Raw genomic sequence first — 55373 nt, 5'->3', positions numbered from 1 at the left:
TGTCGGCGGTCTGGATGCGGGCACAGGAGTTCGGGCAGCCGTTGATGTGCAGGGTGAGCCGCTCGGGAAGCTGATCGGCCACGTCCGCGAGCCGGATCTCCAGTGCGGAGATCGTCTTCTGGGCGGTGGTCTTGGTCTCCACGATCGCCAGCTTGCAGAACTCGATGCCAGTGCAGGCCATCGTGGATCGGCGGAAGACCGTGGGATCGGGGTCGAGACCCAGGTCGCTCAGCCCGGCCTTGACCGTGGCAAGGTTCTGCTCGGGCACGTCGAGCACCACGAGCTTCTGGTGCGGGGTGGTGCGCAGCCGGTGAGACCCGTTGGCCTCCAGCAGCTCGGCCAGCTTCACCAGCAGCTCCCCGTTGACCCGGCCAACGACGGGAGCGGCGCCGATGTAGTAGCGCCCGTCCTTCTGCCGGTGGACGCCTACGTGGTCCCCTGGGCGGCTCGGCGCGGGAGCAGGCAGCCCGTCCCGGAGCCGGTGGCCCAGGTATTCGTCCTCGACGACCTGCCGGAACTTCTCCGGGCCCCAGTCATTGAGCAGGAACTTCAATCTGGCCTTCTGCCGCAGCCGTCGGTAGCCGTAGTCGCGGAAGACCTGGGTCACCGCGTGCCACACATCCGGCGCCTCGTCCTCGGTGGTGAAGACCCCGAGGCGTTCGGCGAGCCGGGGGTTGGTGGAGAGTCCCCCGCCGACCCAGACGTCGTAGCCCGGGCCGTGTTCGGGGTGGACGACGCCGACCAGGCCGAAGTCGTTGATCTCGTGGACCACGTCCTGGCTGGGGTGTCCGGTGATCGCGGTCTTGTACTTGCGTGGGAGGTTCGAGAGCGTGGAGTCCCCGATGTAGCGGCGGGCGATCTCGGCGATCACCGGAGAGGGGTCGATGATCTCTTCTGCGCAGATCCCAGCCACGGGAGAGCCCAGGATCACCCGCGGAACGTCTCCGCAGGCCTCCGTGGTGCCCAGGTCCACGGACTCAAGGCGGCGCCAGATCTCCGGGACGTCCTCGACCTGCACCCAGTGCAGCTGGATGTTCTGCCGGTCGGTCAGGTCCGCGGTGTTGCGGGCGAAGTCCACGGCGATCTGACCGACCACGCGCAGCTGCTCGGTGGTCAGTGCGCCGCCGTCGATCCGGACCCGGAGCATGAAGTACTTGTCGTCGACCTCCTCCGGGGGCAGCGAGTTGTGCGCACCGGCGGGGACTCCGGGGCGTCGCTGGGTGTAGAGGCCCCACCAGCGGAAGCGGCCGCGCAGGTCATCGGAGTGGATCGAGTCGGAGCCCTCCTTGGAGTAGACCTGTTCGATCCGCTCGCGGACGTTCAGGCCGTCGTCGGCCTGCTTGAGCTCCTCGTTGTGGTTCAGCGGGTCCTTGCCGTCGATCTTCCACTGGCCGTTAGGCCGTGGGGATGAACGGTCGGGCCGCCTGCTGGCGGCGGTCGTGGTAGCTGTATCGGTCGACAAAATGCCTCCATCGTTCCCGGCGTGAGCACCCGGCATGTGCATGCGGTTCCGGGTTGCTGCGGCGTCGTCGAGCCAGGTCTCTCAGCCGCTCTGGATGGTTGGTCGCCCTCGTGCGGTGCGATACTCCACACTAAAATACAAACCTGAACTTATCAAATATATGTGTCATTAAAGTTCAGGTACGAAGAGTGGGGTGAACTGTGTGGTCTCCCCCGTGGACCCACTGGCCGAATCCTCCGGGGAAGAGCACCGGGTCAAAGCCCGCCGCGCTGAGCGCGAGCACCGCGTACGCGGAGTGGACTCCGGAGGCGCAGTAGCAGTAGACGGGGACCCCGGGCTTCACCCCGAGCTCCAGGTAGCACTGCTGCAGCTGGGCAGCCGGGAGCAGCCGTCCATGGTCGTCGACGTTCCCGGCGACCGGCGCGTTCAGCGCCCCCGGGATGCGCCCGTCACCGGCGTAGCGCTGGGCGGATCGGGCGTCGATCAGCTGCGCCTCGGATCCGAGGGCCGCGATCTCATCCAGGTCCGCGGTCTTCATCGCCCCGAACCTGATCTCCGCCTCCGTGGCCACAGGCAGCTCGAAGCCCTCAGCGAGGGCATGCCCGGCCTGGACCCAGGCGCGCAGCGAGCCGTCGAGCACCCGCACATCGGCAAGGCCCGCATGGCGCAGCAGCCACCAGGCGCGCGCCGAGGAGAAGTTCTTCAGGTCGTCATAGACCACCACGGTGTCCTCCGGACCAATGCCCCAGCGGCGCACCGACTCCTGGAACGCGGCAGGGTCGGGCAGCGGATGCGCGCCATCCCCTGCGGGCCGGTCCGGGGCGCTGAGCTCGTATTCCAGGTCGACGAACACCGCACCCGGGATGTGCCCAGCCAGGTATTCGGGAAGCCCTTCTGGGCGGTCTTGCCGCCATCGGACATCGAGCAGCGTCAGCGGCGCACCGGTGCGCTGGAGGGCGCGGAGCTCCTCCACGGTGATGCTGACCTCGGGCAAGGTGGGCACGCCGGTCATGACGCCTCCTGCGGCTGGGGTGCGGAGGCCGGCACGGGGACGGCTTTGGAATACCGCTCCAGCACGAGGTCGACGAGCTGCGCCGGAGCCGTGGGGCGACCGGAAGCCAGCAGCGGCTCGGCGGTCAGGTCGGCGCCGGCCGATTCGAGCAGGGTCTGAAAGTAGCCCGGGGCCAGCAGATAGCTCGCCACCACCACGCGCCGCCCAGGGCGCTCGGCGCGGGCACGCGCCACCGCCGCGGTGACGCTGGGCTGCGCGAAGGAGAGATAGGACTCGTGGACCTCGACTCCGAGATGGCTCCCGAGCATCGCGGCGGCGGTCTCGCAGTCGCGGACCGCCGAGCCGTCGGAGGAGCCTGCCGCGCCGAGGATGATGATGTCCCGGTCGGGATCGGCGCCGATCTCCCCCAGCCGATGAGCCAGCAGCTCGGTCAGTCGACCATCGGGGCCGAGCGCGCGGCACAGCGTGGCCGGTCGGGTGAGGTTCTGCATCGCCTCGCGCAGATCCACGTTGACGTGGAACCCGGTGGAGAGCAGCAGCGGCACGATGGTCGCACCCATGCCCGCAGGAAGGCTGCCCAGGGTGGCGTCAACGTCGGGCTGCTGCACGTCGACGTGGCCGAGTCGCACGGTGGGCGGGCTCGCCGGTGGAATCCCTGGCGAAGTCTTGGGCGGGGTCTCGGAAGAAACGTCCGGTGGAGTCTCGGATGGACTCGCAGGTGACGCTGGGGCGTGGAGCCGGTGGGCGACGTCGTCGATGAGCTGACGCACCACGGCCTGGCCGCGCTTTGATGAGGTGCCGTGGGAAATGCCTACGAGCGCTGTTGTCTGTGTTCGCATAGGTGCACAGTAGTGGCCGACACCAGAGGGTGCACCATTATGAACATTGATATGAACTTTTATTTCCTGGTGCGCCGGTCAGCGCGGTGTGAGCAGCGCCGCGGCTAGCCCCGGCCCTCGGCGAATCCGGTGAAGCGGTGCGCCACCGCGGCTCCCCCGTCGGGCTCGGTGGTGACCACCATGATCGTGTCGTCTCCGGCGATGCAGCCCAGGATCTCTGGGATCCCGGCGTGGTCCACCGCGCTGGCCAGGAACTGGGCGGCTCCGGGCGGAGTGCGCAGGATGACCAGGTTCGCGCTGGGCTCGGCAGAGACCAGCAGGTCCTTGCACAGCGCGATCAGCCGCGCCGTCGTCGTCGCGTCGGTCTGGTCGGCCTGCAGCTCACGGTCATGTCCGTCGGAGGGCACCGCATAGATCAGCGCACCCTGGGCGCCGCGCACCCGGGCGGCACCGATCTCCACCAGGTCCCGCGAGAGCGTCCCCTGGGTCACCGTGACCCCGGCGTCGGCGAGGCGTTCGGCCAGCTCAGCCTGGGACCGGACCTGGGAGCGGGAGATCAGCTCACGGATCTTCGCGTGCCGCGCGGTCTTGGTGGTCGGTGCCATCTCAGCGTTCCCCTGCCCGGACCAGTTCCGCAGTCTGCGCGTCGGCGAGCCCGGAGCGCACCAACAGCCAGGCCATCAGCGCCTTCTGCGCGTGCAGCCGGTTCTCCGCCTCATCCCAGACCACCGACTGCGCCCCGTCGAGGACCTCGGCGCTGATCTCGACCCCGCGGTAGGCCGGAAGGCAGTGCAGGACGACGGCGCCCGGGTCGGCATGCGCCATGGCCGCCGCGTCGACCCGGTAGTCCCCGAAGAGCTCGAGTCGCTGCTGCTTCTCCTCCTCCTGTCCCATCGAGACCCAGGTATCGGTGGCCACCGCCTCGGCGCCGGCCAGCGCCTGGACCGGATCGGTGGTGACCAGCACCTTGGCCCCGGTCTGCTCGGCGCGGGCCTGGGCGGCGTCGATGATGCGCTGCTCCGGCAGGTAGCCGGCGGGGCCGGCGATGCGGACATCCATGCCGGCGTTGACCCCGGCGAGCAGATAGGAGTTGGCCATGTTGTTCGCCGCGTCGCCCAGGTAGGCCAGGGAGCGACCCTGTGTGCCGCCGAGATGTTCGCGCAGGGTCAGCAGATCCGCGAGCAGCTGGCAGGGGTGGTAGTCGTCGGAGAGTGCGTTGATCACCGGGACCGCGCTGTGCGCCGCCATCTCCTGAAGCCCGGACTGGGCATAGGTGCGCCAGATGATCAGGCTGACCATCCGGTCCAGCACTCGGGCGGTGTCGGCGATGGTCTCCTTGTGGCCGAGCTGGGACTCCCCGGGGTTCACCACCAGCGGGGCGCCGCCGAGCGCGGAGATCCCGGCCACGAAGGAGAACCGGGTCCGGGTGGAGGTCTTGTCGAAGAACACCGCGGCGGTCTGGGGCCCGGCCAGGGCCTTGATCGCGTAGGGGTGGGCCTTCATATGCGCCGCCAGGGTCAGCACCTGGTCCAGTTCGGCGGGGCTGAGGTCCAGGTCGGTGAGGAAGTGGCGAACGGTCATGAGGTGCTCCTGCGGTGGATCTCGGGAAGGGCATCGATGAACTGCTGGATCTGCTCCGTGGTGATGATCAGCGGCGGGGCCAGGCGCAGCGTGGACGGGCCGGTGGCGTTGATGATGAAACCCGCCTCCAGGGCCGCGGCGACCATGGCAGGCGCCAGCGCCTGACCGGCGGCGGCCTCCAGATCGAAGCCGATCAGCAGCCCGTGGGCTCGGACCTCGGTGACGAAGTCGAGTTCGGCGAGCCGGGCGGCCGCGTAGGCGCTGACCTCCCGGACCTGATCCAGCAGGTCGGTGGATTCGATCACGTGCAGCGTGGCCAGTGCGGCGGCGGTGGCCGCAGGGTTGCCGCCGAAGGTGGTCCCGTGCTGGCCGGGGTTCAGCAGCGTGCTGGCGTGTTCCCCGAAGGTGAGCATCGCCCCGATCGGGAACCCACCGCCGAGGCCTTTGGCCAGGGTCATCGCATCCGGGATCACCGGGGAAGAGTCTGGCGGGGCGGAGTCTGACGGGGAGGAGGCGAACCAGGATCCGGTGCGGCCGATGCCGGTCTGCACCTCATCGAAGATCAACAGCGCCCCGGCGGCACGGGTGATCTCCCGGGCGGCCTGGAGGTACCCGGCCGGGTGGCCGTGGACACCGGCTTCACCCTGGACGGGTTCGATGATCACCGCAGCCACGGTCTCATCCACCGCAGCGCGCAGCGCCTCGGCATCCCCGGCGGGCACCCATTCCACGCCGCCGGGCAGCGGTTCGAAGGGTTCCCGGTAGCTGGGCTTGTGCGTCATCGCCAGTGCGCCCATGGTGCGTCCGTGGAAGCCGTGCTCCAGGGCGATGATCCGCGGCCGGTCCTGGCCGCCGTGGCGGCGTGCCAGCTTGAACGCGGCCTCATTGGCCTCGGTGCCGGAGTTGGTGAAGAACGCCTTGGAGCCGGTGGGGGCCTGGGCCAGGTGCAGCAGCTTCTCGGCCAGCGCGATCTGGGTCGGGCTGGTGAAGAAGTTCGAGATGTGTCCCAGGGTGCTCAGCTGGGAGGAGACCACGCTGGTGATCAGCGGGTGGGCGTGGCCCAGCGCGTTGACCGCGATCCCGCCGAGCAGGTCCAGGTACTCCCGGCCGTCGGCGTCCCATACCTTGGCGCCGGAGCCGCGGACCAGGACGCGCTGCGGAGTGCCGAAGACCCCGAGCAGGGACGCGGTGTAGCGCGCCAGCAGCGCCTCACCGGGTTCCGCCGCGAGCGCCGCACTGTTGAGATCGGCGCTGGTGAGATCCGCGCTGTTCAGGTCAGCGCTGGTGAGATCGGCGCTGTTGAGATCCGCGCTCTTCAGGTCAGCGGCCTGAGCCTCGGGGGTGTTCTGGGCATTCATGCGGCCTCCCCATCGGGAACGATCTGGGTGCCGACGCCCTCGGTGGTGACGATCTCCAACAGCATCGAGTGCGGTGCCCGGCCGTCGACCACATGGGCGCGTGGGACCCCGGCCTCCACGGCCTTCAGCGCCGCGGTCATCTTCGGGATCATGCCGGATTCCAGGCTGGGCAGCATCGCGCGCAGGTCGCTGGCGCTCAGCGAGGAGATCAGCGAGGACTTGTCCGGCCAGTTGGCGTAGAGGCCCTCCACATCGGTGAGCATCACCAGTTTGGCCGCGCCCAGAGCCGAGGCGACGGCGGCGGCGGCGAGATCGGCGTTGACGTTGAGCACCTCGCCGGTGGGGGTGGCGTCGGCGGCGGTGGAGTCGAACTCCGGGGCGATGGTGGAGATCACCGGGATCCGCCCGGCGTCGAGCAGGTCGGTGATCGCGTCGGGGTTGACCCCGCTGACCTCCCCGACCAGTCCGAGGTCCACGGTCTCGCCGTCGATCTCCACGGTGGTGCGGGTGGCACGCAGCAGCGCGGCGTCCTCCCCGGAAAGGCCCACCGCGTAGGGGCCGTGGCTGTTGATCAGGCCGATCAGCTCGCGGCCGACCTGCCCGGTGAGCACCATCCGGACCACATCCATGGCCTCGGGGGTGGTCACCCGCTGTCCGGCGCGAAACTCGGATTCGATGCCCAGGGTCTGGAGCATCGCGTTGATCTGAGGCCCTCCCCCGTGCACCACCACCGGGTTGACCCCGACGTGGCGCAAGAAGACCACGTCCTCGGCGAAGGCGCGGCGCAGCTCGTCGTTGATCATGGCGTTGCCGCCGTATTTGATCACGATGGTCTCTCCGGCGAACTTCTGGATCCAGGGCAGCGCCTCGACCAGGACGGAGGCCTTCTCACCGGCGGAGCTCAGGCTCCCGGCGTCGCGGGGTTTCATGCTGGAGGTCATCGGGTCCTTCTTCAGCTGGAGTAGGCAGAGTTCTCATGCACATAGTCATGGGTCAGGTCATTGGTGAGGATCGTGGCCTCGGCGGCGCCGGCCTTCAGATCGATGACCACCTTCACGTGGCGCCCGCGCAGGTCCACCAGTTCGCGGTCCTCCCCGATCCCTCCGGCGCGACAGATCCACACCCCGTTGACGCTGACGTCGATGGTGGAGGGGTCGAAGTCCACGTCGGTGGTCCCGACGGCGGAGAGGATCCGGCCCCAGTTGGGATCCTGGCCGAAGATCGCGGTCTTGAACAGGTTGGAGCGGGCCACGGAGCGGCCTGCGGTCTCGGCCTGTTCTTCGGTCGCGGCGTTGATCGTGGAGATCGCGATCTCGTGGTGGGCGCCCTCGGCGTCGGCGATGAGCTGGGTCGCGAGGTCCTGGCACACCTGGTTCAGCGCCGCCTGGAACTCCGCCAGGTCCACTCCGGAGGGGTCGGCCCGCGGATGCGCCCCGGAGGCCATCGCGATCACGGTGTCGTTGGTGGACATGCAGCCATCGGAGTCGGCGCGGTTGAAGCTGAGCCGGACGGCCTCGCGCAGCGCGGCGTCGAGGTCGGGCGCCGCGATGACCGCGTCGGTGGTGACCACCGAGAGCATCGTGGCCATCCCGGGGGCGAGCATGCCGGCACCCTTGGCCATGCCGCCGATGGTGAACTCCGCACCGGTCGCGGTGGAGACCTTCATGACCGAGTCTGTGGTCATGATCGCCTGCGCTGCCCGCGCTCCGGCGGCCTCGGCCGGTTCCAGCTGCGCCACGGCGGCGCTGATCCCCTCAAGCAGCGCGGGCATGTCCAGGCGCACGCCGATGAGTCCGGTGGAGCAGACCAGCACGTCCCCGGCGGAGATGTCCGCGCCAGCGGCCTGGAGCTTCGCGGCCACGACCTCGGCGCTCTGGTGGGTGTCGGCGAAGCCCTGGGGCCCGGTGCAGGCATTGGCTCCGCCGGAGTTCAGCACCACCGCATCGGCTCGCCCGTCGGCGATGGCCTGCTGGGACCAGAGCACCGGTGCCGCGGCGACCCGGTTGGTGGTGAAGACCGCGGCGGCGTGCTTGTCCGGGCCATGGTTGAGCACCAAGGCGACGTCGCGCGGCGCGTTGCCCTGCGCATCGGGGGATTTCAATCCGGCGGCGACGCCAGCGGCGCTGAATCCTTTCGCGGCGGTGACACTCATGGGGAGACTCCCAGCAGATTGAGCCCGGTGGTCTCTTCCAGACCCAGGGCGATGTTCATGGACTGTACGGCTCCGCCGGCGGTGCCCTTGGTCAGATTGTCCGCGGCCGAGACGACGACGGCGCGCCCGGCGTGCTCATCGACCGCAAGCTGGATGGTGACGTGGTTGGAGCCCACGACCTGCTTGGTGGCCGGCCACTGGCCCTCCGGGAGCAGGTGGACGAAGGCCTCGCCGTCGTAGTGCTCGCGGTAGGCCGCTCGCAGCGCCGCCTCGGTGGTGCCGGGGGCGAGCTTCGCGGTGGAGGTGGCCAGGATGCCGCGCGGCATCGGAGCCAGCGTGGGGGTGAAGCTGACCTGGACCGGGACTCCTGCTGCGTGTCCGAGGCCCTGTTCGATCTCCGGGGTGTGCCGGTGCACCCCGCCGACCCCGTAGGGGCTCATGCCACCGATGACCTCGGCGCTGAGCAGGTGGGGTTTGAGCGCCTTGCCCGCCCCGGAGGTGCCGGTGGCCGCGACGATCACGATGTCGGTGGGCTGGACAAGCCCGGCGGCCAGCGCCGGTGCCAGGCCGAGCATGATGGTGGTGGGATAGCAGCCGGGCACCGCGATGCGCCGGGCACCGGCAAGCTTGGCCCGCGCTCCGGGCAGCTCGGGCAGCCCATAGGGCCAGGTGCCCTGATGGGCAGAGCCGTAGAACTTCTCCCAATCGGCGGCGGATTCCAGCCGATGATCCGCGGCGGCGTCGATCACGATGGTGTCCTCGCCGAGCTGGGCGGCGATCTCCGCCGAAGCCCCGTGCGGCAGGGCCAGAAAGACGACGTCGTGTCCGGCGAGGTTCTCCGCGGTGGTGTCCAGAAGCACCCGGTGCGCCAGGGAGAGCAGATGCGGCTGCACGCTTCCCAGCCGCTCCCCCGCGCTCGAGTGGGCGGTGACGGCGCCGATCTGGACCTCGGGGTGGCCGGCCAGCAGGCGCAGGACTTCTCCCCCGGCATAGCCTGAGGCTCCGGAGACAGCGATCGAATAGGTCATCCCAGCAGTCTAGGCGGATATATGCGCTATATCCAATATTTATGCATGCTCTGGGGCCGCAGACTTCGCCGCTCCGGGCCTGTGTTGGGTACGCTTGCCGCCATGAATGAACAGACAGTTTTCCCAGAGGATCTGCCCGACAGAGCACGAGTGGTGCATGCCGAGCAGGCAGGGGGCGCCGAGGTGCTCGTCGAGGCTCAGGTGTCGCTGCCCGAGCCTGGACCGAACCAGGTGCTGGTGGAGACTGCCGCTACCGGGGTCAACTTCATCGAGACCTACCAGCGCAGCGGCGTTTACCCGGTGCAGTATCCCTTCACCCCGGGCACCGAGGGCACCGGGCGTGTCCTTGCCGCCGGCGAAGGCGTGGAGTCGCTCTCCGTCGGCCAGCGGGTCACCACCCTGGAGGCCTCCACCGGCACCTACGCCTCCCACTTCCTGGTCGACGCCGGCAAGGCCGTGCGCGTGCCGGATGAGGTCACCGATGAGCAGGCCGCGGCGCTTCCGCTGCAGGGCATCACCGCGCACTACCTGGTCAACTCCACCTACCGGGTCTCCCCGGGTGAGACCGTGCTGACCCATGCCGGAGCAGGAGGGGTGGGCCAGATCCTGACCCAGCTGCTCAAGGCCAAGGGGGCGCGCGTGATCACCACCTGCTCCACCGAGGAGAAGGCCCAGATCGCGCAGGCCGCCGGTGCCGACTATGTGCTGGGCTATGAGAACTTCGCCGAGCGGGTCCTGGAGATCACCAAGGGCGAGGGTGTCGCCGCGGTCTTCGACGGCGTCGGGAAAGACACCTATGCGGGGTCCCTGGAGTCTCTGGCGATCCGGGGAATGTTCGTGCTCTACGGCGGGGCCTCGGGCCAGGTGCCCCCGCTGGATCCGCAGGAGCTCAACCGCCGCGGCGGGCTCTACGTGACCCGCCCGGCCACGCACTGGTATCTGCGCAATGCCGAGGAGCGCTCCTGGCGCTACGCCGAGCTCTTCCGCGCGCTGACCACCGGAGATCTGAAGCTCAGCATCGGCGCCAGCTACCCGCTGGCCGAAGCGGGCCGGGCCCACGAGGATCTGGAGAACCGCCGGACCACGGGCAAGCTGCTGTTGCAGCCCTGAGAAGCACACACCATGCCGAGTCGGGTCCGTCTCCTATGACCCAGCTGATCCTCGCCGAGGCGGCGCTGACCCCGGAGGGGGACCTCGGGCGGTATTGGCTGCGCCTGGCACAGGGACGCATCCTCGACGCCGGGCACGGTCACCCGCCGGAGACCCCGGATCTGCACCTCACCGAGGGCGTGCTGGCACCCGGGTTCGTCGATGTCCACGCCCATGGCGGCGGCGGCGCGGCCTTCACGGAGGGTGCGGATGCTGCCGGGACCGTCTTGACGGCCCACCGTCACCGCGGCACGACGACCATGCTCGCCTCCCTGGTCAGCGCGCCGATCCCGGCGCTGCTGGACCAGGCAGAGCGACTCCGGCCTCTGGTAGAGACCGGCGAGCTCGCCGGGATCCACCTTGAGGGGCCCTGGCTGAGCTGCGCCCATCGCGGCGCCCATGAGGCGTCTCTGCTCAGCGACCCCACTCCGGAGGCCGTCTCTGCCGTGCTGGAGCACCAGGCGGCCGAGCTGCTGCGCTATGTCACCCTCGCCCCGGAGCTGCCCGGCGCTCTCGAGGCCGTTGCTCGGCTGCAAGCCGCGGGACTGGTCGTGGGAGTCGGGCACACCGGCGCCGATGTCGCCCAGACCCGGGCCGCTCTGAGCGCCGGGGCCAGCGCCGCCACGCATCTGTTCAACGCAATGTTGGGCCTGCATCACCGGGAACCGGGCCCACCTCTGGCACTGTTGGAAGACAGCACCGCCTTCCTGGAGCTGATCAGCGATGGAGTGCATCTGGACCCGGAGATGGTCCGCTACGTCTGGCACTCGGCGGCCCGCAACGGCGGGCCGCGCCGGCTGGTACTGGTCTCCGACGCGATGGCCGGCGCCGCCGCCCCGGAGGGCCGCTATGCCTTGGGGACGCTGAACGTGGACGTCGCCGACGGCGTCGCCCGTCTTCAGGCGCCCGACGGCGCGCAAGGCGCGATCGCGGGCTCGGCGGTGACCCTTGCCGAGGCGGTGCGCCGGAGCATCCTCGACGCCGGCATCGCCCCGGGCGAGGCGCTGATGGCGGCCACCGCCAATCCTGCAGAGATGATCGGGCTCGCCGACGTCGGCAGGCTGCTCCCCGGCGGGCGCGCGGATCTGGTGCTGTTGGATCCGGCATGGCAGGTCAACAGCGTCATGCGCCGCGGTCGATGGTTGGGAGAAGCTCCTGGACCTGGTCCACAGACCGATGCCCCGGCGGGCTGAACGCCCGCCGGAGCATCTTGGTGACGCCGCTCAGCGGCTGGCGCCGAGCTGAGTCGTCACCTCTGGACTGTCACCGCTGCACGGCCCCGTGGCGCTGCTGTGCCAGAGCCACGGACCCGGCGCGGGCCGCGGAGGCCTCCTCGGCGGTGAGCGTGCGGTCCTCGGCGCGGAAGCGCAGCCCGAAGGCCAGCGACTTGTGACCAGCCTCGATGTGCTCACCGGCGTACACGTCGAAGAGCTCGATGCTCTCCAGCAGCTCCCCCGCTCCTTCGACCAGGGTGGCCTCGAGCTCGGCTGCCGGCAGCTCCTGGGCCACGATCAGTGAGACGTCCTGGGTGGTCGGCGGGAAGGTCGAGATCGGCTCGGCGCTGATCTGCTCCGGGGACCCCTCGATGAGCACGGAGAGGTCCAGCTCCATCACCGAGGTCCGGGCGGGCAGGTCCAGCTCTTCGATGACCTTCGGGTGCAGCTCACCGGCATGACCGATCCGTGCTCCGTTGAACCGCAGCTCGGCCGTGCGTCCGGGGTGGAAGGCCTGGTGCTGGCCCTGGACCACCTCGAGGCGAACACGCAGCAGGTCAGCGACCTTCTGCGCCGCATCTACAGCGTCGGCCCAGTCCCGACGGCGCCCGGGCACACCGGGCAGCTCGGCCGTCTCGGCTCCGCTGAGTGCGGCCGCGATGTGCAGCGGCTGATCCGGGATGCCGGCGTCGAGCCCGGCCAGAACCTCTTCCCCGGGGTAGGCCCCCAGCTCGGGGATGCTCGGCGAGCCGAGCTGGGCCTTCGGGTGGAAGACCGAGCCGGATTCGAAGAGCGCGACGTCGGTGAAGCCGCGCGAGACGTTGCGGCGCAGCGCCTCGAGCAGCCCGGGCAGCACCGTGGTGCGCAGCGCAGGGTGCTGGCTGGCGATCGGGTTGGCCAGGCGCAGCATCGGCATCGGCTTTCCGGTGTCCTCAGCCTGCCCGAAGCGGGTGTTGGCGGCCTCGGAGTAGAACGGGTAGCTGAGCACCTCGGTGAAGCCGGCGGCGGCCATGCCGGCATAGACGCCGCGTCGGCGCTGCTGGGCGGTGGTGAGCCCTCGGCCGGCCGGTGGCACCGGGAGCCGGGAGGGGATCTTGTCGTAGCCGACGAGCCGGGCGATCTCTTCGACCAGGGCGGCGGGGATGGTCAGGTCCGGGCGCCAGCTCGGCGGGGTCACCAGCAGCTGTTCCCCCTCCTGGCCGACCTCGGCACCGATGGCGCCCAGTGTGGAGCTGATCTGCTCCTGCGTGTAAGCCACCCCGGTGAGCCTCTCCGGCAGCGCGGGGTCCAGCCGGATCGGCTGCGGCAGCGCGGCGGCACCGGCGTCTGTGACCTCGCGCGAGTCGGTTCCGCCGGCGAGCTGGACCAGCAGGTCCACCACGCGCTGGGCGGCGAGCGGGGGCAGCAGCGGGTCCACGCCGCGTTCGAAGCGCTTGGACGCCTCGGAGGGCAGCTTGTGCCGGCGCTTGCTGCGGCTGACGCTGATCGGGTCGAAGTGCGCGGCCTCCACGATGACGGCCGAGGTGGTCGAGTCCACCTCGGTGCGCGCCCCGCCCATCACCCCGGCGATCCCGATGGGTCCGGACTGATCCGCGATCACCAGGTCCTCGGCGTCCAGCGTGCGGACCTTCTCGTCCAGGGTGGTGAGCTGCTCGCCGACCCCGGCGCGGCGGACCTCGATGCCGCCGTCGAGCTTGGCCGCGTCATAGCAGTGGTTGGGCTGACCCAGTTCCAGCATCACGTAGTTCGAGACGTCCACGGCGATGCTGATCGTGCGCATCCCGGCCAGGCGCAGTCGGGCCGCCATCCACGGCGGGGTGGGCGCCGTCGGGTCGATCCCGGTGACCTTGTGCGTGACAAACCGGCTGCAGCCCTGCACCCCGTAGATGGGGGTGTCATCGGTGAGGCTGACCTCGTGACCGGGCCGGGCGGCGTCGTCGTCTTTAGTGGTGCTGATCTGGGCGGCGGGATCGATGAAGGGAGTGCCGGTGGCGTGGGAATACTCCCGGGCGATCCCGCGCAGCGAGAAGGCGTAGCCCCGGTCGGGGGTCACGTTGATCTCCGCGGCGGAGTCATAGAGGCCCAGCAGCTCCATGGCGTCGGTGCCCGGCTCCGGGTCGAGTCCCAGGCGCGAGAGCACCAGGATCCCGTCGTGGTCCTCGCCGATGCCGAGTTCCCGCACCGAGGCGATCATCCCGGCGGAGACGTGGCCGTAGGTCTTGCGCGCGGCGATCCGGAAGTCGCCGGGGAGCACGGCCCCGGGGAGGGTGACCACGACCTTGTCGCCGACCTCGAAGTTGTGCGCGCCGCAGACCACGCCCTGGATGCCCGAGGGGTCGATGCCCTCGTGGGTCAGGGTCTGGGCGGCACCCTCGGGCACCACGCGGACCTGGCACCAGTTGATGGTCTTGCCGTTGGACTGTGGTTCGGGGATCTTCTCCAGCACCTCGCCGACGACGATCGGGCCGCTGAGCTCATCGGTGGGACGGTGCACGTCCTCCTCTTCGAGCCCGACCTGGACCAGCTCGGCCATCAGGTCCTCCGCGGTGCCCGAAGCAGGGAACTGGGTGTATTCACGAATCCAAGAAAGCGGAATGCGCATGTCTCAGACCTCCATTCCGAAGTGCTGGCTGAAGCGGATGTCGCCTTCGATCATGTCGCGCATATCGGGGACCCCGTTGCGGAACATCAGGGTGCGCTCGATGCCCATCCCGAAGGCGAATCCGGTGTACTCCTCCGGGTCCACTCCGGCGGCGCGCAGCACGGCGGGATTCATCATGCCGCAGCCGCCCCATTCCACCCAGCGCGGGCCGCCCTTGGCGTGGGCGTGCCAGACGTCGAGCTCCGCGGAGGGCTCGGTGAACGGGAAGTAGCTCGGGCGCAGCCGGATGGCGGCGTCGGGACCGAACATCTGCCGGGCGAAGTGCTCCAGGGTGCCCTTCAGATCAGCCATGGTCAGGCCCTTGTCCACCGCAAGGCCCTCGAACTGGTGGAACACCGGGGTGTGAGTGGCATCGAGCTCGTCGGTGCGAAAGGTCTTTCCAGGGCAGAGCACGTAGACCGGCAGCTCACGGTTGAGCAGCGAGCGGATCTGCACGGGGGAGGTGTGGGTGCGCAGCACCAGGTGCGCCTCCGGGGGCTCCACGAAGAAGGTGTCCTGCATCTCCCGGGAGGGATGGTCCGGGGCGATGTTCAGCGCATCGAAGTTGAACCACTCGGACTCCACCTCGGGACCTTCGGCGATCTCCCAGCCCATGGCGATGAAGACGTCGGAGACCCGCTCCTGCAGCACCGAGAGCGGGTGCCGGGCACCGAGCGGACGACGACGCGGCGCGGCGGTGACGTCGACGGTCTCCTCCAGCAGGATCCGCTCCGCGTGCTCGACCTCGAGCACCTGGGTGCGCGCGGCGAGGGCCTTCTGCATCTTCCCGCGAGCGCCGCCGAGCAGCTTGCCGGCGGCGGCCTTCTCGGTCTTGTCCAACGAGCCGATCGCCCGGTTGGCCAGCACCAGCGGCGCCTTGTCTCCGGTGTGCGCGAGCCGTGCGGCCTTAAGCTCCTCGAGGTCTCCGGCTGCGGCGAAGGCGTCAACGGCCTGCTGCACAGCATGGTCGATGGCGGATTCATCCAGCGGATGCGGTGTTTCGGGCGTGGACATTCTGCTCCCGGGTCAGGTGGGTGGAAACAATCCCGGTCAGTTTATGCGGGTCACTGGTAGGACACGAACCACGGTTTGGGCTCGACCTGGAAGGTCTGCTCCGAGGTGAAGGTCGGCGAGTCCTCGTCGTAGAAGTTCTTCCAGCCGAGCCAGATGTCCTCGCTGAGGTCCTGCTGCAGGGTCTCATAGGTCTCGGTCTTCATCCCAGGTGTTCCGTGGCCGTCGGCGTGCAGCAGGAGGGCGAGCTCCTCGTGGGAGGTGTCGATGTCCTCACGGTCCGAGATCATGGAGTGCTTGAACTGGTGCAGCACCAGCATCTTCTGCGGAAGCTCGTGCTCTCGGGTCAGCTCCGCCAGCCAGTCGGAGACCTGATTGATCTCCTCGGCGCTGACCGAACCGATCTGTTCCATGTGTCGCTGACCCTCGCTGAGCCGCCACTCCGGGTCCAGCGCCAGACCGACGTGGGGCTGGGCGAGGAACTCCTCGTATTGCTGGGCCTGGTCCAGGAAGCTTGCGTGGCCCGGCTGCAGGTCGAGCACCACGTAGATGTCCTCCTCCGCGGCCAGGTCCACCCAGGGCTCGATGAGCTCCGGGTCCAGGGCGTTGGTGTAGTTCCCGTCCACGCCAGGCTCGGTGATCGCGATCGAGGTGATGATCTCGAAGGCCGGCTGGACCGGCTCCTCAGAGTGTTCCTGGTACTGCTCGGCGTAGAACTTCACCCGCTCGGCGGCCTCCTGGGGGGTGCCCTCGCCGAGGACTCCGAGCGCGGGGATGCCGGGCGCGCCGTAGGCGGCGAGGAAGCGCCGGTCCGGGAAGAGCGTGTCGCCTCCGCCCGGGAGCTCGGCGGGCTCAGCCTCGGGCTCGGCCTCGGGCTCCTCCCCGTCAGCTGAGCCTTCAGCATCGGATGAGTCCTCCCCCGCAGCTGACTCTTCGGCGTCGCCATCACCTTCCGGGGTGGCGCCGGGCTGTTCCGCGGCGGCGTCCTGAGGTGCCTCCGCGCTGGCGCCGCAGGCTGGCAGGGTCACGGCGAGAAACATGGCGCTGAGCAGGAGTCCCGGGCGCAGGGTCTGGGAGGTCGGGGCGGGGCTGTCCATGGCGTTCACGCTACCGGTGAACCACAGCGACCCTGGAATCGGGCTGTATTCGGGACTACCCAAGCGCCCAGTCAGGTTCGTCGCATCCCTATGCCATGTCCCATGGCTATGCACGGAAATAGCGATGGGACATGGCATAGGGATGCGACAGATGCTCCAGGGAGCCTGCGAGGGCACGGACGGGGCGTCCGGAGGGCCGGGACGAATCAGTGCTCGCGCAGCCAGACCGTGGTCTCCCCCGGCAGCACCTCCGAGTTCAGCGGCTGCGAGCTGACCAGCACCTCTCCGGCGGGCAGCGGGACGGCCTGCTCACCGAAGTTGGTCACGCAGATCCACCCCCCGGGACGGCGGAAGGCCAGCACCTCGGTGGTGGAATCTCCGGCTCCGGGCAGCTCGATCCACTCCAGGGTGTCCTCGCCCTGAAGCTCGCGACGCAGCCGCAGCGCACGACGGTAGAGGTTCAGCGTCGAGTCTTGCGCCGCGTCCTGCGCCTGCACGCTGTAGCGGGAGAACCACTCGGGCTGCGGCAGGTGCGCCTCGGCCTCGCCGAACCCGAAGCTCTGCCCGGCGCTGGACCAGGGCAGCGGGACCCGGCAGCCGTCACGGCCCACGCTGAGCCCGGGGCTGCGGAAGAACGTCGGGTCCTGCCGGTCGGCGTCGGGGATCTCGGCGACCTCGTGCAGACCCAGCTCCTCGCCCTGATAGAGGTAGGCGCTGCCGGGCAGGGCGAGTTCGAACAGCGAGGCGGCACGGGCCTTGCGCAGCCCGCTCTCGGCCTGCAGCTCCGGGGTGGCGCCGGCGGTGAGCAGCCAGTTGGTCCCTGCCTTCTCCTCACCCGAGGCCTTGGCCGGGAGCCCGTAGCGGGTGGCGTGGCGGACCACGTCGTGATTCGAGAGCACCCAGGTGCTGGAGGACCCGGACTTCGCGGCCAGCTCCAGGTTGAAGGTCACCGTCTCGCGGAACTGGGCGGCGTCGAAGCCGGCCTCGAGCAGATCGAAGTTGAACGCCTGGCCCAGGCCCTCGGCGGAGGCGTACTTCGGCCGCCGAGCGGAATCCACCCAGGCCTCGGCCACGCCGATCTTCGGCGGGTCGTATTCGTTGAAGACCCCGCGCCATTCGCGGTAGATCTCATGGACCTCATCGCGGTCCCAGATGGGGTGGGCCCCGTCCTTCGGCGTCGCGTCCAGCTCGGCCTGGCTCGGCAGGTTCGCCGGCAGGTCCTTGGAGAGTCCATGGGCGACGTCGACCCGGAACCCGTCCACGCCCCGGTCGGACCAGAAGCGCAGGGTCTGCAGGAAGTCCTCGTGGACCTCGCGGTTGTGCCAGTTCAGGTCGGGCTGCTCCTTGGCGAAGCTGTGCAGGAACCACTGGCCCGGTGTCCCATCGGGTTCGGTGATCCGGGTCCAGGCGGGTCCTCCGAAGATCGAGGTCCAGTCCGAGGGCGGCAGCTCTCCCGCCTCACCGGCGCCGTCGCGGAAGATATAGCGATCCCGAGCGGCCGAGCCCTTGGGCGAGCGCAGCGCCTCGACGAACCATTCGTGGCGGTCCGAGGTGTGATTGGGCACGATGTCCACGATCAGCCGGATCCCTGCGCCGTGCAGCGCGGCGATCATGGCGTCGAAGTCCTCCAGCGTGCCGATCTTGGGGTCGACGTCGCGGTAGTCGTCCACGTCGTAGCCGCCGTCGGCCAGCGCCGAGGGGTAGAAGGGGCTGAGCCAGACGGCGTCGACCCCGAGGTCCTGCAGGTAGTCCACCCGCTCGGTGATCCCGCGCAGATCGCCGATGCCGTTGCCATCGGCGTCGGCGAAGGAGCGCGGGTAGATCTGATAGACCGCGGCCTGGCGCCACCAGTGGGGGTCGGTGCCGAGTCCGGAAGCCGTGGTCGGGGCTGCTGCGGTGGTGGTGGATGACAAGGGTTTCTCGTCCTTTCGCTGTTGCGGGTGGGTCTCGGGTTCGTGCTTCTCGGAGCCTGCTTCCAGGCCCGAGCCGATCATTTGACGGCGCCCTGGGTGAGTCCGGAGAGCACCCAGCGCTGGGAGATCACATAGGCGATGATCGCCGGTGCCATCGCCATCAGGTAGGAGGCGAAGGAGACGTGGTAATTATTGCTGAACTGGGTCTGGAAGATCTCCTGGATCACTGGCAGCGTCTGCAGCGAAGGGTCCGCGATGATCAGTGAGGGCATCATGAAGTCGTTCCAGGATTTCAGGAACGCGAAGATCCCGACCGTGGCGCTCATCGGGGCCATCAGCGGGAAGACGATCCGCCAGAAGGCTCCTGCGGTGGAGGCGCCGTCCATCCGGGCGGACTCCTCCAGCTCCGCGGGAAGCGAGCGCAGGAACGCGGTGAAGAGCAGCGTGCTGAACGAGATCTGGAACATGATGTGCAGCAGCGCGACGCCCAGCGGGTTCGCCAGCTCGACCATGCCGGTGAGCTTGACCTGGGAGAGCGCGAGCACCGGGAACGGCAGGAACATCGCCGCGAGCAGGTAGTAGAACGCCCAGCGGTAGGCCTTCTTCTCCCAGTTTCGGGAGATCGCGTAGGAGGCCATCGCGCTGAGCAGGATCGTGCCGATCACCGTGGCCAGAGTGATCAGGATCGAGATCGTGAAGGCGCGGGGGAAGTCGGTCAGCGCCCAGGCGGTGGAGAAGCCCTCCACGCTGAACGGGGCCGGCAGCGCGAAGGCTTCGCCTTCCACTGCCTGCTCTCCGGTCTTGAACGCCATCGAGATGGTGACGTAGAAGGGCAGGATCACGGTGAGCGCGCCGAGCATCAGCAGCACCGTGGTGCCCCAGCGGTGCCGGTCGGAGCGTCGCGAGGTCGGCAGCGCGGCGCGCCGAGAGTTGTCTGTGGAGCGGCGCGGGGTGGTGCTGGCGGCGCCGCCGGGAATGGTGGTGGTGGGCAGGGTCATCAGATTCTCGCGTTTCCTCGGGTCAGGCGCAGCTGGATGAGTGCGATGGTCAGCGTGATCAGGAAGAAGATCGTGGAGTTCGCCATCTGATAGGCGTAGTCGCCGTTGTCGAAGCCGGAGAAGATCGTCATCGCCACCGAGCGGGTGGAGGTGCCCGGGCCGCCGTCGGTCAGACCCACGATGATCTCGTAGGTGCCCAGGAAGTCCTTGAACCCGATGATCACGTTGATCAGCACGAATCCTGAGATCAGAGGCAGGGTGATGCTGCGCAGCTGCTTCCAGGCGGAGGCCCCGTCGATGGCGGAGGCCTCGTAGACGTCCCGCGGCACGGTCATGAGCCCGGCGATGTAGATCAGCATGGCCTGCGGGACCGCCTGCCAGGCGGTCACCAGCACGATCGAGATCCAGGCCAGGTCCGGATCCGCGAGGATCGACTCCTCAAGGACTCCGAGCTGCAGCGCCTGGGCGGTGGCAGGGACCGTATTGGCGAAGATGAACTGGAAGACGAAGGCGATGATGATCCCGGAGACCACCATCGGCATCACGAAGATCGTGCGCAGCGCGGTCTTCGCCCGGATCTTCGAGGTGAGTCCGATGGCGAGGGTCAGAGCGACCACGTTGACCAGTATCACCGTGCACAGCGCCACTCCGATGGTGAATCCGTAGGAGGACAGGATCGCCGGGTCGCTGAACATCACCAGGTAGTTGTTGAGTCCGACGAAGTTGAACTCCCCGAAGCCCACCGAGTCGGTGAAGCTGTAGAAGATGCCCATCGCGGCCGGCATGGTGATGCTCAGCGTGAACAGCACCAGGGTGGGCAGCAGGAACCAGAGGTAGACGCGATCCGTGCGGGGCCGACGTCGAGGGGCGGGTCGGGACCTGGGGCTGACCCCGGTGGGGGCCTCCGCGGTCCGCGGCGGGGTGGTGGCAGTGGTCATGTCAGGCCTCGGTCTCTGAGCGTCGAGCCAGTCGGGCCCAGTCCTCGTCGAGAGTCCGCAGCGTTGCTTCCAGACTCTGACCGGTGACTATTCCCTGGGCGTAGTTCTCGAACGGGATGGTGCGCGGGATGGCCTGGGACACTCCCTGGTAGAAGGCGGCGCGGTCCACGAAGCCCTGCAGGTCCTGCAGCCGGGCATCCTGCACCGCGGGGGCATCCTCGCGGACCCCGAAGGCGAGGTTGTCCTGGTTATAGGCGTCGGCGATCTCTGGGGTGATCAGGTAGCGAAGCAGCTCCCGCGCGGGTTCCTGGGCGTTGGATGCCTCGGGCACCCAGAGGGCGAGGTCGAGGTTGACCCGGACCTTCAGATCCTCGGGGTCCTCGGTCATCGGCAGCGGGAAGATCCCGATCCGCGCATCGGGGTTGATCGTGGCGATCTCGCCCAGTGCCCAGGGGCCCTGCAGGTACATCGCGGCATCGCCGCGGGCGAAGCCGACATTGCCGTCTCCGTAGCCTCTGCTGGCGGCACCGGGCTGGGAGAACGCCGCGATCTCGAGCATCTGTTCCAGGGGTTCGCGCAGGGTGCGGGAGAACGAGACCGGCGCATCGGGGCCGGCGTCGGCGCCCTGGGCGCGCAGCTGCTCGAAGAACTCGGCGACGTCGAGCCTGCCTCCCACGCTGTAGTCGACCAAGCCCTGCGCCACGGTCCAGGGATCGGCGTAGGTGGAGTAGATCGGGGTCACCCCGGCGTCCTCAAGCGCGCCGCAGACCTCGAGGAACTCGGAGTAGGTGGTGGGGATCGACAGGTCGTGCTCGGCGAAGATCTCCTCGTTGTAGAGCACCGCGGCGGCCATCATCGAGTACGGGATCACGCTGGTGCGCCCGGGATAGGTCGGGTACTGGTCGATCAGATCCTGGATGCTCGGAGCGATCCGAGCCTCGCCGGCGAGATCTGCAAGGTCGGAGAAGGCACCGCGTTCTTGGAAGCGGACGATCTCGTAGTTGTAGTTCAGACAGCCCAGGTCTGGCGGGTTGCCGCGGGCGAACCCTGCAGAAAGCCCTGAGGAGGTGTCGTGGACCGCCCGCACGCCCGAGGCCTGCTGGTTGAAGTCCTGCACCAGGCCTCCGAAATACGGGATCGCTTCGGGCTTCGACTGATGGAACGAGACCTCTGGGACGCCGCGGCCGGTGGCGCAGCCGCTGAGTCCAGCGGCGAGAGCTGCCCCGGCCAGGCCGCCGAGAAAGGCCCGCCGCGAGGGTGTGGGTGGAGCGTGGCTCACCGGATCCCCCTTCTGTGAGCTGGAACACTAAAACTTCATGTCCGGACTAAATATAGAGTCTTAATATAAGCAATGCAATAATGACTGTGAATTCTCTTTGCGGCATCTCAGACCGGAAGCAGGCCCCCATGAGTCAGACGCCTTCCCCTGGCCCGGCCGGCTCTTCCCAGCTGATCCGGCAGCTCAATGCGCAGCGTGTGCTGGGCTGCATGTGGGGCCGCGAGCCCAGCACCGCCACGGAGCTGATGCACGCCACCGGACTCACCCGCGCCACGGTCCTGACCCTGTGCCGAGACCTCACCGAACAGGGCTGGCTGCAGGTCTCGGAGAACTCCCGGCAGGCCGGTCAGTACACCAAGGGGCGCCCTGCGCTGCGGTATGCCTTCCGCGAGGACGCCTGCCATGTCATCGGCGTGGACGCCGGCCTGCACCAGGTCACCGCGGCCGTGGCGAATCTGCGCGGCGTCGAGATCGGCTGCGCCACTCGACCCTCGAATCCGGAGGGATCCGAGGCTCCGCTGCAGCCGGCCCCAGAACGACGACGCACGATCCTGGACACGATCGACGCTGCCCTGGCACAAGCCGATCTCACCCACGCCGACGTCGCCTGCCTGGTCATCGCGGTGCCAGCGCCGGTGGACTCTTCGGGAGACTCCCCCAAGGGACTCAACGCGTTCTGGGGCCTGATGAACCCCGAGCTGATCAGCCTGGGGGCCGAGCACGGCTGGGACTGCGCAGTGGACAACGACGCCAATCTCGCCGCGCTCGCGGAGTTGGACCTGGGGTCAGGCGCCGCGGAGGACTCCTTCGCCGTGATCCTCTCCGGGGAGCGCCTGGGCGCCGGACTCGTGATGGATGGGTCCCTGCTGCACCAGTCCCGCGGCGGCATCGGCGAGCTCGGCATGTTGGACCTGGTCCAGGGCGTCGAGTCCTCCAACGGCCTGGGCTGGTGGGCGCGGCACCTCGCCCGGGAGGCCCTGAAGCAGGCTCCGGGGCATGCGGGTCCGCTCGGTGCGGTGACCCCCGAGGAGGTCACCAGCGAACACGTCTTCGCGGCGGCCGAACAGGGAGATCTACTGGCCCTGGAGGTCATCGACCAGCTCGCGGACCGGTTGGCGCGGATCTGCGTGGTGCTCGCCGGACTGCTGGACCTGGATCGCATCCTGGTCTCCGGGGCGATCGCTCCGGCGCTGACCGATGTGGCTGCCCGCGCAAAGCACAAGCTCGCCCAGTACCTCTATGCTCCGTGGCTGCGGATCGAGGCCTCAGCACTCGGTGCCGACGCAGTCAGGCGTGGAGCGATCCGCCTGGCCGTGGATCGGATCAAGGACCAGGCGCTGCCCGGCGCCCCTGGGGCTTGAGCCCGGCGGCCCTGCGACATGCGCGTGGCGGCCCTGGGGCTTGAGCCATGCGGCCCTGGGGCTTGGGCCCGGCGGCCCTGCAGGTGAGGCGAATCCCGGCTAGATTATCTGCCATGGACACGACAGGGCGCGACCCCGATCAGCACCGGGACGCGACCCCCGAGCAGGGCCCTCCGGCAGCCGAAGCACCAGAGGGTGGAGCTCCCGTCGGCGCGCCGGTGGGCGGAACCAGCCGTGGCCGGGCAGCCCGGGACGCCATCATCCTGATCCTCGCCCCCGGGGCGGTGGCGCTGGCCCTGGCACTGACTCTGGCTCCGGATGCGGGAATCGGCCTGCTGATCATCGCGGCCGCGCTCATCGCCCCGGTCGTGGCAGCAGTCTCGCTGCTGCGGCGTCGACCCCGGGTCGTGACCACCGCTGACCGGGTGACCCTGCTGCGCGTGGGACTGGTCGGGGTGCTCGCGGGCGCCGCGGTGCTGATCCTCGTCGAGGCGATCCCCTCGCGCAGCTGGGCCCTGGCGATCCTCGCCGGAGTCGCGCTGCTGCTCGATGCCGTGGATGGCTGGGTGGCCCGGCACACGCACAGTTCCACCCCCTCGGGCGCCCGGCTGGACATGGAGGCCGATGCGGCCGCGCTGCTCGTGGTCTCACTCATCGCGGCGAGCACCGTGGGCTGGTGGGCGGTGGCGATCGGGGCGATGCGCTACCTCTTCGTGGCCGCCTCCCGCGTGCGCCCGGCGCTGCGCGGGCAGCTGCGCTACAGCCTGTTCCGACGCACGGTGGCCGCGATCCAGGCCTCGGTGCTGTGGGTCGCGCTGCTGCCGATCACCCCCGTCCCGTTCGCCGTGGCCGTCACCGGAATCGCCCTGACCCTGCTGGTCATCTCCTTCACCCGCGATGCGATCGTGCTGGAACGTTCGGCGCAGACCGAGACGCGGCGCTGATGGCGCAGCTCGCCTTCATCGTGCCCGCCGATCTTCCCGGACCCAGCGGCGGGCTGACCTATAACCACCGGGTGCTCGCGCAGTGGCGGGCCATGGGTCTCGAGGTCGAGGAGATCGCGGTCCCGGGCGCCTGGCCGAACCCCTCCCCCGCGGATCGCCAGGTGCTGGCCCATCACCTGGCCCAGCACCGGCAGGTGCTGCTCGACGGGATCATCGGCTCTGCGGCCCCTCAGGAGCTCCGCACCGCCGCCGCCTCGGGTGCGCAGATCTCGGTGCTGGTCCACCTGCCGCTGCCCGCAGAGTCCGGGCTGAGCCCCGAGGAGGCGCAGCGACTCACGCTCAGCGAGCGTGCCGCGTTGGGCTCCGCGCACTCGATCGTGTGCACCAGCGCCTGGGCTCGCGACGACCTGCGGGCGCGCTACGGACACGACCGGGTCGCCGTCGCGGAGCCCGGCGTGGACCGTGCTGCGCTTGCCCCCGGCGGCGCCGCGCCACGGCTGCTCTTCCTCGGGGCGGTGACGCCCCGGAAGAATCCCCTTGGCCTGCTGGGTGCCCTCGCACAGCTCTCGGAGCCGCCAGGGCACCCCGAGCCGACAGGGTCCCCCGAGCCGCAGTGGAGCGCGGTGATCGCCGGACCCGAGGGTCAGGATCCCGCCTATGCCGCGGCGGTCCGAGCCGCTGCGGCAGAGCAGCCGCACGGACGCGTCTCGGTGATCGGGGCCGCCGCCGGACCGCAGCTGGAGACCCTGTGGGCGGAGACGGATCTCCTGGTGCTGCCCTCCCTGGCCGAGACCTACGGGATGGTGGTCACCGAGGCGCTCGCCCGGGGGATACCCGCGCTGGTCGGCGCCGGCACCGGAGCCCAGGACGCTCTGCGTGGCGACCCGGCCGGATCCCGCGCCGAACTGCCCACGCCCGGGGCGGCACTGGATCCGCAGGACCTCCGCGCCTGGTCAACGATGCTGCGCGCCTGGCTCAGCGATGCGTCGCTGCGGCAGCAATGGCGCGACGCCGCGCAGGCCCACCGGGCTAGACTTCGGACATGGTCACACGCAGCGCAGGATCTCAGGACAGCGATCGAATGGTGACCCGACCGGTCCCCGCCGACTGGCTGGGCCAGCGCCGCCGCGCTGATCACCACGCCCGCGAGAAGGCGACCCCGCTGATCGAGACGCTGCTCATGCGACTCCACGAGCTGCTTCCGGCCAGCGCGGAGCAGCCCGGCGCAGCGTCCGACGGCGCGGCCGCCCAGGAGTCCGCCTCGGCATCCGACTCGGGCCCCGCCGCGGCAGCCGCCGCGGTGCATGTCATCGACGTCGGGGCCGGCACCGGCTCCAACCAGGCCTGGCTGGCCCCGCGGCTGGCGGTGGCGCAGCGCTGGACGCTGCTGGACCATGACGCGGATCTGCTCGAGGTCGCCGCGGAGGATCCCTCCGCCGCTGGTCCGGGCGAGACCACTCGGGTGCTGGGCACCATTGAGGATCTCCCGAGCCTGACCCATGGTGCAGAGATCCAGCTGGTGACCTGTTCGGCCCTGCTGGACCTGCTGCGCCCCAGCGAGGCCGAGGTGCTCGCCGATGCGATCGCCGGCCCCGAAGCCGGAGCTCATGTCACGGCGCTGCTCAGCCTGACGGTGACCGGGCAGGTGGAGATCGCGCCGGGCCACCCCAGCGACGCCGTGATCACCGAGGCCTTCGATGCCCACCAGCGCCGCGACGGCCTGCTCGGGCCCGACGCCGCGCAGACCGTGGCGCAGCTGCTGCGCGATCGCGGCGCCGAGGTGACGCTGAGTGCCACCGACTGGGCGCTGGACTCCACCGAGGCGGCGCTGATCCAGCGGTATCTCGGGGACCGCGCCGCGGTGGCCGTGGAGCACGATCCCTCGCTGGCGGGCCTGGCGCAGGAGTGGGTCTCCGCGCGCGAGGCTCAGCTCTCGGCGGGCGAGCTGCGGGTCCACGTGGGGCACCTCGACCTGCTGAGCCTGCCAGGCACCTGAACCCGGTGACCCGATGAGCCTGGACCAGCGCAGCCAGATCACCCGCCGCGGACACACCGCGGTGTTCGCCGTCCTACAGGTCGCGATCACGGTGGGGATCTTCAGCTTCCTCGTCGCCCAGTGGGGCATGAATCCGTTCATGGACGCATTCCGGCTGCTTCCGCTGTGGATCTTTCCGGCTGCGATGCTGCTCGGAGGCGTCGGTGTGCTCACACAGGCACTGCGCTGGCGCGTGATCGCGAGGCATCATCAGATCAGCGTCGGCGTAGGCCCCGCGGTCGCCCGCTGCTGGCAGGCGGCGTTCCTCAACGGGGTGCTCCCCGGAGGTCTGGCCGGTGACGCGCTGCGCGCCGCCGATGACAGCAGCGACGCCGAGGTCAAGGCCGGTGGCAGCGCCTTGCGTCGGGCCTTCGCCGCCATGGCTGCGGAACGCCTGATGGGCACCGCGGTGGCGTTCATCGCCGCAGGCCTGGCCCTGCTGGTGCTCGCCCCGTTCGTCGGGCTCGCCGCCCTGGGCGTGGCGACCGTCGCCGTCGTCGTGGCCTGGAGGTGGCTCAAGCCGCTCTCCCGCGGAGACCTCCTCCAGGTGGTCCTGCTCTCCGCCGCCGGGTGGGCGGCCTTCGCCACGCTTTTCGCTCTCACGATTCTCGCCGTGACCCCCAGCATCCCGCTGGCCTGGGCGCCGGGATTGGCCGCGGTCGCGATCGCAGGAATGTCCGTGCCGCTGGGATTCGGCGGCTGGGGACCTCGAGAGGCGGCCGCCGCCTGGGTGTTCTCACTGGCCGGTGTCGCCCCGCATCTGGGCGTGACCGCCTCGATCAGCTATGGCCTGCTCGCCCTGGCCTCCACGCTTCCCGGGGCGATCATCCTGGCGCTGCGGGTGATGCCGCGACTGGAGCGCGCCCGAATGGTCAGGCATCAGCGCGACGGCGGGGACCCCGGAGCGGACCCGAGGCGGCGCGATCCCATCGAACCTGCGTTCTGACAGTTTCCTCACAGGAAGCCTCAATAGGATCTGTCTTCGATAGCTGAACCTGGACGCTTGCCGGGTCGTAGAATAGGTGTTCTAATGGCTTTGCGCGATGGGAAGCGCGATGCGCGCAGAAGCCCTCCTCACTGCTTCTGCGCGCATCTCCCCCATACGATGAGCGCCCGGCTCCGCAAACCCGACTCAGTGAACCCGACTCAGTGAACCCGACTCAGTAGACCCAGTCCAGGGGACCCGGTTCAGCAAACGCGGCTGAGGACTCGCCGCCTATGAATCGCGATCCCGCAGCAGCTGTTCCACGATCGGGCGATCCGCCGGGATCCACGGGTAGTCCAGCAGCCGGGAGGTGACCGGCACCCAGTCCACCCGGTCGTGGTCCTGGAGTGGGAACGGCTCGCCGGCGAGGACCTCTCCGCGGAAGAGCCGCATCGCGGTCGTCTCCTTCAGCCACCAACCAGCCTCGGCCACGTAGCTTCCATGACCCCGCCCGATGACCTCGGCCTGCAGGACCACCTCGACGCCGAGCTCCTCCCTGAGCTCCCGGTGCAGACCCTGGTGCAGAGTCTCCCCGGGCTCAAGCTTGCCGCCCGGAAACTCCCACATGCCGGCAACAGATTCCGGGGAGGTTCTGCGGGCGATGAAGAGCTCGACCTCGTGCCCGGGGCGCCGGCGCATGAGCGCGGCGGCGACCACGGTCTTGGTGAACTGCGCGGCGGCGGTGAACTGCGGGACGGTCTGGCTCTCCATGGAGCCCAAGCTTAGGCGGAGGTCTCCACCACTGTCTTCAGGCGCGCAATGGAGCGGGCCAGCATTGCGGAGCTGGTGGACTTCGCCCGCGCGAGGCGCGACTCGTCATGGAGCTGGGACCAGTCGTAGGTGTGCGTGACCTCGGTGCCTCCGTCCTCGGTGGACGCCAGGGACCAGCGCCACAGGTGACCGGCCGGCGCCTCTCCGATGGTGGAGGGCTTCCAGGCGATGAGCTGGCCCTCTGAGAACTCCACCACATGGTTCTCGCGCACCTTGCCGTTGGTGAGCTCCATGCGGAAGACGTCGCCGACGTCGTGCACCCGCTGACCGGCCTCGGCCTGGGCGAGATTGTCGTTTCCGTCGAACTCGACCTGCAGGGCCGGGTCGGCGAGGAACTCGAAGACCACCGCGGGCAGCGCCGCGATGACCTCGCGCGCGCAGACCACACGTCCGCAGAACTCGGGGTCATAGGAGAGATCCTCTGCGCCATTCTCGCCGTACTGAGCCGCATGGGCAGGTGTCACAGCATCCATGGGGATGTCCTCGATTCGCCGTTGAAGTCTGGAATCCTCAGCTTACGCCGCCGCAGCTGGACGGCGTCTACAGATGAATCCCATCCGATGCCCCTGAGCCGCCGTGATGGTGCTCACTTCCCGCGCTCTTGCGCGCAGGACCGCATGGGAGCGGCTATAGGCTGACGCTCATGTCCGGATCCCAGAACGTTCCTCCTTGGCCAGAGGACAGCACCATCCCACATTCCCCGGCCGAGGATGTCTTCGGCGTCCTGATCGGCACCTTTCTCGCCTCGCTGGGCCTCTACGTGCTCCAGCAGTCTGAGGCCGTGACCGGAGGCACCGCCGGATTGGCGCTGCTGTTGACCTACGCCACGCCGTTGAACTTCTCCTGGCTGTTCCTGCTGGTGAACGTACCCTTCTTCGCACTGGCCATCTGGAAGAAGGGGTGGGGCTTCACCCTGAAGACCGTCGCCGCAGTCGCGATCGTCTCGGGCTATGCGCTGCTGCATGAACCGATGCTGGGCCTGGACGAGCTCAACCCGCTCTACGGGGTGCCGGCGGGCAACATCTTGATCGGCTTGGGCCTGCTCGCGATCTTCCGCCATGGCGCGAGCCTGGGCGGGTTCAACATCGTGGCACTCATCGCCCAGGAGCGGCTGGGGCTGCGCGCCGGGTATGTACAGATGAGCCTGGACGTGGTGGTGATCCTGCTGGCGCTCACCGTCGTCGCCCCGCTCAACGTGCTCTACTCCGCGCTCGGCGCGGTGCTGCTGAACCTGGTCCTGGCGCTGAACCACCGCCCCGGACGCTACCGCGCCTGAGCTGCCACCCGCCCTGTTCCGGAAGGCTGGGCTCAGGGCGGCGGACTCCTTGTCGCGGGTGGGTCAGGGAAGCCTGTGCCCGGCGGCGACCAGCAGCTCGTACCATTCACGACGCGAGAGCCTGACCTCAGATCCCGCTGCGGCCTCTTCCACCCGGGCGCCCTGGGTGGTGCCCAGCACCACCTGGATATCGGCGGGGTGCCGGGTCAGCCAGGCGGTGGCGATGCCGGTGGGGGTGACCCCGTGGCGCTGCGCCAGTCGGGCCAGCACCGCATTGAGCTCGGGGTAGTCCGGGTTATCCAGGAAGACGCCGCTGGGTGACTGATACGGCGACCAGGCCTGAAGCGTGATCGCGTGCCGGCGGCAGTACTCGACGATGTCGGCGCCGGCGGGTGTGACCGTCCCGGTGCCACCGAGGGTATTGGCCTGCGCGCCCTCGGTGAGGATCGGCGCATGGACCAGGGAGAGCTGCATCTGGTTCACCACCAGCGGCTGGGTCACTGCGGTGCGCAGCAGCTCGATCTGGCCCACGGTGTGGTTGGAGACCCCGAAGTGGCGGACCTTCCCGGCGGCCTGGAGCTCATCGAAGGCGCGGGCGACCTCCGCGGGCTCCACCAGCGGGTCGGGACGGTGCAGGAGCAGGATGTCGAGGTGGTCGGTCTGCAGCGCCCGCAGCGATTCCTCCACCTCGGTGACGATGTGCTCATAGGAGAAGTCGTAGAAGGGCCCGTCCGTCACGATGCCGACCTTGGACTGGATCAGCACCTCCTCGCGCTCGGCGCCGGTGAGCTTCACGGCCTCGGCGAAGCGCCGTTCGCAGGTGTGCGGGGCGCCGCCGTAGATGTCGGCGTGGTCGAGGAAGTCCACCCCTGCCGCTCGGGCACGGTCGTAGAGCTCCCGGATCTGCTGGTCGGTCTTGTCTGCGATCCGCATCAGTCCCAGCACCAGTTGAGAGGCGGAGAGTTCGGCGGCAGGCAGGTCGATGGTCCTCATCCCTGCAGACTACTGCGCTGCGGGTCGAAGAGCTCGATGGGGTGCGCGGTGTCCCCGTTCAGCGCCAGATCGGCCAGGATCTCCCCGACCACCGGCACGAACTTGAAGCCGTGGCCGGAGAAGCCGCAGGCCACCGAGACCTGCGGGTGCTCCGGGTGCAGCCCGATGACGAAGTGTTCATCCGGTGTCACCGTGTACAGACAGGTCTTGGCCTGGACCAGCTCGCCGCTGAGGTGCGGGAAGAGCTCCCGCGCGCGGGCCTGCATGCGCGCATTCTCCGCCGGCTGGATGCTGCGATCGATGGTGTTCGCAGTGGTGGGGATGCCTTCGCGGAAGAAGCCGAGCTTGAAGCCTCCCTGCGGCCCGTCGGTCATCGGGAACCCGTAGATCTGAAGATTCTCGCAGGTCTGCTCCACGTAGACCGGGTGATGCTCCTGGTTCCAGGCCGGGTAGGGGACCGCGTCGAAGTCCGGGGCGAACCAGTGGAAGACCATCCGCTCCACGCTGAGCGGAAGCCGCATCCCCGCGAGCAGCTCCGGCGCCCAGGCACCGGGGGTGATCACCAGCCGGGCGGCCCGATAGTTCCCCACGTCGGTGCGCACCGTGACCCCGTCGCCGTTGGCAGACCACCAGCGCACCGGCTCTTCGAAGTGCAGCTCGGCGCCCTTGCGCGCGGCGACCTCGGCGTTGGCGCGCACCGTCTCCTCCGGACGCACATAGCCGGCGTTGGCCTCATAGAGGCCCATGGCCTCATCCTGCGGGTCCATGGTGGGGAAGCGTTTGCGGATCTGCGCGGCGGTGAGCACCTCGTGTTCGAGTCCGTGCTCCAGGGCCGCCGCATGGGAGCCGGCAAAGGTCTTGGACTCCGGGTGCCCGATGTAGATGCCGCCGCAGAGCCGCATCAGGTCACGGCCGGACTCCTCCTCGAGCTTGCGGAACCCGGTGTAGGAGCTGAAGAGCAGCGGCACATAGGCGGAGTCCTCGAAATAGGACTGCCGGATGATCCTGCTCCCGCCATGGGCGGAGCCCTGGTCATGTCCCGGTCGATAGGTCTCCAGTCCCAAGACGTTGGCTCCGCGTTCGGCGAGCGCGTTCGCCGCGGCCCCACCCATGGATCCGAGTCCGATCACGATCACGTCATAGGAGTGCGATCCCGGCATGCTCATCCCCTCATTCTGGTGCCGCGGGGGTCGAAGCGCGGTTCCGCGGCGAGGACGGCGGCCAGCCGTTCACCGAAGTACTCGATCTCCACCGGATCCCCGATGCTGTGCGCCGCGCCCTCCAACCAGGCGTAGGCGATGGACTCCCCCACCGTATATCCCTGGTCCGCGCTGGTGACGTAGCCCAGCGGCTCGGCGCCGTCGGGGGCGAAGACCGGCTCGTGCCCGAGGACTAAGCGCGCCGGGTCCTGGAGCACCAGGCACTCCAGACGACGCCGCGGCACCACCGTGCCGGACGCGGTTGCCCCGGGCTCGAGGGCCCCGGGTTCGAGTGGCCCGGACTCGGTCCTGCCCAGCGCGGCGAGCTTCTCGGCGGCCTCCCCTGCGACGGCGAAGGCCACCCCGGCCTCGAGCGGCGTGTGCTCGCGGGTCATGTCGACCCCCCAGAGCCGGAAGCCCTTCTCCAGCCGCAGACTCTCGAAGGCCCGGCGTCCCACGGGTCGGATCTGCTGGGCCTGACCAGCCTGGTTCAGCGCGTCCCAGAGGAATCCGCCGAACTCCGCCGGGGCGTAGAGCTCCCAGCCGAGCTCCCCGACGTAGCTCAGCCGCAGCGCGAGCACCGGGACGCCGGCCACGCGCAGCTGCCGGGCGCGGTAGAACTTGAAGTGTTCATCGGCGAGGTCCTCCTCGACGAGGCTCTGCAGCACGGTGCGGGCCTGCGGTCCCCACAGGCCCAGCCCGCAGGCGCCGGTGGTCGCGTCGGTCAGCTGCACGCCATCCTCGGTGGCCGAGTGGTGTTCGGCGATCCGGGTCTGCAGCCAGGCGGTGTCCAGCGGACCGTTGATGCCCAGGTGGTAGCTCTGCGGCCCGGTGCGCGCCAGGGTGATGTCGGAGAGCACCCCGCCGCGCTCATCGAGCAACAGCGCGTAGACGATGCCGCCGACGGCCTTGCTCGGTCTCCGGCTGAGCAGACCCCGGGCATGCAGGTCCAGCAGGAAACCGGTGGCGCCGTGCGCTGAGGGGTCCGCCGCGGAATGAGCTGCGGCGTCGTCGTCGGTGCTGGGCCCTGCGCTGTGCAGCTGCAGCCGCGGCAGCGAGGACATGTCCACCAGCCCGACGTGCTCGCGCAGGTGCCGCGCCTCACGGGCGACGATCGGGCTCCAGTGCCTCGCGCTCCAGGCGTCCCGGTCAGGCAGCGGCTGGTCACCCAGGTGCGCCTCGCCCAGGGACTGGTTGGACTCGAACCAGAGCGGCCGCTCCCAGCCTGCGGCGGACTCGAAGACCGCGCCGAGGTCCCGATGCCGGGAGTGGAACGCGGAGCTGCGCAATCCCCTCATCTTCAGCGTGCTGGCCTTGGGATGGATCACGTCGTAGACCTCGTCGTAGGACTCCTCGCCCTGCTCGCGGGCCCACCTGGACGAGACCACCGCGGGGTCGAAGCGGCTCAGGTCCAGAGAGTGGGTGTCGATGCCGGGGTCTCCGGTGGTCATCCAGTCCGCCATCACCTGCGCCACTCCAGCGGACTGGGTGACCCAGACCGATTGGGCCATCCACAGTCCTGCGGTGCCCGGCACGGGGCCCAGCAGCGGCCCGCCGTCGGGGGTGAAGGAGAAGATCCCGTTGAAGCTGCGCGCGGTGTCCAGCCCCGCCAGGCCCTCCCCGCTGCCGACCAGGCCGGGCAGCAGCCGCTGCGCCTCGGCCCAGGTGGGGGCGAAGTCCTCGGCGGTGAAGGGGTGCACGGCCGGATGGATCCCGGTGCGGGCGAAATCCTCTGCGCCGGCGATCTGTTCCGGGGCCACCGGGAGCGGACGATGTTCGTAGGCGCCCACGGCGATCCGATCCCCCCACTCGCGCAGATACATCGCGAAGTCCTGGTGCCGCAGCATCGGCTTCACCACCTCGGTGGCCGCATCGACCCCGGTGGAGCTCGGCAGGCTGAACCCGAATCCGTGCTCCACTGGCAGCATCGGCAGCGCGATCCCCAGCTGGTCGCGCGCCATCCCCGGTCCCCAGAGCCCGGTGCAGAGCAGGACGATGTCCGCGGGCAGGATCTGGGTCGCGCCCGGTCCGGTGCCATGCGCCTCGACGGGGCGGATCTCGACGCCGGTCACCTTGGAGCCGGTCGTGTGCACCGCGCTCACCCGAGTCCAGGGCAGCAGCCTGGCTCCCCCGGCCTGGGCTCTGCGGGCCTGGAACTCCACCGCCCGGACACCCTTGACCACCGCATCGGTCGGGGTGTGCAGCCCGCCGAGCAGAGAGCTGGTGTCCAGCCCGGGCCACAGCGCAGCGATCTGCTCCGGGGAGATCAGCTCGGCCGGCACTCCCCAGGCCTGCGCGAGGCCCAGTCGACGGCGCAGCTCGTGCAGTCGCGCCTCGGTGCTGGCCAGCTCGATGCCGCCGACCCGCTTGGAGACCCACTCCCCGTTCACGTCCAGGCCGTCGAGCTTGTCCAGGGTGCGCTGCGCCAGCTGCGTCATCGCCCGGTTCGGGGAGGTCTGGAAGACGAATCCCGGCGCGTGCGAGCTGGAGCCGCCGGTCTCGAACAGCGGGCCCTGTTCCACGACGCTGACATCGGTCCAGCCGCGCAGCACCAGCTCATCGGCCACCGCGGCCCCGACCACCCCGAGGCCCACGATCACCACCCGCGGACCCTTGGAGTGCTGCGCCATCCTGTGCTCCCTCGTCCGCCCAACGGTTCTGCCGACATCTGGCAAGTGTTGCTTAATACGCACTACTACTGTGTATTACGCACCAGCCTAGGTTGACTTGGGGAACGGGACAAGAGCCTGGTCGAAATTGACCCGTTGGACACGAGTCCCGTGGACCCGGTCAGCCGCCAGACTCTCGCGGTCCGGGCAGGTATCCCAGGCGGGACTCCAGCTGCCCGGCGGCCTCGCGCAGCATCTGGACATGCTCGGCGAAGGCGGACTCCGGGAGTCGGAAGGCCGGCGCAGTGGTGGAGAAGGCCGCCACCACGGCACCCTGCGGTCCGCGCACCGGCACCGCCAGGGCATTGATGCCCTCCTCCCACTCGGCCACCGCGGAGGCCCAGCCGCGCGCACGCACCGCCGCGAGCTCGGCGGCGAGCACCTCGGGTGAGGTGATGGTGGAGGCTGTGAAGGCCTCCAGGGGTGCGGCCAGCACCTGCTCCTGCTCGGCTGCGGGAGAGCAGGCGAGCAGCACCTTGCCGGTGGAGGTGGCATGCAGCGGCGCGCGCTGACCGACGTATTGCCGGGCGACGCCGACCATCCGCTGGCCCACCGTCTGCGTGATGGTCACCGCATATCCGGCATCCAGGATCGCGACGTTGACCGTCTCGTTCAGCGAGGCTGCGGCGGCGTCACAGCATGCCTGGGCATCACGGGAGAGATCCACCCGAGCGGTCACCGCACTGGCCAGACGCAGCAGCCCGAACCCGAGCCGGTACGCACCCCGCTGACCCTCCTGTTCGACCAGGTCATGGGTCTCCAGGGTGGCCATCAGCCTCGAGGCTGTGGAGCGGTGAACCTGCAGCCGGCGTGAGATCTCGCTGACACTCAGCGGCGATTCTGCGCTGAGCAGCTGCAGGATCTGCGCGGCGCGATCCACCGATTGGACTTCGCTCATGTCGGAACCCCCGGTTCGTTTCGTGCGGATGAATTCGTCTTCAATTTCGGCAAACCCCTTGACGCCCCCTCGGGGACCTCTTGCATACTTTTGTTGTGCAACACGAACGCTGTTGCACTATATGCAACAGTATCCCTGAGTGGCGGTGAAGGCAATTGAGTTTCCGAGCCTGTTCCATCAACGACCTGGTTCCCGGTGAAGGGCTGCGGGTCACCAGCGTGAGTCCACCGATCGCCGTGTTCCTCACCGAGGAGGGCACCGTCCACGCCCTGGATGACACCTGCACCCATCAAGACGCCTCCCTCGCGGCGGGCTGGGTGGAGAACTGCCGCGTGGAATGCCCGCTGCATGAGAGCACCTTCTCGCTGAGGACCGGGGAGGTGGATCAGCCCCCGGCCAAGCGGGGCGTGCGGGCGCATCAGGTCACCGTCCAGGACGGAGAGGTCCTGGTGGAGCTCTCCACGGCAGTCCCGCAGCTGCCTCCGGGGGTGGAGGTCGCATGAGCCTCGCCCCGGACGCTCACCTGCTCATCATCGGCGCCGGTCTCGCCGGCTACTACACCGCGCGTCAGATGCGGACCCAGGGCCATACCGGTCCGATCACGGTCCTCGGTGCGGAGGCGCATCCTGCCTATGACCGCCCGGCCCTGAGCAAGGCCTATCTGTGCGGCACCACGGATCTCTGCGACCTCTACCTCGATGACCCCGCCGACCCGCTGGATGTGCGCTGGGTCAGATCCGATGCGGTCGTCGGGCTCTCCACCGAGCCGCTGGGGGTCCGGACCGCCTCGGGCACCTTCTACCTGGGCGATGCGGTGGTCATCGCCACCGGCGCCGAGGCCCGACGCCTGGGCGGGCATGCGATCCGCTGTGTGGAGGATGCCGCCGCGCTGCGAGCCGCCCCGCTGGCGGGCGCCCGGGTGGCGGTGATCGGGGGCGGCTTCCTGGCCCTGGAGACCGCCGCGACCTGCACCACCCGCGGGGCGGGCAGCGTCACGGTCATCGCCGGGGAGGAGCTGCCGGGTCTGCGTCGGCTGGGCCAGCCGGTGGCTCAGGCGCTGCACCGGCTGCATGAGCAGCACGGCGTGCGCTTCCTCGGTGCCGCCCGCGCGCTGAGCGTGACCCCGGCGGGGCACGCAGAGCACCCGGAGCACGCAGAGCACCCAGGGTCGCCGGAGCACGTCATCACGCTCAGCGACGGCCGCAGGATCGAGGCCGATGTCGTGATCAGCGCCGTCGGCGCAGTCCCGGCCACGGCGTGGCTGACCCGCAGCGCGCTCGCCCTGGACCCCGAAACTCAGGCGGTGCTCACCGATGACACGGGTTTCACCGGGATTCCTGGGATCTGGGCGGCAGGAGACTGCGCGCTGTGGGCGGCTCAGCGGACCGGGCTGCGCCCGGTGGGGCACTGGCAAGAGACCGTGGACCAGGCCCAGGCGCTGGCCTCGGCGATGCTCGGCGGTGTCCCCTCCCCCATGCAGGAGCCCTATCTGTGGTCAGATCAGCATCATGTGACCATCCAGGCAGCCGGGATGCTCGCCCTCGCCGATGAGGTCCAGGTGCTGGCGGGAAGCATCGAGGCCGGCGATCTGCTGGTGAGCTACCTGCGCGAGGGCACCGAGATCGGCATCCTGGGCATGAATCGGCTCCGCGAGGTGGTGCGCTGGCGTCGGGCACGCCGGATCCGCCCCGCAGCGCTGGCCGCCTGAACACCACAGCCCCGAGCCCCAGAAGAAGGACGCACCGATGATCATCGACCAGCTCGACACCCCGCTGACCGGCAGCTCGCTGAGGCCGACCCCCGCCGGTGCGGCCTATACCGACGCAGGCATCTTCAGCCGCGAGCAGGCGGAGATCTTCGAGAAGATGTGGAACGCCGTGCTGCGCGTGGAGAGCCTGGCGAGCCCGGGACAGTGGCGCACGATCACCGTGGGCCGCGAGGAGATCATCGTGGTGCGCACCCGCAAGGCCGGGATCAAGGCGTATCTCAACGTCTGCCGGCACCGCGGCATGCGGGTCTGCACCACTGCCGAGGGCAGGTCCAAGACCCTGCAGTGCGGGTACCACGCCTGGACCTACGCGCTGGAGGGCGAGCTGGTCGCCGCCCCGAACCTGACCTCGATGCCGGACGTGGATCGCGGCGAATACGGGCTCAAGACCGTGCACGTGCGCGAATGGCTGGGCTACATCTGGGTCTGTGTCACCCCCACCCCCGGCGACTCCGCCGCAGGCGCCGGCGGCTCGGCCCCGGGTGCCGCGGCCTCGGAGCCCTCCGCCCCACCGTCGTTCGAGGAGACCGTGATGGCGGAGGTCTCCACCCGCTTCGGTGAGGTCCAGAGCCTGGAGAACTATGGCATCGAGGGGCTGCGGGTCGGTGAGACCCGGCGCTACGAGGTGGCGGCGAACTGGAAGCTGATCATCGAGAACTTCATGGAGTGCTATCACTGCGCGACCATCCACCCCGAGCTCACCGAGGTGATCCCGGAGTTCGCCGAAGGGTGGGCCTCCCAGGCCAAGGAAGAGATCCACGGCGCCTCCTTCGGCGCGCAGGTGCAGGGCTTCACGGTGGACGGCTCGGCCGGCGTCGCGGCGCTGCCGGCCATCGCGCCGGAGCAGGACCGCAAGTACTACGCCATCACGGTGCGCCCGCAGGTGTTCATCAACACCGTGCCGGATCACGTGATCTTCCACCGGATGTACCCGGTCTCGGCGTCGAAGACGATCGTGGAATGCGACTGGCTGTTCCTGCCCGAGGTGGTGGAGCAGAACATGGACGTCTCACGGTCGGTGGAGCTCTTCCACCGGGTCAACCTGCAGGACTTCGAGGCCTGCGAGCAGACTCAGCCCTCGATGTCTTCTCGGGCTTACCACGACGGCGGGGCGCTGGTCCCCAGCGAGCATCACATCGCGGAGTTCCACCAGTGGTGGGCGGACCGGATCGGCGCACAGCTCGGCCCCTCCGCGAAGCCTCGGTGAGGTCTCGCGAAGGGGCCGAACGGGTGCTGCTGGGATCAGGCGAAGCGCTCCCAGGCGCGGTGGGCGCCCATGAGCGTGAACAGCTCGTCCGCTAGCGTCTCTGGGGCGCCCACCAGGACGCCAGGCGCCGTGGTGGAGACGCCGCTGGCGCTCAGCAGCGGTGTGCCCTCGGGGAACACCACCGATTTGCCGTGGCGGTAGGCCTCGGCGGCCATCAGCGTCAGCCGCGGGTCGACCTTCGGGTCTCCCGTGGGGTCACCGAGCTTGTGATCAGTCTCCGGGCTGGCCCCGGCCGCGCCGGCAGCGGTCGCGGTGAGGAAGATGATCGCGTCGAACTCGATGGATCGTGCGGTCAGGTAGGTCCGCTGGACCGGGGTGCCGTCGGAGAGCGGCGCACCGGTGGGCGCGACCACCAGCGGCACCATGTCTTGGGCGTCGATGGCCTTGCGGATCTTCTGGATCGCGTCGATGTCACTGGTCTCATCGACCACGACGCCTACCAGCCGGCCCTCGATCGGCCAGGTTCCGCCGATCTGGGACAGCGTGGGGCTGAGCACCTCTGGCTCCACCGGGGCCTGCAGCGGCTCGGGCACCGGTAGGCCGAGGCCCTCGGCGACACCGGCCGCGAGGTCCGCGTCGATGTGGGTCAGCTGCTGCAGCTGGCGCGCCTTGATGGTGGGCTCGTAGCACTTGGCCAGCTCGAAGGTGTAGGCCTGGATCACGTGCAGCTGCTCGGTGCGGGTGAGGCTGCGGAAGAACATCGTGACCTGGGTGTAGTGGTCATCGAAGCTCTGCGGGTTCGCGCGCAGCTTCACGCTCTGCGCCACGGGCTCCGGGAAGTCGATCAGCGCACTGGGCGCCTCTGACTCGGAGGAGCTGTCCTTGACCGGGTCCGGGTTGCCGCCGTCGAAGGAGTTCGGGTGGTACGGAGCGATTCCGGCGTGATCCGCGGTCTGGTGGTAGCCGTCGCGGAGCATGTCGTTGACCGCCGCGCGGGGTCGGTTGATCGGGATCTGCGCGAAGTTCGGGCCGCCCAGGCGGGTGATCTGGGTGTCCAGGTAGGAGAACAGCCGGGCCTGCAGCAGCGGGTCGTTGGTGACCTCGATGCCGGGGACCAGGTGTCCCGGGTGGAAGGCCACCTGCTCGGTCTCGGCGAAGTAGTTCTGCGGGTTCGCGTTGAGCGTCATCTTCCCGAGCATCTGCACCTCGGCGAGCTCCTCGGGGATGAACTTGGTGGGATCCAGCAGGTCGATGCCTTCGAACATCTGGTCCTCGGTGTCCGGAAAGACCTGCACACCGAGCTCCCATTCGGGGAAGGCGCCGGCCTCGATGGCGTCAGCGAGGTCCCGGCGGTGGAAGTCCGGGTCCACGCCGTTGGTCATCAGCGCCTCTTCCCAGGTGATCGAGTGCACGCCGAGCTTGGGCTTCCAGTGGAACTTCACCAGCGAGGATTCACCTTCGGCATTGATCAGCCGGAAGGTGTGCACCCCGAAGCCTTCCATCATGCGCAGCGAACGCGGGATGCCGCGGTCGGACATGTTCCAGATGGTGTGGTGCTGGGCCTCGGTGTGCAGCGAGACGAAGTCCCAGAAGGTGTCGTGGGCGCTCTGCGCCTGCGGGATCTCCCGGTCCGGGTGTGGCTTGCCGGCGTGGATGACGTCTGGGAACTTGATCCCGTCCTGGATGAAGAACACCGGGATGTTGTTGCCAACAAGGTCGTAGTTGCCCTCCTCGGTGTAGAACTTCGTGGAGAAGCCACGGGTGTCACGCACCGTGTCGGCGGAGCCACGGCTGCCCAGCACGGTGGAGAAGCGGGTGAACACCGGGGTGGTCGACTTCTCTGCGAGGAACTTCGCCTGAGTCAGGTGACCGGCGGTGCCGTAGGACTCGAAGACGCCGTGGGCGGCGGCGCCGCGGGCGTGGACCACGCGCTCCGGGATCCGCTCGTGATCGAAGTGCATGATCTTCTCGCGCAGATGGTGGTCCTGCAGCAGGGTGGGCCCCCGGCTGCCGGCCTTCAGCGAGTGGTCGGTGTCGCGGACGCGGGCGCCCTGCGCGGTGGTCAGGTGCTTGCCCTGCTGGACGCGTCCGGTGTCGCTGCCGGGCACCTCGGCGCCGGTCGGGCTGACCGGCGCGGCGGCGCGCTGGTCCTGCTTGGGCGGCAGCGGCTTGCGCGGCTGAACTGGCTGGCCGTCCGTCGGGGGTTCAGCCTGTGGTGCTCCTGGGATGAGACCTCACGTGATCAGGTTATCGCGCAGGCTGCAGGTCGGCGCGCAGCTCGAGGCCCGCGCCGACCCACGGCTGTTCAGCGGGTGGTATCGATGAGGATCTTGCCGTTGGCCCCTGACTGGTTGGCCTCCATGGCGGCGGCCGACTCTGCCAGCGGGAAGACCCGGTCCACGGCCACGCGCAAGGTGTCTGCGGCGACCTTCTCCAGCAGTGTGCTCAGCCGATCTCCGTCGGGGCGGACCCAGATCCAGTGCCCGCCGTGGTCTTCGACGGAGGGATCCGCCACGGAGATGTGCCGGCCGCCCTCGGTGAGCACTGCCAGCGTGTCCTGAAGCACCTCGCCGACGAAGTCCGCCACGGCGGTCACGCCCTGGGGCGCGGCCTCGCGGACCCGATCGGCCAGGCCTTCGCCGTAGGTCAGCGGGGTCACCCCGATCTCGCGCAGCTTCGCGTGGTTGCGCTCGGAGGCGGTGCCCAGCACGGTCGCCCCGCGCTCCACGGCGAGCTGCGCGGCCAGGTGGCCCACCCCGCCGGAGGCGGCGTGGATCAGCAGCGTGTCCTCGGCGGTGAGCTCCAGGGTCTCCAGCGAGCGCAGCGCGGTCAGTCCGGCCAGCGGCAGCCCGGCGGCGGAGTCGAAGTCAACACCCTCCGGGATGCGGGCCACAGAGGCCGCAGGCACCGAGACGTACTCGGCGTAGGTGCCGCCGTGGATGAAGTCCTTGCGGGCGTAGGAAGCGACCCGGTCACCGACGGAGAACTCCGGCACGTCGGGCCCGATGGCCTCGACGACGCCGGAGACGTCCCATCCCGGGATCACCGGGAAGACCACGTCCATAAGCTGATCAAGCCCGCCGGACATCAGCTTCCAGTCCACCGGGTTCACCGAGGCGCGTTCAATCTTGATCAGGACAGCTCCTGGCGCCACCTTCGGCAGCGGGAGGTCGGTCAGTTCGAGGGTCTCTGGGGTGCCGTATTCGGCATAGCTCATTGCACGCATTCTGATGCCAACCCCTGGGTGAACGGTTTCTATTCCTCGCAGGCTCTGTCCAGAACCGATCAGGATCCGAGCGATCACAGCACAAGAGGTGAGCAGCCTCGTCGGCACGCGTAGGCTCTGGGCATGATCACGCTCAACTCAGGAATCCAGATGCCGGAGATCGGTTTCGGCACCGGCAAGGCCACCCCGGACGGGATGGTGGCCGCGCTGCATGCTGGTTACCGGCTGCTCGACACCGCGCAGATGTACGGCAATGAGGCCGAGGTCGGCGAGGCGGTCAGGCGCTCCGGGGTCGAACGCGCGGAGGTCTTCGTCACCACGAAGCTGAACAACGGCAACCATGACCCCGAGGCCGTCCGCGAGACCTTCGCTGAGTCACTGGAGACCCTGGGCTTCGAGTATGTGGACCTGTTCCTGATGCACTGGCCGATGCCGATGCTGGACATCGACTATGCGGACACCTGGTCGGCCATGCTGGAGCTTCTCGAGGACGGACGGGCCCGCGCCGTCGGAGTCTCGAACTTCCAGCCGGCTCAGCTGGAGCGTCTGATCGAGGCCACCGGTGTCACACCGGCGGTGAACCAGATCGAGATGCACCCCTACTTCCCCAACGAGGAGATCCGTCGGTTCTGCCAGGAGCGCGGGATCGTGGTGCAGGCTTGGAGCCCGCTGGCCCGCACGGATCAGTTCGCCGATCCGGTGCTCACCGAGATCGCGCAGCGCCTCGGGGTCACCCCGGCGCAGGTGATGCTGCGCTGGCACCTGCAGCGCGGCGTGGTCGCGATCCCGAAGAGCAGCAGCCCGGAGCGGATCGCGTCGAACCGGGATATCTACGGCTTCGTCCTCAGCGAGCAGGGTATGGCCGCCATCGCCACCTTGGACCAGGGCGAAGACGGCCGCCGAGGCGGTCACCCGGACACCTTCACCGGCTGAACGCCCGGCGTCGGTCACATCTGGGCGGCGGTGCGGTCCCGGATGTACTCCCAGTCCACGGTGCCCGGGCAGGCAGTGGGGACCACTGAATCGTGCGGGACGATGGCGGTGAGCGGGTTCAGGTTGAACTGGCGGCACAGCGTCAGGCAGCGGGCGATGGACATGTTCAGCGTCTGCGTCGTCGGCGGCCGCTCGGGGGTCGCGGAGTGCTCGATGCCGATGCTGCGCTGGTTGAAGCCGAAGTTCCCGGAGTGCCAGGCGGTGTTGTGCACGCTCACATACTGATGGATCCGCCCTTCGCCGATCCCGTAGTGCGCGCTGACCTGCGAGTCTGGGTTCAGGAAGGTCGCGTCGCAGGCCGCCAGGTTGCCCACGATGTAGTGGATGACGATGCGGTCCACCGCCACGCCGCCCCGGCCCACGGTGCGGTTCGGGGAGGTCTTCCAGATCACGTTCTGCGTCACGGGTCAGTTCTCCATATCGTGTGAAACGGCGGTGAGCGCGTCCGCGTCCTGCGCGGACAGTTCAAGCTGAGCTCCGGCGAGCAGAGCCGGCAGCTGTCCCGGGGTGCGGGCACTCGCGATCGGGGCCAGGACCTGCGGGCGGGTCCGCAGCCAGGCCAGCGCCACGGTGGACATCTCGACCTCGAGCCGCTGGGCGATCTCATCCAGGGTGTCCAGGACCCGTACGCCGGACTCCGAGAGGTACTTCCCGGCCATTCCGGCTCGAGCCGCCCCGTCGAGATCCTCCCGGCGGCGATACTTCCCCGCCAGGAAGCCTGAAGCCAGGGCGAAGTACGGCATCACGGCAAGGCCTTCCTGCTGCGCCACGGCGCGCCTGCCGGCCTCGAAATCACGGCGGTGCACAAGGTTATAGTGCGGCTGCAGCGCCACCGGCAGGCTCGCCCCGGTGCGCCGAGCGATCTCAAACCAGGCACCGATCCGCTCAGGCGTGTAGTTCGAGAGCCCCACGGCGCGGATCTTGCCTGCGGCGCGCAGCTCCTCGAAGGCGCCGACGGTCTCCTCCAGCGGAGTCTGCTCGTCGTCGAAGTGCGCGTAATAGAGGTCTATGTGATCGGTCCCAAGGCGTCGCAGCGAGGCCTCGGCGGCGGCGGCCACGGTCTTCGGGGCCAGCCCCTTGAACTCCGGGTGCTCGCTGACCTTGGTCGCGAGGACGACGTCGTCCCGTTGGCCGCGCGTGGCAAGCCATTCACCGAGGATCGTCTCGGATTCGCCGCCGCGATTGCCCTCGACCCAGGCCGAGTAGCTGTCCGCGGTGTCGAGGAAATTGCCGCCGGCGGCGACGTAGGCGTCGAGCACCGCGAACGAGGTCTCCCGATCGCTGGTCCAGCCGAACGTGTTGGTGCCCAGGCACAGACCCGAGACGGCGAGGTCGGAGTGGCCCAGAACCTTCCGGGCTCCGATCATCGGGGGGACGGCGATCAGAATCCCCTCCCCAGCGGGCAGCCGAGGTTGTTCGCGGGATTCTGCTGCTTGCGCGTCCGGTCATACTCGGTGGGCCGACGCCGCATGCGCGGACTTGGTCGGGTGCGGAACCGACGCGGAGACGCCGAGGCGGGCAGCGCGGAGACGAGGGTGACACCTGCGGCCGCAGCGCCGGTGGCGGCGGCGGTGATCATAGTGCGACGGGAAAGATGCATTCCCGCAACCTACCGGGAGCCCAGATCGTCGACAAACACAACCTTCCAGGGCCTGTTCAGCCCCACAGAATCGCCCCAGGTCAGAGCAGCAGGTTCACAGCGCCGACGGCGGTGAGCCCCAGGACCAGACGTTCGAACACCGTCTGGGAGATCCGTCCCGCGATCCAGCGGCCGAGGAACGCGGCGACCACGACCAGGGGCACCAGCACCAGGACCACGCTGAGGATCTGGGTGTTCAACAGCCCGAGCCCGATCTGGAACGGGACCTTCACCAGGTTCACCGCGAAGAAGAAGAAGGCGGCGGTGCCCAGGAAGGTCTTGACGTCCAGACGCTTCGCCAGCAGATACATGCTCATCACCGGTCCTCCGGCGTTGGCCACCATGGTGGTGAAGCCGCCGAGCCAGCCGTAGCCGAAGCCCGCCGCGCGGGACCCGCCGCGGTGGCTCCTCGCCTGTTCCCGCTGCCCCCGACGCCCCCACTGTTCCCCGCGCCCACCCTGTTTCGGCTTATCCCGGAGTCGTCGGAGCAGCGTGAAGACCAGCAGTCCCAGCAGGATCGCGCCGATCACTCGACGCACCGCGGCGTCGGAGGCGACACCGAGGAACACCGTGCCCACGGCCACGCCGAGCAGCACCGGTGAGATCAACCTGCGCAGGAGCACCCAGTCCACGGTCTTGCGGTACATCGAGATCGCGAAGAGGTCTCCGACGATCAGCAGCACCAGCAGCGCGGCGGTGGACTCACGCGCCGGCAGGGCCATGGCGAACAGGACGACGGCGAGCGTGCCACCGCCGGGCAGCGCCGTCTTGGAGAGCCCCACCACCAGCGCCCCAGCCCCAAGCAGCACCCAGCTCAGCGCGTCCAATTCGACCATCGGGACAGCCTATAGACTCCGCGCAGGGCCGAAACGCCGAAGCCCGCTGCCTTCGGCGTCGGCAGAACTGCAAAGAAGGGAGGGTGACCCGCATGGCTGCACCACCGGTGAGCGAGAACGCCATCATCGCCAGCCTGTTCTTCGCCATCGGGGTCGGGCGGAGCCCTGACCCCGAGTCCCCCGAGCTCACCGAGGAGCTCCGGGAGACGGTCACCCAGATGCTTCAGGACCAGGGCGCATCCGGGAGCATCTCCCAGGCGCTCGAAGCTGTGCGCGCCGGTCGCGATGCGGTGACCCGCGACCCGTCGCTGAGCCTGTCTGCACAGAGGTACCAAGAGCTGCGCAGCCAGTTCCTCACCGCCCAGACAGCGGCACCGGGCCGGGGAAGAAATGTCTGGCCCGTCGGCACCAGCACCATCCTCAAGCGCGCGTCCGGCTCCTGGAGTGCCGCACTGCAGAACGTGGGCCTGGCGGCCTCGAGCCGAGCCAGACCCTCCGGGTTCGGGACGGCGAGGTTCTCCCACGAGCAGTTCCGGACGGCGCTGCGCGACTTCACGGCTCAGGGCGCCGGTGCGGGTTTCACCACCAGCTACCAGAGCTACGTGGACTGGCGGAAGCTCCAGCGGCAGCAAGGACGCACCGACCTGCCCTCGGGCGCCAGCATCCGCAACACCTACGGCAGCTGGAGCACCGCCCTGGAGCAGGAAGACACAACACCGCCCGCTGAGGCCTCCCCGAACCGCAGCTGACCCGGGGTCACCCCGGTGTCACCAGCAGCCGGCTCTCCGGCCCTGGCTCCAGCAGCCGCTGCGCCTGATCGTGATGCGCCCGTCGCTTCTCCTGGTCCATCTTCTCCAACAGCGAGACCACCATCCGGGCGCGCGGGTTGGCCTCGAAGACCTCGCGATGATCCCGGATGAACGTCCAATAGAGACCGTCCCAGGCATCGGCCCAGTCCCCCGGCGGGAGATCGGACATCTTGCGCAGGTAGTTGCTGCCCGAGACGTAGGGCTTGGTGGTGATCGCCTCCCCTGCCGCGAACTGACTCATCGCGTAGACATTGGGGACCATCACCCAGTCGTAGGCGTCGATGAAGAGCTCCATGAACCACTCGTAGACCGCGTCCGGGTGGATCCGCAGCAGCGACATCGCGTTGCCCAGCACCATCAGGCGTTCAATGTGATGGGCATATCCGGTGGCAAGCACGCGGGAGATCACCAGGTCCACCGGGGCCAGGCCGGTGGACGCGTCCCACCAGCCCGCCCCCAGCGCGTTGCGGTGCTCGAGCCGATTGGCGCTGCGCAGCTGCCGGCCCCGGGTGCGGTAGGTCGCGCGCATGTACTCCCGCCAGCCGATGACCTGCCGGATGAATCCCTCCACAGAGGCCAGCGGCGTGGACTCATCGGCGACCTCCAACACCGCATCCACCACCTCGCGGGGATCCAGCAGTCCGATGTTCAGCGCCGGAGTCAGCAGTCCGTGGGCGATGAACGGGTGCTCGGCGGAGATCGCATCCTCGTAGGGGCCGAAGTCGTTCAGCCGCTGCTGGACGAACTCGCGCAGGTGCTCTCGTGCCTCCTGCGCGCTGGTGGGCCAGGCGAACAGTCCCGGATCTCCCGGGGCATCGGGAAACTCCTCACGCACCCAGGCGATGGCGCGCTCGACGTCACCTCCGCCCTCCTCGACCGGGCTGTCCTGGGGTGCACCGTCCTCACCGGTCAGCGCGTCCAGATCAAACATCGACTCAGGCTGCAGGATCGGGTGGCCCGCGAAGCGCCCCACGCGGGGTGGGGTGTACCCGCGCGGGAGCTTCTTGCGGTTCTCCGCGTCGAAGGACCACTTCCCGCCGACCGGTTCTCCCTCGGCGTCGAGCAGCAGCTTGAACCGGCGGCGCTGCCAGACGTAGAAGTCATGCATCCGGGCGGGGTGCGCGGCGAACCAGTCATCGACCTGCGTGCGGCTGGTCAGGAAGTTCGGGGTCTCCAGCACGTCCTGGCTGCGCAGCCAGCAGCCGCCCTCCTCCAGGGCGGCGCGCAGATCCTGTTCCAGCCAGTCATCGACCAGGTCATAGACGCTCGCCTGTTCCGGGGCCAGCTCCTGGATCAGTTCCACCAGCTGCGTGTGGGAGCTGCGCTCGGCATGGCTGCGCAGCACCTTCACCTGATGGCCGCGGGCTCGCAGCCGCCGCGCGAACCGGTCCATCGAGGCGCGGTGCAGCACCAGCTTCTGAGCGTGAAAGGCGTACTGCCGGAACATCAGGTCATGTTCGATCAGCACGAACACCGTGTCAGGGTCGGCGTCGAGGTGTTCCTCGAAGAGCTGATACGGCAGCACCAGTCGCAGGGCCGGGGAGCTCGTCATGGGCTCAGCCGGCGAGCAGGCGGGTCACCGACTGCCCGGCCTGATCCCCGGAGGTCAGCGCGCCCTGGATCGAGCCGTGGTCTCGGTGGTCCCCGGCGATGAGCGCCCGCTCGCCCACGCGCTGCGGGCTGGCCTCGCGAAGCGGCGGGTGTTGCACCGGGAGCGTGTGCTCGACGATGTGATGGGTCAGCAGCTCCCAGTCCGCGGTGGAGCTCTGGTACAGCCGTTCCAGGTCCCGGCGCACCGTGGCCTCCTCGGCGAGCCCGTCGGGCCGGTCGAGCAAGGTCGTGGCCTGGATCAGGTGCTGACCCTCCGGAGCGTAGGAGGGGGCGGCCTGGGAGATCACCGCGGTGTTCCAGATCGGGCCGGCGGGGCCTCCGCCGCGCCGGGAGGCGTCGAGCATCAGGAACGGTCCGGCCTGGGGAAGCTCCGGGGCTCGGAACCACCAGGTGGTCAGGCCGTGGGTGGGCAGGGCCGGCTGATCGGTGAGCTCGGAGAGGTCCTGGGGTCCGACGGCGAGGACGGCGGCGCGTGCCCGCAGCGTCCCGGCCTCGGTGCTGACCTGGACCCCGTCGGCGGTGTGCTGCAGATCCCGGGCCGGCGTGTTCAGCCGCACCGGCTCCAGCAGCCAGCTGGCCAGCTGTTCGGGAAGCGCCTGCATGCCCTCGCGCGGCAGACCGGGGGCGCCGAGGGCAAACCAGCGGACCAGCAGGCGGACGTAGTTCGCCGAGCTCTGCCCGGTGCTGTCGGCCAGGACCCCGGCCAGAAACGTGTCGAGCACGTCCCGGCGCAGCGCTCCGGTGAGCCCGGCGGCCTCGAAAGACTCGTGCAGGGTGGCGTCCTGCGCCGGACGCGGACCGGTGGCAGGCTGTCGCAGGGTCGGGGCGAGCCAGCGGGCGAAGGCCAGCAGATCCGAGACCGGGGTGTGCCGGCTGCCCAGGGTGGCCAGGGCGTGCTGCGGGTGCCGCAGCGGGTGCGCCAGCGTGGTGGTCTTCGTAGCGGTCCGGATCACCGCCCCGACGCCGAACTGCTGCAGGCCGAGCGCGTCGACGTCGATCCAGTCCCGCACCGCCGGGTAGGCCGGGTTCAGCACCTGAAATCCTCGGTCGCAGCGGAAGCCGTCGATCAGGTCGGTGCGCACTCGTCCGCCCACGGCGTCTGAGGCTTCGAGCACGGTCACTCTCTGTCCGTTGCGCTGCAGCCGACGGGCGCACTGCAGTCCGGCGAGTCCTGCGCCGATGACTATGACGTCGGTGTCCATGAGTCTCCATCCTGTGGCCTGGAGGTCAGTCTAGGCGGAGCGTCTGACACGGACCGGCGGCGGGTCTGGTCGGAGCGCAGGTGCAGCACCACGACGACGCCGGCCACCACCGATCCGATCCCACCGGCGGCCATATCCCCGATGGTGTCGGTGTAGGTCACGGAGATGTCTGGGGTGATGAAGGTGAAGCCGAGCCACTCCACCATCTCCCACACCGCACTCAGCGCCAGGCCGAGCGTGGTGGCCAGCAGGACACCGACCGTGGCGGCGAGCGGGCTCGCGCGCGGGTCAGCCACCATCTGCGAGCGCAGCAGCACGATATAGAGCCCGGCGGCCAGCACGGCGGTGCAGAAGAAGTGCACCATCAGGTCCCAGTTCGGGATCAGCGTGTAGAGATCGAAGACGTTGCTCCAGGCCGCGACCAGAAGGGTCGCCGAGACGACGAGGTCTGCTGCCGCCGGGAAGGCCAGGAAACGTGGCGCGAAGAGTCCTGGCAGGGCGAAGGCGAGGATGCCGGCGTCGGTGGGCTCGAAGAACATCGCGGCCAGCACCACGCCCAGGACGCCGAGGCCGCGGAGACTATCTGCGGCGAACTCGGTGGGGCTCCGCGGAGGACGCAGGAAGTTTTCGATCACCCGGCCTCGCCCTCCTGCGGAAGGTGCAGCACGGCCTGGACAGGCAGGTGATCCGAGGGCCATCCGCCGCGGTGCCGCGCGGGATTGATCGCGGCGCGGGCCACGTCCACCTCGGGTGAGGCCATGATCCAGTCGATCCGGGGCCGGCCCACGCGCGGGGTCCGGTAGTCGGCGAAGGTCCCCCATTCCTGGCTGTCCCTCTGCGCGGCGGCCGCCCAGGTGTCAGCAAGGCCACCGTCCTGCAGCAGCCGCTTCACGGGGGCGCTGCCTGGCCGAGCGTTCAGGTCGGCCAGGAAGACCGCCGGCAGCGGGCTGGCGGTCACCAGGTCTCGGATGCTCTGGGCGGCACGCAGCCGAGAGCGGTGGGAGAGGTGGTCCAGGTGGGTGTTCAGCGTCCGGAAGGTCCTGGTGGTCATCCGGTCGCGGAAGGTCGCTGCGACCAGGCTTCGCGGGATGAGGTTGCCCCAGGATCGGGAGCCGAGGTGGTGCGGGGTGTCCGAGAGCGCGCGCTGTTCCCAGTCGAGCAGTTCGAGGCGGTCTGCGTCGTAGTAGATCGGCGAGGCCTCACCCGTGGCATGCCGGCCTCGTCCGTGCCCAACATGCTCATAGGCGCCACCCAGTGCCTCCGCGACGAATCTGGCCTGATCCGGCAGGGCCTCCTGGACGCCGAGGAGCGTCGGGCGTTCGGCCTGCAAGAGGCTGCGCAGCCCGGGGGCGCGACGCTGCCAGCGATCTGACCGGCGCGGAGTCAGCGCGAAGGTCCGACGCCGGATGTTCCAGCTCATCACGTGGAGCCCGGGGGCTGGGACGGGTCCGATCAGCGCGGCGCCCGCAGCAGTGGAGGGATCGGCGGTCGAGGGATCGGCGGAGGAGGGGGCAGCGGTGGACGGATCGGGCCCCACGGAGCGGGTCTCCGCGGGCCGGTCTGGGGTCATCATGGGCGCTCACCTGCCGGTTCGGTGGACTGACCGCGGCGTCGCAGCGAGGCTCGGCGCCATCGGAAGGGTGGGAACTCCTGGGGCCAGTGCACCGTCACGGAGCGGAATCCGCGCTTGATCCGGCGTCGGAAGGCTTTGGCGTCATTGAACGGGCGCATCGAGATGCCCATCGGCTCGCCGCCCATCTGCCCGAGCTGGTGATGCTCCCCGAGGTGGAAGGACAGGTCCAGATCGTCGTGGATCTCGGGGTCGTCGCGGTGCACCTCGAGTCGCACCTGTTCCCAGGCTTCGCGGCGCATGGCCAGGTTGGACCCGAAGAGCGGACGGTGTCCCAGCGCAGGGATGGAGAAGTTCATATAGGCGAAGAGGTAGGCGCGCACCAGGGGACGTCGCAGCGGCACCGGTCCGTCGATGAACACGGCCGGTCCGGTCAGCGCCGCGACCTCGGGCTGCTCCTCGAAGGCTGCGATCACGTCCTGGATCCATCGAGGTCCCGGCACGCAGTCCGCGTCGAGCCGCAGAATCAGGTCCCCAGTGGCGGCGTCGTAGCCGGTGGCGCTCGCCGCAGGGATGCCGGGCTGCCGGCAGCTCACCACGGTGGCGCCGGCGGCTCTCGCGGCGGCGGCGGAGTCATCGGTGGAGGCGTTGTCGACCACGATGATCTCCTCGGCGGTCCGGGTCTGCGCCGCAAGTGCCGCGAGGCAGACGGTGAGTTCCGCGCTGTCGTCCTTGACCGGGATGACCACCGAGACGGTCACCGGCCCGTCATGTTCTGCAGCCATCGCCACCTGTCTCATGAAGTCGGAGGATTGCGCTCTTGCACTGATGAGCAAATCTACGCCGTCAGAGTCCAGCGTGTGCGACTTCGGGCCCGGCGGTGATCTGCGCTGGATAAGATGCTCTTGAACCGCCGGTGCTCCCAGGAGCATCGACCTCCCTGCGCTGATGACGAGGTTCCCTGATGGCTTTCAACGCACTCTCCCCCGAGGCCCCGCCGCTGGGCGGCGCCGCCATCCTGCGGCAGCGGTGGAGTGAGGTGTCCTTCGTGCATTGGCGGGTCGACCCCGGCGTCGTCGAACCCTATATGCCGCCCGGCTGTTCCCCAGACGTGTTAGATGGCAGCTCCTGGGTGGGGCTGATCGGGTTTCAGATGTCCAAGAGCTCCTTCCTGGGCGGACCCGCCATTCCGTGGCTCGGTGACTTCCCGGAGGTCAACGTCCGGCTCTACTCCATCGACGAGCATGGTCGCCGCGGGGTGGTCTTCCGCAGCCTGGAGGCCTCTCACCTGATCCCGGTGCTGGTCGCGCGGGCCGCGTTCGGGCTGCGGTATCAGTGGGCGTCGATGAAGATCCGGCAGCACCAGGGCGAGGTGGAGTACACCACTCGCCGACACGGCCAGCACGCGGCCGCCTCCACACTGCGCGTGCGCCCAGGGCCCCAGTCCGGAGCAGACACGGACCTGGCGCAGGACCCGGTGGCCAGCTTCCTGACCTCCCGCTGGGGCTTCCACGAACGGCACCTGGGGCGCACCCTCTACTGCCGCAACAGCCACGAACCCTGGCCGCTGCAGCCCGCCGAGCTGACCCACCTCGAGGACGGGCTGCTGGCCGCCGCGGGCTTCGACGGCCTCAGCGCACGCGCTCCAGACTCGGTGCTCTACGCCCCCGAGGTCACCACGGTCTTCGCCGCCCCGCAGCGGGCGCCCCGGCAGGGCCCGGCCGAGCGGCGGAGCTGACCGAGCGGCGGGGCTAAATCGGGAGATCGGGGTGGATGAGGACGTCGATGAAAGCAGGTGAGTGAGATGCGGATGCTGCTCGCGACGGCCGGATCACGCGGCGACGTCGAACCGTTTGCCGCCCTGGCCAGGCGCGCCGTGCGTGCCGGCCATCAGGTGCGCCTGGTGGTTCCAGACCGTTCGGGTGCGGATCTCTCCGGGTTGGACGTGGTCAGCATGGGCGTGGACTACACCGCGATGATCGAGCAGCAGGGGGTCTCGGTGGCCGCCGCGATCCGCTCCTACCGCTCCACGGTGCAGCCGCTGATGCGGGCGGTGATCATCGAGTCCGCGCGGGCGGCATGGGATTTCGAGCCCGAGGTGCTGGTGGCTCATCCGAAGATCCTCTCCGCCGGACTGGTCGCCGACGCCCTCGGGATTCCCCACGCGCTGGTCGAGATCGTGCCGGTGATGACCCCGACGACCGCGTTTCCAGCCGCCGGCACCAGCAGCCGGGACCTGGGTCGGTTCAATCGGCACACCTACCGCGCCGCCGGCGCCGGTCGCGCGATGTTCCGTCGCGATCTGCGCGATGTCTCCCGGCTTCTCGGGCGGACTCCAGGTCCGGCCGCCCCGCCTGCGGCCACGCTGCTGCCGATCAGCGCGGCGCTGTTGGAGAGACCCACCGACTGGCCCGAGACCGTGCATCTCACCGGCTCCTGGACTCTGGACCGGGCAGGTGCGCTTTCTGCCGAGACGGCCGACTTCATCGCCGGCGGCGACTTCATCTATGCCGGGTTCGGATCGATGTCCTCCGGGGACCCTGCAGCGCGGGCCCGAGAAGTCCTCGGCGGGATTCGCGAGGCCGGATTCCGCGCGCTGCTGGTGACCGGGCTCGGCGGGCTCGCGGTGCCACCGCAGCTGCACGGATCTGACGTCCACGTGACCGACTCCGTGGCTCACGCCCCGGTGTTCGCAGCGGCCACGGCAGCGGTGCACCACGGTGGGATCGGCACCGTCCATGCGGCGACGGCAGCCGGGGCCGTGTCGGTGCTGGCTCCCTTCATCGCCGATCAGCCGTTCTGGGGCGCCCGGCTGCGCGAGAAGGGCCTTGCTCCGGATCCGATCCCGCAGCGGCGCCTGACCGCGGATCGGCTGAGTGCCGCGCTCTCCGGGGTCGAGCGCTTCCGCCCGGCGGTCCGCGCGGCCGCCCACAGGATGGCGGAGGAGGACGGGACCGGCAGCGCGCTGCGGGTGCTCGAAGGGCTGCGCTGAGCGGGCCGGGACCGGGAGGAGCGGACTCGCACGAGGCTGGGCGGAACAGGACCGGGCTGAGCGGACCAGGACCGGCCGGTGCGCATGCCCCGCCGCTGTGTGCGGCAGACTGGAAGGCGTGGAGAACCTGCGCGTACCCCCGGGACCCGGGGCACCTCATGGCCTGATCATCCCGGCCGGTGAGCTCCAGGAGCAGTTCTCGCATGCCTCGGGGCCCGGTGGCCAGGGAGTCAACACGACCGACTCTCGGGTCCAGCTGAGCCTGGACCTGGGGACGACGACGGCGCTCACCGAGGTCCAGCGTCGGCTGGCGCTGGACCGACTGGCTTCCCGGTTGTCCGGCACGGTGCTCACGATCAGCGCAGCCGAGCACCGCTCGCAGCGGAGGAATCGCACCGCGGCACGTGAGCGGCTCTCCGAGCTGCTCCGCGAGGCGATCGCTCCCCCGGTCATTCGGCGTCCCACGCGGCGCACCCGCGGTTCGCACCGACGTCGTCTCGCGGGCAAGCGGGAACGCTCGGAGATCAAGGCGAATCGGCGGCGACCCGGTCGCGACTGAGCTCAGCAACTCGTGATCGCCATGTAAGGATCGGCGTACAGTCGGGACAGGAGCCGCCCTTGGTTCCCTCACGACGGGAATATCGATGTCCAGCACCACTTCTGCTTCCGCCGCCTCCGCCGAGACTCCGGAGACCCCGTCTTCGAGCAGCGGACTGCTCACTCTCGGGGTGCTTGCGAACTCTTCGATGGAGAACGAGCGCCGCTTGCCGATCCACCCGCACCACCTGGACCAGATCGACCCGGATCTGCGCGCCCGGATGGTGGTCGAGCGCGGCTACGGCTCGGACTTCCAGCTGGCACCGGACTACGTCGAATCCCGCGTGGGTCGGGTCGCTGAACGCGCCGAGGTCATGGAATCGGCCGACGTCCTGCTCCTGCCCAAGCCGCAGGCGGCGGATGTGACGGCGCTTCCTGCTGGCGGCATCCTGTGGGGCTGGCCGCACTGCGTCCAGGACGCCGGGCTGACGCAGACCGCGATCGATCATCGGCTGACGCTGATCGCCTTCGAGGCGATGAACCACTGGACCCCACGGGGTGACTTCAACCTGCATGTGTTCCACAAGAACAACGAGCTGGCCGGCTACTGCTCCGTGCTGCATGCGCTGAGCCTGATCGGCTCGACCGGGGACTACGGGCCCCGGCGCAGCGCGGTGGTGATCGGCTTCGGTGCCACCGCTCGAGGTGCGGTGACCGCACTCAAGGCACAGGGAATCCATGACATCCAGGTCCTGACCCAGCGCGGCGCGACGGCGGTGGGTTCCCCGATCCATACCGCCCACATCACCCAGCTCAAGACCGAATCCGGCACCACGCCCGAGAGCGAGGTCCTCACCTCAGCCGGGGATGTCCCGCTGCCGGAGTTCCTGGCATCCCACGACATCGTCGTCAACTGCACGCTTCAAGACGTCACCGCGCCGCTGACCTACCTGCGGACCAAGGATCTTGAGCGCTTCTCCGGGGGCAGCCTGATCATCGACGTGTCCTGCGACCCGGGGATGGGCGTCGAATGGGCGCAGACCACCACGTTCGACGAGCCGATGTTCACGGTGGGCCGGGGCATCAACTACTACGCCGTGGACCATAGCCCCTCCTACCTCTGGAACTCCGCGACCTGGGAGGTCAGCGCCGCGCTCCTGCCGTTCCTGCGCACTGTGATGGAGGGCCCGACCACCTGGGCGAAGAGTCCGATCATCTCCCGCGCCATCGAGATCAACCAGGGCGAGATCCAGAACCCGAACATCCTGAGCTTCCAACACCGGGAGCCGGCATACCCACACACCCGGACCGCGTAGGGCCGGACCGTCTGGAGAAGGTGACCCACCGATGAGCACAGGACCAGCAGCCACGGGGACGCTCGGCGTCGGGCCTCACGGAAGGGAACTGGCGTTTCAGCGTCGTTTCGCGGAGCCGCTGGAGACCGTCTGGGCGGCGATGACGGACTCCGCGCAGCTGGTGAAGTGGATCGGGCGCTGGGAGGGAGACCCCGCCAGCGGGAAGGTCACCTTCTCGATGACCGCCGAGGGCCAGGACGCTCCGCCGGAGGAGTGCGAGATCCTTCAGTGCAGCCCGCCGCACAGCCTCACCGTGCAGACCGGTGTCGGACCGGCGCTCTGGCACCTGCGCTTCGAGCTGGGCCACGAGGACGGCCTCACCACCCTGCTCTTCGCCCAGCGGATCGGCGATGACCCGCTGGGCAGCATCGGACCCGGCTGGGAGTACTACCTCGACCGGCTCGGCGCCATGCTTGCGGGCGAAGATCCGGCGCAGGTGGACTGGGACGACTACTATCCCGCGCTGTCGGAGCATTACGAGCAGCTGGGTGGCTGAGCCGCAGCCCAGCTGCCGACGAGAGTGCCTTCGGAGTCCCGGTCGCCGGCTACACCTCGGCAGGACAGGCGGCTGCTCAGGCCCGTGTCAGCAGTGAGTCGTTCCTAGTCAGCTGTGGAGCCCCTAAGAAGGAGACTCGTCATCCCGGTCCAATCTGAGGTTGTCCAGTCTCGATTGACGCTTCTCCTGGACTTTGTTTGCTTTCGCGAGCAGGTGATCGTCTCGCCGGTCCTGCTGGGCTGACCCCGTTTTTTAGATCCAGTCGTTGTGAGAGTCGTCTTGTTGCCCGAGTCCTCGGGCGGGAAGACTGGTCAGATCATGACGAACAC

At 69.2% G+C, this 55373-nt stretch carries 51 protein-coding genes and 1 riboswitch (1 of these 52 running past the window's edge); of the genes, 18 read left to right on the top strand and 33 right to left on the bottom strand.

From position 1 onward, the window contains the following. From EV640_RS12460 to argC, 9 genes are all read right to left on the bottom strand, one after another. On the bottom strand, nt 1–1462 hold the 5' portion of the coding sequence (locus EV640_RS12460) for a nitrite/sulfite reductase (RefSeq protein WP_279586518.1). Its footprint begins 311 nt before the window's first position; only the first 1462 of its 1773 coding nucleotides appear in the window; the start codon lies at nt 1460–1462; its stop codon lies off the left edge, out of view. A 4-nt stretch (nt 1463–1466) separates the two neighbouring features. After that, nucleotides 1467–1563, bottom strand: a riboswitch (SAM riboswitch). A gap of 74 nt (nt 1564–1637) precedes the next feature. Next, a complete protein-coding gene (locus EV640_RS12455; RefSeq protein WP_133726587.1) occupies nt 1638–2474 on the bottom strand; it encodes a sulfurtransferase in 837 nt (278 codons plus the stop codon). Beyond that, nucleotides 2471–3103, bottom strand: a complete 633-nt coding sequence (locus EV640_RS12450; RefSeq protein WP_243832318.1) for a sirohydrochlorin chelatase — start codon at nt 3101–3103, stop codon at nt 2471–2473. The genes EV640_RS12455 and EV640_RS12450 overlap by 4 nt, the downstream gene beginning before the upstream one ends. A gap of 314 nt (nt 3104–3417) precedes the next feature. After that, the gene (locus tag EV640_RS12445) at nt 3418–3918 is read right to left on the bottom strand and encodes an arginine repressor (protein WP_133726585.1); all 501 of its coding nucleotides are present in this window, start codon (nt 3916–3918) and stop codon (nt 3418–3420) included. A 1-nt stretch (nt 3919) separates the two neighbouring features. Next, nucleotides 3920–4894, bottom strand: a complete 975-nt coding sequence (gene argF / locus EV640_RS12440) for an ornithine carbamoyltransferase (protein WP_133726584.1) — start codon at nt 4892–4894, stop codon at nt 3920–3922. Beyond that, complete coding sequence (locus tag EV640_RS12435) at nt 4891–6252, bottom strand: acetylornithine transaminase (protein ID WP_133726608.1); 1362 nt, start codon at nt 6250–6252, stop codon at nt 4891–4893. Before EV640_RS12435 ends, argF begins: the two co-directional genes overlap by 4 nt. Then, entirely contained in the window at nt 6249–7193 is a 945-nt protein-coding gene (argB, locus tag EV640_RS12430) for an acetylglutamate kinase (RefSeq protein WP_036477530.1), read from the bottom strand. Before argB ends, EV640_RS12435 begins: the two co-directional genes overlap by 4 nt. Nucleotides 7194–7204: 11 nt before the next feature. Next, nucleotides 7205–8404, bottom strand: a complete 1200-nt coding sequence (gene argJ / locus EV640_RS12425) for a bifunctional glutamate N-acetyltransferase/amino-acid acetyltransferase ArgJ (RefSeq protein WP_133726583.1) — start codon at nt 8402–8404, stop codon at nt 7205–7207. Continuing rightward, nucleotides 8401–9432, bottom strand: a complete 1032-nt coding sequence (gene argC / locus EV640_RS12420; protein WP_133726582.1) for an N-acetyl-gamma-glutamyl-phosphate reductase — start codon at nt 9430–9432, stop codon at nt 8401–8403. The genes argJ and argC overlap by 4 nt, the downstream gene beginning before the upstream one ends. A gap of 102 nt (nt 9433–9534) precedes the next feature. Between argC and EV640_RS12415 the strand changes: the two genes are divergently transcribed. Together EV640_RS12415 and EV640_RS12410 are read left to right on the top strand one after the other, a co-directional pair. Further along, complete coding sequence (locus tag EV640_RS12415; protein ID WP_133726581.1) at nt 9535–10542, top strand: quinone oxidoreductase family protein; 1008 nt, start codon at nt 9535–9537, stop codon at nt 10540–10542. A gap of 35 nt (nt 10543–10577) precedes the next feature. Next, on the top strand, nt 10578–11774 hold the full coding sequence (locus EV640_RS12410; RefSeq protein WP_133726580.1) for an N-acetylglucosamine-6-phosphate deacetylase: 1197 nt from the start codon (nt 10578–10580) through the stop codon (nt 11772–11774). A 70-nt stretch (nt 11775–11844) separates the two neighbouring features. Here EV640_RS12410 and pheT read toward each other — a convergent pair whose 3' ends face one another. From pheT to EV640_RS12375, 7 genes are all read right to left on the bottom strand, one after another. Next, nucleotides 11845–14397 carry a phenylalanine--tRNA ligase subunit beta gene (pheT, locus tag EV640_RS12405; protein WP_133726579.1) on the bottom strand — a complete coding sequence of 851 codons (2553 nt, stop codon included), beginning with the start codon at nt 14395–14397 and terminating at the stop codon, nt 11845–11847. Between the two features lie 3 nt (nt 14398–14400). Then, entirely contained in the window at nt 14401–15450 is a 1050-nt protein-coding gene (gene pheS, locus EV640_RS12400; RefSeq protein ID WP_133726578.1) for a phenylalanine--tRNA ligase subunit alpha, read from the bottom strand. 50 nt (nt 15451–15500) lie between these two features. After that, nucleotides 15501–16544, bottom strand: a complete 1044-nt coding sequence (locus tag EV640_RS12395; protein ID WP_133726577.1) for a hypothetical protein — start codon at nt 16542–16544, stop codon at nt 15501–15503. A 206-nt stretch (nt 16545–16750) separates the two neighbouring features. Then, nucleotides 16751–18538 carry a glycoside hydrolase family 13 protein gene (locus EV640_RS12390; protein WP_084479724.1) on the bottom strand — a complete coding sequence of 596 codons (1788 nt, stop codon included), beginning with the start codon at nt 18536–18538 and terminating at the stop codon, nt 16751–16753. Next, a complete protein-coding gene (locus tag EV640_RS12385; RefSeq protein ID WP_036477546.1) occupies nt 18535–19455 on the bottom strand; it encodes a carbohydrate ABC transporter permease in 921 nt (306 codons plus the stop codon). The genes EV640_RS12390 and EV640_RS12385 overlap by 4 nt, the downstream gene beginning before the upstream one ends. Next, nucleotides 19455–20393 carry a carbohydrate ABC transporter permease gene (locus EV640_RS12380; RefSeq protein ID WP_036477548.1) on the bottom strand — a complete coding sequence of 313 codons (939 nt, stop codon included), beginning with the start codon at nt 20391–20393 and terminating at the stop codon, nt 19455–19457. Before EV640_RS12380 ends, EV640_RS12385 begins: the two co-directional genes overlap by 1 nt. Before the next feature lies 1 nt (nt 20394). Further along, a complete protein-coding gene (locus EV640_RS12375) occupies nt 20395–21672 on the bottom strand; it encodes an ABC transporter substrate-binding protein (RefSeq protein ID WP_036477552.1) in 1278 nt (425 codons plus the stop codon). A 128-nt stretch (nt 21673–21800) separates the two neighbouring features. Between EV640_RS12375 and EV640_RS12370 the strand changes: the two genes are divergently transcribed. From EV640_RS12370 to EV640_RS12350, 5 genes are all read left to right on the top strand, one after another. Then, nucleotides 21801–23033 carry an ROK family transcriptional regulator gene (locus EV640_RS12370; RefSeq protein WP_036477554.1) on the top strand — a complete coding sequence of 411 codons (1233 nt, stop codon included), beginning with the start codon at nt 21801–21803 and terminating at the stop codon, nt 23031–23033. Nucleotides 23034–23146: 113 nt separating this feature from the next. Further along, nucleotides 23147–23977, top strand: a complete 831-nt coding sequence (locus EV640_RS12365) for a CDP-alcohol phosphatidyltransferase family protein (protein WP_133726576.1) — start codon at nt 23147–23149, stop codon at nt 23975–23977. Further along, nucleotides 23977–25065: a glycosyltransferase family 4 protein gene (locus tag EV640_RS12360; protein ID WP_133726575.1), complete on the top strand. Its 1089-nt coding sequence runs from the start codon at nt 23977–23979 to the stop codon at nt 25063–25065. Before EV640_RS12365 ends, EV640_RS12360 begins: the two co-directional genes overlap by 1 nt. Further along, a complete protein-coding gene (locus EV640_RS12355; RefSeq protein WP_133726574.1) occupies nt 25020–25973 on the top strand; it encodes a class I SAM-dependent methyltransferase in 954 nt (317 codons plus the stop codon). Before EV640_RS12360 ends, EV640_RS12355 begins: the two co-directional genes overlap by 46 nt. A 13-nt stretch (nt 25974–25986) precedes the next feature. After that, a complete protein-coding gene (locus tag EV640_RS12350) occupies nt 25987–26958 on the top strand; it encodes a lysylphosphatidylglycerol synthase transmembrane domain-containing protein (protein WP_133726573.1) in 972 nt (323 codons plus the stop codon). Nucleotides 26959–27228: 270 nt separating this feature from the next. Here the strand turns inward: EV640_RS12350 and EV640_RS12345 are convergent, their stop codons facing one another. Together EV640_RS12345 and EV640_RS12340 are read right to left on the bottom strand one after the other, a co-directional pair. Continuing rightward, nucleotides 27229–27708 (bottom strand): (deoxy)nucleoside triphosphate pyrophosphohydrolase, encoded by a 480-nt coding sequence (locus EV640_RS12345; RefSeq protein WP_166645923.1) that lies wholly within the window; start codon nt 27706–27708, stop codon nt 27229–27231. Between the two features lie 11 nt (nt 27709–27719). Further along, nucleotides 27720–28241, bottom strand: a complete 522-nt coding sequence (locus EV640_RS12340; RefSeq protein ID WP_243832317.1) for an SRPBCC family protein — start codon at nt 28239–28241, stop codon at nt 27720–27722. 170 nt (nt 28242–28411) lie between these two features. On the opposite strand from EV640_RS12340, the gene EV640_RS12335 reads away from it, so the two are divergent. Then, complete coding sequence (locus EV640_RS12335; protein ID WP_036477110.1) at nt 28412–29044, top strand: YitT family protein; 633 nt, start codon at nt 28412–28414, stop codon at nt 29042–29044. A gap of 63 nt (nt 29045–29107) precedes the next feature. On the opposite strand, the gene EV640_RS12330 is transcribed toward EV640_RS12335, so the two are convergent. From EV640_RS12330 to EV640_RS12315, 4 genes are all read right to left on the bottom strand, one after another. Further along, nucleotides 29108–30037 (bottom strand): aldo/keto reductase, encoded by a 930-nt coding sequence (locus EV640_RS12330; RefSeq protein WP_133726572.1) that lies wholly within the window; start codon nt 30035–30037, stop codon nt 29108–29110. Next, entirely contained in the window at nt 30034–31203 is a 1170-nt protein-coding gene (gene solA / locus EV640_RS12325) for an N-methyl-L-tryptophan oxidase (protein WP_243832316.1), read from the bottom strand. The genes EV640_RS12330 and solA overlap by 4 nt, the downstream gene beginning before the upstream one ends. Next, nucleotides 31200–33866 carry an FAD-dependent oxidoreductase gene (locus EV640_RS12320; protein WP_133726571.1) on the bottom strand — a complete coding sequence of 889 codons (2667 nt, stop codon included), beginning with the start codon at nt 33864–33866 and terminating at the stop codon, nt 31200–31202. Before EV640_RS12320 ends, solA begins: the two co-directional genes overlap by 4 nt. A 160-nt stretch (nt 33867–34026) precedes the next feature. Next, nucleotides 34027–34803, bottom strand: coding sequence for an IclR family transcriptional regulator (locus EV640_RS12315; protein ID WP_036477118.1), 777 nt, complete (start codon nt 34801–34803; stop codon nt 34027–34029). Between the two features lie 155 nt (nt 34804–34958). Here EV640_RS12315 and EV640_RS12310 point away from each other — a divergent pair, with 155 nt between their 5' ends. The 3 genes from EV640_RS12310 to EV640_RS12300 are packed head-to-tail and all read left to right on the top strand — an operon-like array spanning nt 34959 to nt 37778. After that, nucleotides 34959–35306 (top strand): bifunctional 3-phenylpropionate/cinnamic acid dioxygenase ferredoxin subunit, encoded by a 348-nt coding sequence (locus EV640_RS12310; protein ID WP_036477121.1) that lies wholly within the window; start codon nt 34959–34961, stop codon nt 35304–35306. Continuing rightward, nucleotides 35303–36511 (top strand): NAD(P)/FAD-dependent oxidoreductase, encoded by a 1209-nt coding sequence (locus EV640_RS12305; protein WP_133726570.1) that lies wholly within the window; start codon nt 35303–35305, stop codon nt 36509–36511. Before EV640_RS12310 ends, EV640_RS12305 begins: the two co-directional genes overlap by 4 nt. 37 nt (nt 36512–36548) lie before the next feature. Beyond that, nucleotides 36549–37778 (top strand): aromatic ring-hydroxylating oxygenase subunit alpha, encoded by a 1230-nt coding sequence (locus EV640_RS12300; protein WP_133726569.1) that lies wholly within the window; start codon nt 36549–36551, stop codon nt 37776–37778. A gap of 35 nt (nt 37779–37813) precedes the next feature. Here the strand turns inward: EV640_RS12300 and EV640_RS12295 are convergent, their stop codons facing one another. Continuing rightward, nucleotides 37814–40006: a catalase gene (locus tag EV640_RS12295; protein WP_133726568.1), complete on the bottom strand. Its 2193-nt coding sequence runs from the start codon at nt 40004–40006 to the stop codon at nt 37814–37816. 77 nt (nt 40007–40083) lie between these two features. After that, the gene (locus EV640_RS12290) at nt 40084–40995 is read right to left on the bottom strand and encodes an NADP-dependent oxidoreductase (RefSeq protein ID WP_341802716.1); all 912 of its coding nucleotides are present in this window, start codon (nt 40993–40995) and stop codon (nt 40084–40086) included. 132 nt (nt 40996–41127) lie between these two features. Between EV640_RS12290 and EV640_RS12285 the strand changes: the two genes are divergently transcribed. Beyond that, nucleotides 41128–41937, top strand: a complete 810-nt coding sequence (locus tag EV640_RS12285; RefSeq protein WP_208292206.1) for an aldo/keto reductase — start codon at nt 41128–41130, stop codon at nt 41935–41937. Between the two features lie 14 nt (nt 41938–41951). Here EV640_RS12285 and EV640_RS12280 read toward each other — a convergent pair whose 3' ends face one another. The 4 genes from EV640_RS12280 to EV640_RS12265 form a co-directional block, all read right to left on the bottom strand. Further along, a complete protein-coding gene (locus EV640_RS12280; RefSeq protein ID WP_133726565.1) occupies nt 41952–42401 on the bottom strand; it encodes an N-acetylmuramoyl-L-alanine amidase in 450 nt (149 codons plus the stop codon). Nucleotides 42402–42404: 3 nt separating this feature from the next. Then, nucleotides 42405–43364 (bottom strand): aldo/keto reductase, encoded by a 960-nt coding sequence (locus EV640_RS12275; protein ID WP_133726564.1) that lies wholly within the window; start codon nt 43362–43364, stop codon nt 42405–42407. 14 nt (nt 43365–43378) lie between these two features. Beyond that, the gene (locus tag EV640_RS12270) at nt 43379–43576 is read right to left on the bottom strand and encodes a hypothetical protein (protein WP_036477137.1); all 198 of its coding nucleotides are present in this window, start codon (nt 43574–43576) and stop codon (nt 43379–43381) included. A 101-nt stretch (nt 43577–43677) separates the two neighbouring features. Continuing rightward, nucleotides 43678–44472 carry a sulfite exporter TauE/SafE family protein gene (locus EV640_RS12265; RefSeq protein ID WP_133726562.1) on the bottom strand — a complete coding sequence of 265 codons (795 nt, stop codon included), beginning with the start codon at nt 44470–44472 and terminating at the stop codon, nt 43678–43680. Between the two features lie 92 nt (nt 44473–44564). Between EV640_RS12265 and EV640_RS12260 the strand changes: the two genes are divergently transcribed. Beyond that, nucleotides 44565–45221 (top strand): hypothetical protein, encoded by a 657-nt coding sequence (locus EV640_RS12260; protein WP_133726561.1) that lies wholly within the window; start codon nt 44565–44567, stop codon nt 45219–45221. A 7-nt stretch (nt 45222–45228) separates the two neighbouring features. Here the strand turns inward: EV640_RS12260 and EV640_RS12255 are convergent, their stop codons facing one another. Genes EV640_RS12255 through EV640_RS12235 form a run of 5 tightly spaced genes read right to left on the bottom strand, consistent with a single transcriptional unit; the run spans nt 45229 to nt 50449 of the window. After that, on the bottom strand, nt 45229–46833 hold the full coding sequence (locus EV640_RS12255) for a cryptochrome/photolyase family protein (RefSeq protein WP_133726560.1): 1605 nt from the start codon (nt 46831–46833) through the stop codon (nt 45229–45231). A gap of 4 nt (nt 46834–46837) precedes the next feature. Then, a complete protein-coding gene (locus tag EV640_RS12250; protein WP_133726559.1) occupies nt 46838–48094 on the bottom strand; it encodes a flavin monoamine oxidase family protein in 1257 nt (418 codons plus the stop codon). Continuing rightward, nucleotides 48076–48729 carry a DUF2238 domain-containing protein gene (locus EV640_RS12245; RefSeq protein WP_133726558.1) on the bottom strand — a complete coding sequence of 218 codons (654 nt, stop codon included), beginning with the start codon at nt 48727–48729 and terminating at the stop codon, nt 48076–48078. Before EV640_RS12245 ends, EV640_RS12250 begins: the two co-directional genes overlap by 19 nt. Further along, nucleotides 48726–49667, bottom strand: a complete 942-nt coding sequence (locus tag EV640_RS12240) for an endonuclease/exonuclease/phosphatase family protein (protein WP_243832315.1) — start codon at nt 49665–49667, stop codon at nt 48726–48728. The genes EV640_RS12245 and EV640_RS12240 overlap by 4 nt, the downstream gene beginning before the upstream one ends. Continuing rightward, nucleotides 49664–50449, bottom strand: coding sequence for a glycosyltransferase family A protein (locus tag EV640_RS12235; RefSeq protein WP_133726557.1), 786 nt, complete (start codon nt 50447–50449; stop codon nt 49664–49666). Before EV640_RS12235 ends, EV640_RS12240 begins: the two co-directional genes overlap by 4 nt. A gap of 179 nt (nt 50450–50628) precedes the next feature. Between EV640_RS12235 and EV640_RS12230 the strand changes: the two genes are divergently transcribed. The 5 genes from EV640_RS12230 to EV640_RS12210 all read left to right on the top strand — a co-directional run bounded on the left by EV640_RS12230 (nt 50629) and on the right by EV640_RS12210 (nt 55044). Then, nucleotides 50629–51402 (top strand): YqjF family protein, encoded by a 774-nt coding sequence (locus EV640_RS12230; RefSeq protein ID WP_133726556.1) that lies wholly within the window; start codon nt 50629–50631, stop codon nt 51400–51402. A gap of 66 nt (nt 51403–51468) precedes the next feature. Further along, on the top strand, nt 51469–52656 hold the full coding sequence (locus EV640_RS12225) for a glycosyltransferase (protein WP_243832321.1): 1188 nt from the start codon (nt 51469–51471) through the stop codon (nt 52654–52656). 118 nt (nt 52657–52774) lie between these two features. Then, nucleotides 52775–53215, top strand: a complete 441-nt coding sequence (arfB, locus tag EV640_RS12220) for an alternative ribosome rescue aminoacyl-tRNA hydrolase ArfB (RefSeq protein WP_036477152.1) — start codon at nt 52775–52777, stop codon at nt 53213–53215. 85 nt (nt 53216–53300) lie between these two features. Further along, the gene (locus tag EV640_RS12215; RefSeq protein WP_133726555.1) at nt 53301–54509 is read left to right on the top strand and encodes a N(5)-(carboxyethyl)ornithine synthase; all 1209 of its coding nucleotides are present in this window, start codon (nt 53301–53303) and stop codon (nt 54507–54509) included. 31 nt (nt 54510–54540) lie between these two features. Then, a complete protein-coding gene (locus EV640_RS12210; protein ID WP_133726554.1) occupies nt 54541–55044 on the top strand; it encodes an SRPBCC family protein in 504 nt (167 codons plus the stop codon). The last annotated feature ends 329 nt before the right edge of the window (nt 55045–55373 follow it).

The sequence above is a fragment of the Nesterenkonia aurantiaca genome, assembly GCF_004364585.1.
GTDB classification, from domain to species: Bacteria; Actinomycetota; Actinomycetes; order Actinomycetales; family Micrococcaceae; genus Nesterenkonia; species Nesterenkonia aurantiaca.
This window is presented reverse-complemented; position numbering and strand designations above follow the sequence as displayed.

Excerpts from the sequence above, each read along its gene's own strand:
- EV640_RS12270 (WP_036477137.1), bottom strand. The coding sequence starts at position 43,576 with ATGATCACCGCCGCCGCCACCGGCGCTGCGGCCGCAGGTGTCACCCTC.
- EV640_RS12265 (WP_133726562.1), bottom strand. The coding sequence starts at position 44,472 with ATGGTCGAATTGGACGCGCTGAGCTGGGTGCTGCTTGGGGCTGGGGCG.
- EV640_RS12275 (WP_133726564.1), bottom strand. The coding sequence starts at position 43,364 with ATGATCGGAGCCCGGAAGGTTCTGGGCCACTCCGACCTCGCCGTCTCG.
- argF (WP_133726584.1), bottom strand. The coding sequence starts at position 4,894 with ATGACCGTTCGCCACTTCCTCACCGACCTGGACCTCAGCCCCGCCGAA.
- pheS (WP_133726578.1), bottom strand. The coding sequence starts at position 15,450 with ATGTCCACGCCCGAAACACCGCATCCGCTGGATGAATCCGCCATCGAC.
- EV640_RS12240 (WP_243832315.1), bottom strand. The coding sequence starts at position 49,667 with ATGATGACCCCAGACCGGCCCGCGGAGACCCGCTCCGTGGGGCCCGAT.
- argB (WP_036477530.1), bottom strand. The coding sequence starts at position 7,193 with ATGACCTCCAGCATGAAACCCCGCGACGCCGGGAGCCTGAGCTCCGCC.
- EV640_RS12435 (WP_133726608.1), bottom strand. The coding sequence starts at position 6,252 with ATGAATGCCCAGAACACCCCCGAGGCTCAGGCCGCTGACCTGAAGAGC.
- EV640_RS12345 (WP_166645923.1), bottom strand. The coding sequence starts at position 27,708 with ATGGAGAGCCAGACCGTCCCGCAGTTCACCGCCGCCGCGCAGTTCACC.
- EV640_RS12385 (WP_036477546.1), bottom strand. The coding sequence starts at position 19,455 with ATGACCCTGCCCACCACCACCATTCCCGGCGGCGCCGCCAGCACCACC.
- pheT (WP_133726579.1), bottom strand. The coding sequence starts at position 14,397 with ATGCGCATTCCGCTTTCTTGGATTCGTGAATACACCCAGTTCCCTGCT.
- EV640_RS12330 (WP_133726572.1), bottom strand. The coding sequence starts at position 30,037 with ATGAGGACCATCGACCTGCCTGCCGCCGAACTCTCCGCCTCTCAACTG.
- EV640_RS12410 (WP_133726580.1), top strand. The coding sequence starts at position 10,578 with ATGACCCAGCTGATCCTCGCCGAGGCGGCGCTGACCCCGGAGGGGGAC.
- EV640_RS12370 (WP_036477554.1), top strand. The coding sequence starts at position 21,801 with ATGAGTCAGACGCCTTCCCCTGGCCCGGCCGGCTCTTCCCAGCTGATC.
- argC (WP_133726582.1), bottom strand. The coding sequence starts at position 9,432 with ATGACCTATTCGATCGCTGTCTCCGGAGCCTCAGGCTATGCCGGGGGA.
- EV640_RS12290 (WP_341802716.1), bottom strand. The coding sequence starts at position 40,995 with ATGAGCTATGCCGAATACGGCACCCCAGAGACCCTCGAACTGACCGAC.
- EV640_RS12305 (WP_133726570.1), top strand. The coding sequence starts at position 35,303 with ATGAGCCTCGCCCCGGACGCTCACCTGCTCATCATCGGCGCCGGTCTC.
- EV640_RS12230 (WP_133726556.1), top strand. The coding sequence starts at position 50,629 with ATGGCTTTCAACGCACTCTCCCCCGAGGCCCCGCCGCTGGGCGGCGCC.
- EV640_RS12380 (WP_036477548.1), bottom strand. The coding sequence starts at position 20,393 with ATGACCACTGCCACCACCCCGCCGCGGACCGCGGAGGCCCCCACCGGG.
- EV640_RS12360 (WP_133726575.1), top strand. The coding sequence starts at position 23,977 with ATGGCGCAGCTCGCCTTCATCGTGCCCGCCGATCTTCCCGGACCCAGC.
- EV640_RS12350 (WP_133726573.1), top strand. The coding sequence starts at position 25,987 with ATGAGCCTGGACCAGCGCAGCCAGATCACCCGCCGCGGACACACCGCG.
- EV640_RS12285 (WP_208292206.1), top strand. The coding sequence starts at position 41,128 with ATGATCACGCTCAACTCAGGAATCCAGATGCCGGAGATCGGTTTCGGC.
- EV640_RS12300 (WP_133726569.1), top strand. The coding sequence starts at position 36,549 with ATGATCATCGACCAGCTCGACACCCCGCTGACCGGCAGCTCGCTGAGG.
- EV640_RS12225 (WP_243832321.1), top strand. The coding sequence starts at position 51,469 with ATGCGGATGCTGCTCGCGACGGCCGGATCACGCGGCGACGTCGAACCG.
- EV640_RS12210 (WP_133726554.1), top strand. The coding sequence starts at position 54,541 with ATGAGCACAGGACCAGCAGCCACGGGGACGCTCGGCGTCGGGCCTCAC.
- solA (WP_243832316.1), bottom strand. The coding sequence starts at position 31,203 with ATGAGCATGCCGGGATCGCACTCCTATGACGTGATCGTGATCGGACTC.
- EV640_RS12315 (WP_036477118.1), bottom strand. The coding sequence starts at position 34,803 with ATGAGCGAAGTCCAATCGGTGGATCGCGCCGCGCAGATCCTGCAGCTG.
- EV640_RS12260 (WP_133726561.1), top strand. The coding sequence starts at position 44,565 with ATGGCTGCACCACCGGTGAGCGAGAACGCCATCATCGCCAGCCTGTTC.
- EV640_RS12455 (WP_133726587.1), bottom strand. The coding sequence starts at position 2,474 with ATGACCGGCGTGCCCACCTTGCCCGAGGTCAGCATCACCGTGGAGGAG.
- EV640_RS12255 (WP_133726560.1), bottom strand. The coding sequence starts at position 46,833 with ATGACGAGCTCCCCGGCCCTGCGACTGGTGCTGCCGTATCAGCTCTTC.
- EV640_RS12340 (WP_243832317.1), bottom strand. The coding sequence starts at position 28,241 with ATGGATGCTGTGACACCTGCCCATGCGGCTCAGTACGGCGAGAATGGC.
- EV640_RS12445 (WP_133726585.1), bottom strand. The coding sequence starts at position 3,918 with ATGGCACCGACCACCAAGACCGCGCGGCACGCGAAGATCCGTGAGCTG.
- EV640_RS12235 (WP_133726557.1), bottom strand. The coding sequence starts at position 50,449 with ATGGCTGCAGAACATGACGGGCCGGTGACCGTCTCGGTGGTCATCCCG.
- EV640_RS12335 (WP_036477110.1), top strand. The coding sequence starts at position 28,412 with ATGTCCGGATCCCAGAACGTTCCTCCTTGGCCAGAGGACAGCACCATC.
- EV640_RS12395 (WP_133726577.1), bottom strand. The coding sequence starts at position 16,544 with ATGGACAGCCCCGCCCCGACCTCCCAGACCCTGCGCCCGGGACTCCTG.
- EV640_RS12320 (WP_133726571.1), bottom strand. The coding sequence starts at position 33,866 with ATGGCGCAGCACTCCAAGGGTCCGCGGGTGGTGATCGTGGGCCTCGGG.
- EV640_RS12215 (WP_133726555.1), top strand. The coding sequence starts at position 53,301 with ATGTCCAGCACCACTTCTGCTTCCGCCGCCTCCGCCGAGACTCCGGAG.
- EV640_RS12365 (WP_133726576.1), top strand. The coding sequence starts at position 23,147 with ATGGACACGACAGGGCGCGACCCCGATCAGCACCGGGACGCGACCCCC.
- EV640_RS12390 (WP_084479724.1), bottom strand. The coding sequence starts at position 18,538 with ATGATCGGCTCGGGCCTGGAAGCAGGCTCCGAGAAGCACGAACCCGAG.
- EV640_RS12250 (WP_133726559.1), bottom strand. The coding sequence starts at position 48,094 with ATGGACACCGACGTCATAGTCATCGGCGCAGGACTCGCCGGACTGCAG.
- EV640_RS12415 (WP_133726581.1), top strand. The coding sequence starts at position 9,535 with ATGAATGAACAGACAGTTTTCCCAGAGGATCTGCCCGACAGAGCACGA.
- argJ (WP_133726583.1), bottom strand. The coding sequence starts at position 8,404 with ATGAGTGTCACCGCCGCGAAAGGATTCAGCGCCGCTGGCGTCGCCGCC.
- EV640_RS12355 (WP_133726574.1), top strand. The coding sequence starts at position 25,020 with ATGGTCACACGCAGCGCAGGATCTCAGGACAGCGATCGAATGGTGACC.